Raw genomic sequence first — 56277 nt, 5'->3', positions numbered from 1 at the left:
CTTCCAGGAAGAGTGTTGCCGTGCAGCCAGATACGCGTTGCACGCCACCACCAGACCGATCAGCACGAACAGCGTGACCGCCGAGTAGCCGTGCGCATACCGGAGGAAGAAGTCGGGAAACGCGAAGGTCACGACCACCACTCCGACGATGGCGGCGCCCAGGATGCGGGCTGCGATCCCGGTCCGGCTCCGTCGGTCGATGCCGGACCGTCGCCGCAGCAACCACGCGACGATCACCGCGACGACGGCGGTCACGAGCAGCGCGGCGACCGAGGTACGGACCCCGCTCGCCGAAGCTGTGTCGTCGACGACCGCTGCGCAGCCGGGACCGGGGCGGCCGGTCGGGACGACGGCGACGACCAATGCCAAGAACCCGGCGACATCCAGGAGCACGTCCTCGGTGTCGGTGTTGCCCCGATACACGATCAGGCATGCACCGAGGGCGACGACGACGCCGACGAACACACTGCTGATCGCGGAGAACCGGTACGCGCTGATCGACGTCTGGAAACACCAGTCCGACCGGCCGGCGTCGGCGACGACTGCCAGACCGAGCAGACCGACGAGCAGCGGCATGCCCAGCCGCAGTGCACGGTAGGTGCCCAGGGCATTGCCGGCGGGATCGGGAGGCGCTGCTGTCGTATACGTCGGGGAAGTCGTCATGTGTGGGAGGCCTGCGGTCGGTCGGATCGGGACATCCAGGGCTGTGAACCCGTGGTGGAGCAACTGTAGGTCGCTCCAGCGACGGGCTGCGCTAGGTTGACCAGGTGAGCGCAACCGGAAGCACCGCCGATCGTCAGACCGTCCTCGTCACCGGAGCATCCAGCGGCATCGGCGCGGAGGTGGCACGTCAGTTCGCCGAGCGTGGTCACACCGTCTTCGGGACCAGTCGCGCGCCCGAGAAGGTGACCGACCCGATCCCGGGGGTCCGCTACGTGCGCCTGGACAACGCGGACCAGGGGACCATCCCGGCGTTGCTCGCCGAGGTCGGAGACATCGACGTGCTGATCAACAACGCCGGTGAGAGCCAGGCGGGTGCGCTCGAGGACACGCCGATGTCGGCCATCGAAGATCTGTTCGCGGTCAACGTGTTCGGTCCGGTGGCTCTCACCAAGGCGGTGCTGCCGGGTATGCGGGAGCGCGGCCGAGGGACCGTGGTCATGGTCGGATCGATGTTGTCGAGCTTCCCCGTTGCGTTCCGATCGAATTACGCGGCGACCAAGTCGGCGCTGAAGGCGTTCGCCTTCGCCACCCGACGTGAGGTCGCGCCATACGGGATCCGCATGATCAGCGTCGAACCCGGCACCATCGCAACCGGAATCGGTGATCGACGCAGCATCCACATCGGTGAGGACTCCCCGTACCGGGCGGAGTACGAGACACTGGCCGCCGCGACGCGCCGCAACGAGGATGCGGGCATCGATGCGCCGACCATGGCGAAGGTCGTCGTCGACGCCGCGCTCGCATCGAAGCCGAAGCCGTTCTATGCGAAGGGGAACTCGGCCGGGATCGTGTTCCTGTTACGTCGTCTCGCCCCTCGGGATGCGGTGCTGGCCCTCACGGCACGCAAACACGGCCTGCCCTGGATCAAGGCCTGATCGGTGCGGATCGCCCTGCGGGTCATCGGGATCGGCCCCGGCGACCCACGTCAGATCACCCTGCAGGCCGTCGAGGCGATGGCCGACGTCGATGTGTTCATCGTGCTGGACAAGGGGGCCGACAAGGATTCCCTGGCGGCTCTGCGAACCGCGATCCTGGATCGACATGCGGCTCCCGGACATCGCGTCGTCGTGATCGCCGACCCGCCCCGTGATCGCCGTCCGGTCGATTACGACGCCGAGGTCCGACGCTGGCACGCCGCGCGTGCGGCCCTGATCGCCGACGCCGTCGTCGCCGAGGTACCCGACGGTGGGGTGGTGGCCTTCCTGGTCTGGGGTGATCCGGCCTTGTACGACAGCACATTACGAATCGTCGACGATCTGAAGCAGCGTCCCGAGTTCGAGCTGGACGTCGAGGTGATCCCCGGTGTCACCAGTGCCAGCGCGCTGACCGCCGCTCATCGGATCCTGGCCAATCGCATCGGCGAACCGATCCACATCACCACGGGCCGTCGGCTACCCGACACCCCGGCCGGCGCCGACGGCAACCAGATCGTCATGCTCGATGCCGACCTCACGTTCCGACACACCGCCCATCCCGATGACGAGATCTGGTGGGGTGCCTACCTCGGGACCCCGGACGAGATCCTCGTCAGCGGACGCGTCGGCGATGTCGGCGACCGCATCGCGGCAGTCCGATCGGAGGCACGTGCGCGGCTCGGCTGGATCATGGACATCTACCTGATCCGCAAGACGCGCTGACGCGGCCTCGACACCCCGTCGGATCAGCACCTCGGCGGTCTGCCGGTCGCGCGCGTCGAGGGCGTCACGTCACGCCCACCGTATCGACTCCGTCATGGCCGACACGAGGTCTGGTGCACGGCGGTGGAATGTTTCACGGACGGTCGCGACCGTCACCACACCAACTCGAGCGCCGTCAGCATCTCGGCGCGGATCTCCTTGCGGCAGATGACGAAGTCGGGCATGTACGGGCTCGGCTGGTTGTAGACGATCTCCGAACCGTCGAGTCGACTGCAGTGCAGTCCGGCGGCTTCGGCCACACCGACCGGCGCACAGTTGTCCCATTCGTACTGACCGCCGGAGTGCACGTACGCATCGACGGTCCCGCGCACCACCGCCATGGCCTTGGCGCCGGCCGAGCCGATCCCGACCATCGACAGGTTCAGCCGGCTCGAGACCCACGCCGCTTCATACGATCCGCCGTGACGCGAGGTCGCCATCAGACCGGTCAGCTCACCGGTCGGTTCGTCGACGGTGTCGGTGCGGAACAGTTCGCCCGTCGCGGGCAGCGACACGGCAGCCTCGGTGACCCGACCGCCCTCGGTGAGGGCCACGTGGACGGCCCAGTCGGCGCTGCCCACGGCGAACTCCCGGGTCCCGTCGAGGGGGTCGATGATCCAGACCCGGTCCGCGGTCGCACGGTCGCCGACGTCCGGTGCCTCCTCCGACAACACCGCGTCGCGTGGCCGATGCCGGGCGAGGATCTCGGCGATCCACGCCTGCGCCATCGTGTCACCGACATCGCCCAGGCGGCGTCCCTCGAGCAAGCCGCCGTGGCGCACCCCGACCAGGATCTCTCCGGCGCCCTGCGCGATACGCGCCGCGAGCTCGGCATCGGAAAGACGGGAGATCATCCCCTTACTAGAGCACACTGGAGACATGCCCGAGCTGCCCGAGGTCGCCGCCATCGCCGACTATGTCGACGGTCGAGCGGCCGGACTCCCGATCCGCCGCGTCGACATCGCGTCGCTGTCGGTGCTCAAGACCGCCGACCCGCCGTACTCCGCCCTCACCGGCCGGATCGTGTCCTCGTCCGAGCGCATCGGCAAGTATCTGATCATCCACACCGTTCCGGGACCGGACGGTCCCGCCGACGAACCGACCATCGATCTCATCGTCCACCTCTCGCGTGCGGGCTGGTTGCGATGGAGCGAGGATCTGTCGCCGAAACCCCTGCGTCCCGGCGGCAAGAGTCCGATCGCCATCCGGGTGCATTGCGGCCTGCCGGGCGAAGGCTTCGACGTCACCGAGGCCGGCACACAGAAACGTCTCGCGGTCTGGATAGTCCGCGACCCGTCCGAAGTCGAACGCATCGCCACCCTGGGGCCCGATGTCCTGGCCGTGAGCCGCGACGAGTTCGCCGCGATCCTGCGGGGTTCCAGCGCGCGTATCAAGAACCTGCTCACCGACCAGCGGACCATCGCAGGGGTCGGCAACGCGTACTCCGACGAGATCCTGCACACGGCGAAACTGTCGCCGTTCGCCACGTCCAAGAATCTCGACGACGCACAGATCGACTCGCTGTACGAGACCACGCGCGCAGTGCTCACCGACGCGACGTCACGTCTGGAAGGGCAGGAAGTCGCGCGGCTGAAGTCGGAGAAGCGAACCGGACTGCGCGTCCATGCGCGAACCGGTCTGCCCTGTCCGGTCTGCGGCGACACCATCCGCGAGGTCTCCTTCAGCGATCGGTCCTTCCAGTACTGCCCGACCTGCCAGACCGACGGCAAGGTCCTCGCCGACCGGCGGATGTCGCGATTGCTGAAGTAGTGCGCAACCGGTGCGTTCCCGTCGTCACAACGAGAACCGTTGTCATGGAAGGGAACACAGCGGGATTCGGGCCATTGTCGACGGACACCTGGGCTTCACACCTGACCGTGCGGTAAGTTCGCTGGCATGAGCGCTCCCACTCGTCAGCGGATCCTGATCACCGGCGCGAGCTCCGGGTTGGGGGAGGGGATGGCCCGTCGGTTCGCCGACCAGGGTCGGGCGCTCGCACTGGCCGCCCGCCGTACCGAACGCCTCGACGCTCTCGCCGACGAGTTGCGATCGACCGCGGCGCAGGTCGCGACCGCACGTCTCGACGTCACCGACCTCGAGACCGTCCCCACCACCTTCGCACGACTGCGGGACGAGCTCGGTGGGCTCGACCGTGTCATCGTGAACGCAGGTGTCGGGAAGGGCGCTCCGATCGGGACGGGGAAGGCCTCGGCCAACATCGAGACGGTGCAGACGAACCTGGTGGGCGCGCTGGCCCAGATCGAGGCGGCCCTCGAGATCTTCCGGGCGCAGAACGCCGGTCACCTCGTGCTGATCAGTTCCATCAGTGCCGTCCGGGGACTGCCGAAGGCGCAGGCCGCCTACTCTGCGTCCAAGGCCGGGTTGTCGGCATTGGGGCAGGGACTCCAGGCAGAGTTCGCCGGCTCGCCGATCCGGGTGTCGGTGCTGCTGCCCGGGTACATCGAGACCGACATCAACCGCGGCGTGAAGACCAAGTTGTTGACCGACACCGAATCCGGTGTCGACGCGATGGTCAAGGCCGTCGAGTCCGAGGACGAATGGGTGCCGGTGCCGGGATGGCCGTGGCGTCCGATCTCGGCCGCGCTGCATCACCTCCCGGCCGGGATCACCCGCCGGATGGTGTAGCCGACGCCGCCGTGCCGTCGGACCAGACGACCGGACCGGACTTGTAGTCCAGCGACTTGTCGGCGGTGGTGTCCGCCCAGTAGATGACGTGTTTCAGGTCGGTACCCGAGTCTGCGATCGACACGAGGCAGGTCGAGTACGACTGTCCGCGCGTCATCCGTTCCGGTGGCGTGGTGCTCACGCACTGCGGCAGGCCGGTGGGGGCATCCACTGTGAGGGTCGGTGCGCGACCGTCGGGACTACCGGTGACGCCCTCGGTGTCGGGGGCCGTGGTCGGTCGCTGTGACAGCGCGGTGACGGTGACGTAGACGAAGTACGGTGTGCCGCCCTTGGTGATCGACTCAGGTACCCCGCCGCCCTTGGCGATGCCGGTGACCGTGTACAGCGCCAGTGGACCGGAAGCGCGGAAGGCGTCGGCGGGCAAGGTGGCGCTCTCGCCGAATTTCAGTTCGGTGCCCGTCGGTGTCCGCTGGGCGGGGCCCGCCGGCGGCGCCACCGACGTCGAGGTCGGCACCGTGATCGACGGCACGGCATCCGGATCGGTCCGATTCGAGGCGCAGCCCGAGCCCGCGACCAGCGCGGCCGCGGTGCCCGCCACGATCGCGATCCACATCTTCGGCACGGTGAACCTCACGTGCGTAAGGTAGCCGATGTGTCCAGCAAGGCGGGTCAGGTCGTCGCGCACGGCGCGTTCCAACTGTTCGGCAGCACACGGAGACTGCAGGTCGACGAGGTGCTGCGCGACATCTTCGGTCGTGAGGACGTCGGTGCCGTGGGAGCCGACTGGCGCGGCATCGTCTATTTCACCCTCGCCGACGACGACGAGGTCGCTCCGGACGTGATCATCGGGTTCGACCCGTCGAGTGGTGACTCCGGCGATCTCGCCACGGTCGACGAGGTGCTCGCGGCGGTCCGGGACGGCGACATCGCGGAGGCCGTCGACGGCGAGAGCTTCGACGAGTGGCGTACCGCGACCGGCATCCGGTCACTCGACATGGGCGCCTGTGTCCCGCCCGCGGTCATGGAGTTCCTCGGCGGCGACCCCGCCGAGCGATCGGCAGAACCGCAGGACCTGATCACCTACATCGCCGTCGCGGCAGCCCTGATGGGGCGCCTCGAAGCGTTGGGCGTGCAGCCGGGCGACGAGATCCCGCCGGAGGTCTTCGACGACGAACGGTGGGACTGACGCGCCTGGCGCACAGAACTAGCGGGTGCGTCCCCGGTGCTCGCGATACCAGCGGACGAGTTCGTCGGTCGATGAGTCGTCCTGCGCGGCAGGTGCTTCGGGATCGGTGATGAGGCCGAGTAGTTCCTTGGCCTGCTTCTTGCCGAGTTCGACGCCCCACTGGTCGAAGGAGTTGATCCCCCAGATGGTGCCCTCGACGAACACCTGGTGCTCGTAGAGCGCGATCAACTGACCGATCGCCGATGGGGTGAGCTTCGGCGCCAGGATCGACGTCGAGGGGCGATTGCCCGGCATCACCTTGTGCGCCACCACCTCCGGCGGCACTCCCTCATCCGCGATCTCGTCGGCGGTCTTGCCGAAGGCGAGCACCTTGGTCTGGGCGAAGTAGTTGCTCATCAGCAGGTCGTGCATCGACCCGGCACCGTCGGGGGTCACCGGCAGGTCGTCGGTGGGCTCGGCGAAGCCGATGAAATCGGCCGGGATCAGCCGGGTCCCCTGGTGCAGCAACTGATAGAAGGCGTGCTGGCCGTTGGTTCCCGGCTCGCCCCAGAAGATCTCGCCGGTACCCGCAGTCACATGGTTGCCGTGCGCGGTCACCGACTTGCCGTTGGATTCCATCGTCAGCTGCTGCAGATAGGCGGCGAAGCGTGCCATGTCGTCGGAGTAGGGGAGCACCACGCGCGTCTGGGCATCCCAGAAGTTGGAGTACCAGAGCCCGATCAGGCCGAGGATGACCGGCGCGTTGCGTTCCAGCGGCTGGGTGCGGAAATGCTCGTCGACCTGATGGAAACCGTCGAGGAACTCGGCGAACCGTTGTCTGCCGATCGCGGCCATCACCGACAGTCCGATCGCGGAGTCCACCGAGTATCGGCCGCCGACCCAATCCCAGAACCCGAACATGTTGTCGGTGTCGATGCCGAACTTCGCCACCTCGTCGGCGTTGGTGCTCACCGCCACGAAGTGCTTGGCGGTGGCTTCCTCACCGGCGCCGAGCGTCTCGAGTAGCCATGCGCGCGCGGCGGTGGCGTTGGTGATGGTCTCGAGTGTGGTGAAGGTCTTGGACGCGATGATGAAGAGGGTGGTCTCGGCATCGAGGTCGGCGAGGGTCCCGACGAGGTCGGCGGGGTCGACATTGGAGACGAAGTGGGCGCGGATACCGGCGTCGGCGTAGTGCCGCAGAGCCGTGTAGACCATCACCGGGCCCAGGTCGGATCCGCCGATGCCGATGTTCACCACGTCGGTGATGGCCTTGCCGGTGTGGCCCTTCCACTCGCCGCTGCGCAGCCGATCGGTGAAGGCGCCCATCGCGTCGAGGACCTCGTGCACGTCGTGCACGACGTCTTGGCCGTCCACGGTCAGTGAGGCATCGGCGGGAAGGCGGAGAGCGGTGTGCAGGACCGCGCGGTCTTCCGAGGTGTTGATGTGGCGACCGGCGAACATGGCGTCGCGATGTTCTTCCAACCCGATCTCGCGGGCCAGGCTGAACAGCAGTTCCAGGGTCTCGCGCAGCACCAGGTGCTTGGAATAGTCGATGTGCAGGTCGCCGACGTCGACGGTGAGTTCGCGCCCACGGTCGGGGTCGACGGCGAACACCTCGCGCAGGTGCATCGCGAAGACGTGGGGTTGGTGTGCGGCCAGGGCCTGCCACGACTGGGTTGCGGTGATGTCGCCGTGATCGTTCAGGGTGCGGTCGAGATCGCCACCGGGGGCGTCGGTGCTCATACCTGCCACCCTATGTCGTCAGACGCCGGTGGGGTGATGTGTAGGCGCGCGGATGTCCCGGGCCTGCGACGGCCCCGGCCGGCGGCGGTCAGGCGCGCTCGCCCCGCCCGTTCTCGCGCAGCTCCCGCTCGGACCCCCGTGGACGGCGGGAGGGCAGTTGGCGTTCCGGCTCGGCGGCATAGTCGGACGCGAGCTGCCGCTGGTAGCGGGCCATGAACTCGCGTGCGATTGCGTTGCCGGTTCGTTCGTCGGGCAGTCGGTCTCCGGTCGACTCACGCCAACCGGTCAATCGGCCGGCGAGGTCGGCGATCTCGTCGGCGTACTGCGGATCGGCGATGAGGTTGACCCGCTCGTATGGGTCGACGCGGAGGTCGTAGAACTCCTTGGCCGGGCGTGGTAGGTCCTGCGAGCCGTCGAGCGCCAGCGCCGACGGACTGTCGCGGATGTCGAGCGGCAGGCTCAGCGCCGGACGCTGCGAATAGTTCTCGATGTAGGCGTAATTGCGTGTGCGCACGGCGCGGATCGGATCGAAGTTGTCGTGATAGGTCTTCTCGGTGAAGACCTCGTCGCGGACCACCGGATGGGATCGGGACCGGCCGGGGGCCGGGCGGCCGGCCAGGAATGCGTCGGCGTGCGAGACCCCCTCGATCGAATCGGGTATCTCCACACCCAACAGCTCCAGCAGCGTCGGGGTGAGATCGACGCCGCTGAACATGTCGGGATAGACACGTCCGGCCAGCGCGCGTCTACGGGGCGGTCGGACGATGCAGGCCACCCCGGTGCCTTCGCGGTAGAGAGTCGACTTGGCACGAGGAAAGGCCAGGCCGTGGTCGGTGATGAAGACGACCCAGGTCGATTCGTCGAGGCCCAACTCGGCGATCGTCGCGAGGAGCCGACCGACCGCGGCATCGGCCTTGGTGATCGAGCCGAGCAGGCCGGCGAGGTCTTCGCGCACCGGACGGGCGTCGGGTAGGAAACCCGGCACCCCGAGGCGATGCGGATCGGCCGGCGGGTACTGGTCGGCCGGGTAGGGACGGTGGGTCTCGAAGAATCCCGCGGTCAAGAGGAACGGCGACTCGTCGCCTGCGGACTGCCGAGCTCGGAGCCAGTCCTGTGAACGTTCGGTGACGTAGTCGCACAGCGAATCGGAGACGTCGAGTTCGTCGAAACCGAGTCGTTCGGGGTCGCTGCTCTCGTGCTGCATCCCGAACAGCGCGGTGCGCCATCCCGCGCCGCCGAGCAGCTGCGGCAGGGTGAGCACGTCGTCGTTGTACTCGAACCCGTGGTGCGCGAGCCCGACGAGTCCGTTGGAATGCGGGTACCGGCCGGTGAACAGGGACCCGCGCGACGGTGAGCACAGCGGTGCCGTCGCATGCGCATTCGTCAGGCGGATGCTCTCCGCGGCCAGGGCGTCCAGATGTGGACTGTCGACGCCTTCGGCGCCGTAGCAGCTCAGGTGCCTGCCGAGGTCGTGCCAGTGCACGAACACGATGTTGTCGCGTTGTGCGGAGGTCGCGGCTGTCCCAGTGGATGAAGTCGTCACCGACGCGGAGTCCATCGTGTCAGCGACCCAGCGGGCCACGACCGAGCCGCAGCAGCAGCATCGCCAGCGTGTGCCCCTCCTGGCCGAGTTCGGCGAACCGGTCGAGGACCTTGACCTCCCGACTGTGCACGAGCCGCGGACCTCCGGAGGCCATCCGCTTGGCGCCGATCTTCTTCGAGACGGCGGATCGGCGCTTGATGGCGGCGAGGATCACCGCGTCGAGCCGGTCGATCTCGCCGCGCAGGACGTCGATGTCCTCGGGCAGGTCGGTGACGTCGGCGGTCAGGTCGTAGGCGGCGAGGTCGATGGTCGGCTCGCCCGGGGTCGGCGCGCCCGACGGCTGGTCGTCGCCGTTGTCGGTAGGACTGCTGGGCTCGGTCACCTGTCAGATTTTGCCACGCACGATCCGGGACAGGTCTACTAGAGCCCATGCTGAGCAGGCGGACGGTGTCGTCGGTCGTGATCGTGCTGATCGTCGCCCAACTCGTGGTCCGAGGGTGGCTGGTCGCGACCGGGGGCTTCTACTGGGACGATCTCATCTTCATCGGGCGCGCATCGACGCACCCGATCCTCTCCTGGGAGTACCTGGGACACAGTCACGATGGTCATTTCATGCCCTTGACGTTCCTGGTCGCAGGGGTCTCGACGCTGATCGCTCCACTGAACTGGATCATCCCTGCGGCGACCTTGATCGTGGCGCAGGCGATCGCGTCGATAGCGGTGTGGCGGATGATCCGGGTGATCGCACCGGCCGCTCGTGGGGGTGCCATCGCTGCGTTCGCCTTCTATCTGTTCACGCCGATGACCGTGCCGGCGTTCGCGTGGTGGGCCGCAGGCCTCAACTCGCTCCCGCTGCAGGCGGCGATGGCCTGGATCGTCGCGGAAGCGGTACGCGCCGTCCGAGGTGACGTCGCGCCGCAGGCGATGCGCGGCGTGGTCATCCGATCGACCATCGTCTTCCTTGTCTCGCTCGGATTCTTCGAGAAGTCGCTCTTCATCCTCCCGGTCGCATTCGTCGCCGCTGCGCTCGTGGTACGGCGCACGCGGTCGGCGGAGACCCAGGAGCCGACTCCATCGCGCGATCCCGCGCCGACCGACGCCGACAGCGGATCACGTTCGCATGCAACGGACCTCGGGCCGATCGGTATCGCGTTCGTCCGTGTGAGGGCGTTGTGGGCCTCCCTCGGCGCCGTGTTCGTCGTGTGGCTCGTGATCTTCTTCGCGGTCTCCGACGCGACGGCAGGCGAACACTCGATCGGACAGACCGCGCGGTTGGTCTGGCGGTCGGTGACCAACGCGATCCTGCCGTCGTTCGTCGGCGGTCCCTGGGAGTGGGAACGCTGGGTGCCCAGTCCGCCAATGGGTTTCGCGCCGCTGTGGATGATCGTCAGCGGCCTGCTGGTGGTCGTCGGCGCGATCTGGTGGGCGGTCACGCGACGGCAGGGAGCGATCGCGATCGTGCTGTTCACCGTCGCCTACGCCGTCCTCGCTCAGGTTCCCGCCATGTGGAACCGGTCGAGCGCCAACACCGCGCTCGAACTCGCGCAGACCATGCGCTATCTGCCCGACACGGCCGTCGTCATCACCCTGGCGTGGGCCCTGGTACTCGCCGCACCACCGATCCGCCGCTCGGCCGAGGCGACCGCGACCCGGCGCCATGCGCAGGATCCGGCGGGACAGGTTGCGCCGGTCGCGGTGGGTGCCGCCCTCGTCGGTGCACTGGTGGTCGGATCCGCCATGATCTCGTTGGCGTCGTTCTCCTCGTCCTGGCGCGACGACCCGACCGGCGACTACCTGGCCAACGCCCAGCGATCGCTGGCCCAGAACCGCGAGCACCCGATGTTCGACCAGGCCCTGCCCCTCGAGGTCCTGCTGCCGGTCGCCTATCCCGACAACCAGATCAGCCACACCTTCGGTCGGATCACCGACCGCTCACCGTTCGCATCGACCACCGACACCCTCAACGTCCTCGACTCCGCCGGGAACCTGGTGCCCGGCACCGTGACCCAACGACGGACCATCGAGGCCGGACGCGGTTCGTGCCGGCGGCCGGAGGTCGACGAACGCAAGCGACTGCCGCTGGACGGACCACTCATCCAGTGGCGCTGGTCGGTCGCACTGAGTTACTGCGCCAACCGCGACGGCATCGTGGAACTGGCCCTCGACGGCGGGCCCGCCGTCCGGGTGCCGGTGCGTTCGGGGCTGCACGTGGTCTACGCACAACTCGACGGTGCCGGCTCGCGGATCACCGCGACGCCGGTGACGCCGGGCCTCGCCCTGCACACCGGCGAGGGGCGTGTCGGCGAGGTGGTCGAGGCGCGTCTCGCCGGCTGACCTCGTGCGCGACTGAAGGAAGTCAGTCCTGGTCGAGCGGGGTGTTGTAGACGATGACGTCGGCGGGATCGATGTTCGCCGAGGCGATCAGCGCCCGCACCGCCGGCACCGCCGCGGCCTCCGACACCCACCAGATGACGTCGATGTCGCCCGCCGCCTGGACCTGCTTCTTGAGCTGTTCGGTCAGGGTCGCCGTGCCCTCCCAGGTCGGGTCGAAGACACCGTTGGTGACGTGCTCGGCGTAACCGGGTGACAGCAGGACGTGCAGCTTGCCGGTCGGCGACAGTCCGTCGAAGAGGTAACCGTTCTGCTCGATCGCGTAGCTGCTCGGCAGGCCGGTGATCTGGTCGTTGTAGTCGGCTGCGGTGCCCGGCTGCTTGGCGCCGGTACGCACCATGGTGACCTTCTGTTTTGCCGACTTCTCGTTCTCGTCGATGTACTGGTTGAGGTCGGCCAGGTTGTAGTCGAGGAACGGCAGGAACTTGTAGGTGGTCTTGGACTTCACCACGCCACCCGACGCGGGGAGGTTGGTGGCGTCGCAACGGGTCCGCGTGGCGCCTCCGATCGGGACGGAGACGATCCGATCGCAACTGCCGCCGACCTCGCCTGCGGGCCGGCCGTTGACCTCGAACTTGAGGTTGATGCCGTAGTTGATCCGACCGCGGAGAGGGGCCTTGATGACCGGGTTCAGCGCGCCGGACACGTTGACATCGAATCCGCATCGGACCGGGTTGCACTCACCGCCGCGATTGACGTTGATCGGTGAGGGCAACGGGGCCACCCCGGGCGCCGGGACGTTGGTGAGTTCCGGCGCGATCGACCGCTCGCTGGCGAAGACCTTGGAGATGTCGTCGGCGCCGAGGGGTTCGACACTGGTGTCGATGGTGTAACTGGTGCGGTCGACCTTGATCTCGCCGGACACGTGGGTCACGGTCTTGGTGTTCGGGTCGAAGGTGGTGGTCACGTCGTTGACCTTCACCTTGTCGTTGCCGATCGCGGTGATCGTGGGGTCCGAGGTCGGCCAGTAGCGGGCATCCGGCAGGCCCTTGTTCGGCGTCGGCAGTTCGAGGCCGAGGCTGGGACGGCTGACACGTTCGGCGTTGGCGATGCGACCGGCGAGCTGACGTGGTGAGAGCAGGTACCCGAGGTCGGGGAACGCGGTGTAATCGAGGCTGGCCCACTTGTTGTCGACCGGGGCGAGGTCGAGGACCTCACCGTTCTTGCGGAACGCGAGCAAGGAGGACCAGAACGCCGACGGGCCGTTGGCGAAGTAGAAGTTGCCGATCTCCCGGTACTGGGCCTGGTTGCCGTTGCTGATGACCGTCCCCTCGGTGTTCTTGCTCGAGGTGACGAGGAGGTTCTTGAACTCGACGGTGTTGGTGTCGGTGTCGCCGCCGATCCCGTAGGTGATCTTGCCGGTGTAGCGGGCGCCGGCGTTGCCGGCGAGCTTGAACGCGACCTGGTCGAGATCCTGCTGCGCACGGAAGGCCTGGGTGGGCCCGGCGGACCCCTGAGAGCTGAACGGTATGAAGGAGAGCGCCAACGCGACGACCACCGCGAGGACACCCCCACCGAGGATCACAGCGGGAATGGTGTTCGACTTGCGGTTCATCTCGCGTCCCCTTCACGGCGCCGACCGGCGATATGTCCGATTATGGATATCACGATCGGGCACAGACCTGGTCGTCGAGTTGGACCGTTCGAATGACCCCCACCGACACCCGAGTGATTCGGGCATATCGTAGCCTGTCGGGCGCCCGGAGTAGCCTCAGGACCGATGACACGATCCACCTCACAGCCGACGTCGCCGCCGGTCGACGCCGATCTCGACGAGCGTTCGGCGCGGCTCCTCGACGGTCTCAACCCTCAGCAGCGCGCCGCCGTCCTCCACACCGGCACGCCGTTGCTGATCGTCGCCGGTGCCGGCTCGGGCAAGACCGCGGTGCTCACCCGACGCATCGCCTTCCTGCTCGCCCACCGCGGTTTCACGCCCGGCCAGATCTTGGCGATCACCTTCACCAACAAGGCCGCGGCGGAGATGCGCGAGCGGGTCATCGATCTCGTCGGTCCCCGTGCCGCATACATGTGGGTGTCGACCTTCCACTCCACCTGCGTCCGCATCCTGCGTGCCCAATCCGGGTTGCTCGAGGGGATGAACTCGAACTTCTCGATCTACGACTCCGACGACTCGAAGCGCCTGCTGGGCATGATCATCCGGGATCTCGAGCTCGATCCGAAGAAGTTCAGTCCACGCGGGGTCGGGGTCAGCATCTCGAACCTGAAGAACGAGCTGATCGACCCCGATCAGGCCACCGCGACCGCCGCGGACGGCGAACCCGCGGTGCAGACCGTCGCACGCATCTACGCCGAGTACCAGCGTCGGCTGCGGGCGGCCAACGCCTTCGACTTCGACGATCTGATCGGCGAGACGGTCGCGCTGCTCCAGCGGCACCCGGAGGTCGCCGCGTACTACCGTCGCCGCTTCCGGCATGTGCTGGTCGACGAGTACCAGGACACCAACCACGCACAGTACGTGCTGGTCCGTGAACTCGTGGGGGAGCGGGTGGACGACGACGCCGACGCGGTGACCGTCGGACCATCCGAACTCTGTGTGGTCGGTGACGCGGATCAGTCGATCTACGCATTCCGCGGCGCAACCATCCGCAACATCGAGGAGTTCGAACGTGACTTCCCCGATGCCGAGACGATCCTGCTCGAGCAGAACTATCGCTCGACCCAGACGATCCTGTCGGCGGCGAATGCCGTCATCTCACAGAACTCCAATCGGCGGGAGAAGAGGCTGTGGACCGACTCCGGTGACGGCGAACTGATCGTCGGTTACGTCGCCGATTCCGATCGCGACGAGTCGATGTTCATCGCCAAGGAGATCGAGACCCTCACCGACTACTCCATCGGCGGATCGACGAGCGCCAAGTACTCCGACATCGCGGTGTTCTACCGGACGAACACCGGATCCCGTGCGCTGGAAGAGGTCTTCGTCCGGCACGGCATCCCGTACAAGGTGGTCGGCGGGACGCGCTTCTACGAGCGCAAGGAGGTCCGCGACGTCGTGGCCTACCTGCGCGTGGTGGCGAACCCGGACGACTCGGTGAGCCTCCGACGCATCCTGAACACGCCCCGCCGCGGCATCGGCGACCGTGCCGAGGCGTGCGTCGCAGTGCACGCGGAGAACACCGGGACGAGCTTCTACGAGGCGCTGCTGGCAGGCGCCGAGGGCAAGGTGCCACTGCTGAACACTCGTGCGGTCAAGCAGATCGGCGGCTTCGTCGAGCTCATCGAGGGGCTGCGCAACGATTTTCTCGCGACATTCGGCGAGGCCGGATCGTCGGATGCCGACATCGCCGTGGCCGACGCGACCGAGGAGGGCGCCGACATCGGTGAACTCGTCGACGCTATCGTCGAGCGGTCGGGCTATCGCTCCGAGCTGGAGGCGTCGAGCGACCCGCAGGACGGTGCGCGGCTGGACAACATCAACGAACTCGTCGCCGTGGCGCGCGAATTCAGTGCCGAGGCTGCGGGCGAGGCCGATGGCGACCTCGATGACCTCGACGCCGAGGCTCGCGCAGAGGTCGACAACGAGGGGGAGCCGGAACCGGGTTCGCTGGCCGCGTTCCTCGAGAAGGTCTCGCTTGTCGCCGACGCCGACCAGGTGCCCGACGAGGGCGATGGTCTGGTGACGATGATGACGTTGCACACCGCCAAGGGGCTGGAGTTCCCGGTCGTCTTCGTCACCGGCTGGGAGGACGGGCACTTCCCGCACATGCGTGCCCTCGGCGATCCGGGTGAGCTGAGCGAAGAGCGTCGCCTCGCCTACGTCGGGATCACGCGCGCCAAAGAGCGGCTCTACGTGACCCGGTCGGTCACGCGGGCATCGTGGGGGCAGCCGGTGTCGAATCCGGAATCCCGCTTCCTGCAGGAGATCCCGCAGCATCTGCTCGACTGGCGTCGTACCGAACCGCGACGGTCGGCGAGTCGGCAACTCGGATCGTCGGGCGGAGTGTTCGGCCGGGAGTCGGGCGGCTTCGGATCGTCAGGGTTCGGGTCGTCGGGTGGATTCGGTTCGGGTACTCGCGGTCGGTCGTCGTACTCGTCCGACCCGGCACGTGGTCGGAACAAGCACGTCGACTACGCCGTCGGTGACCGGATGAACCATCCCAAGTACGGGATGGGCAAGGCCGTCGCCCGCGAGGGCAATGGTCCCACCGAGCGGATCACCTTCGACTTCGGTGGCAGCGTCGGTCGGATGACATTCATGACGCTCGGCGGATTGCCCGGCGAGAAGCTGTAGGGCGGATCAGCTTTCGGGTTTCGCGGGCGTGGCGGGGTTGAGCGGCCCGCCGGGTTGACGAAAATCTGCTGTTCTGCGGTGGGTCTTGTGCAATATCCACGTGGTGTTGCGCTCCGCGGCAGATTTTGGCTACTGCGTTCGGACGGGCGGGCGGTGATTCCGTCGGCGTCGGCCTCTCGGCCCCGGGTTGACCAAAATCTCCCGTCTAGCGGTCGGTCGTGTGCAATATCCACGTGGCGACCCGCTCCGCGGCAGATTTTGGCTATCGCGGACGGGCGGCTGGGTCATCGCGAAATGTGCCCTGGCTCATCCGAAATGTGCCCAACACCCTCGGCTCGCCCCCCGGGGTTGACCAAAAACTGCGCTCCAGCGGTCGGTCGTGTGCAATATCCACGTGGCGATGCGCTCCGCGGCAGATTTTGGTCGCGGGGCCAGCGGGTCAGCGCGTCCGGCCGACCGAGCGAAAGAGCCGGCCCACAGATCAGACGGTCGGCAGCGTCAGGATCTCGGCTCCGTCGTCGGTGATGGCGATGGTGTGCTCACTGTGCGCGGTCCGGCATCCGGTGGCGCTCTTGAGGGTCCAACCGTCGGTATCGGTGATGAGCTGATCGGTGTCGGCCATGATCCACGGTTCGAGTGCCAGCAGCAGTCCGGGCCGCAGCTTGTGTCCCCGACCGGCGCGCCCCACGTTGGCGATGTGCGGGTCCTGATGCATCGTCGACCCGATGCCGTGACCGCCGAAGTCGGTGTTGATGGGGTAGCCGTCGGCGGAGAGCACGGAGCCGATCGCATGTGAGATGTCGCCGATGCGACCGCCCGGGCCGGCGGCGGAGATGCCTGCGGCCAGTGCGCGTTCGGTCGTCTCGATCATCGCGACACTCTCGACCGGCCGTGCGTCGCCGACGATGAAGCTGATGGCTGCGTCGGCCGCGATCCCACGCAGCGTGACGGCCAGGTCGAGGGTCAGCAGATCGCCGTCGGCGAGGACTCGATCGTGCGGACGGCCATGCAGTACAGCATCATTCACGGCGGTGCAGATGTAGTGGCCGAACGGGCCACGGCCGAACGACGGCGCGTAGTCGACGTAGCACGACTCGGCGCCCGCCTCGAGGATCATCGCCTTGGTCCACTCGTCGATCTCGAGCAGGTTGGTCCCGACGGTCGCCTGCCGCTTCATGGTGTGCAGGATGTCGCCGACCAATGCGCCGGTGTCGCGTGCCCGCGCCACCTCGCGCGGACTCAAGATCTCGATCATTCGGTGCCCTTCTCGACGCCTCATACGGGTCGCCGCGCAGCTGTCATCCAATAACTATCCCGGCCATACTATCCCGGTACTATTATCGGTGTCATGGTCCGGTTGCCGCTCACTCCCGCCGATGTCGAACGTGGACAACGCCTGGGCGCATTGCTGCGCGAAGCGCGGGGGCAACGTCCGATGCTCGATGTCGCTCTCGACGCGGGGGTGTCACCGGAGACCTTGCGCAAGATCGAGACCGGTCGCGTGGCCACTCCGGCGTTCCCGACCATCGCGGCCATCGCGGGCGTACTCGACCTCTCGCTCGACCAGGTGTGGGCAAAGATCACCAGATCCGACGGTGATGACGAGTCGACTCGCGCGAGCAGAGGTGTGCGGGAGCGTCTGATCTCCTGACCACCTTGGTGGCGTCGAGCGCTGGTCGACGTCAGAGGTGGGAGGAACAGTCCAGACGGAATGTAAGGGAAGATCAGCCGCCGGTGTAGGCAGACAGCTGGACACCGTGCTGCGCGAGCCACGGCATCGGGTCGATCTTGGTGGTGCCGTTCTTCCAGACCTCGAAGTGGCAGTGCGGGCCGGTGGAGAAGCCTTCGCTGCCGACCAGGGCGATGACGTCGCCCGCGGTCACGTGCTGGCCCTTCTGGACCAGGACGCCGGATGAGGCCATGTGGCCGTACATGGTGACGGTGCCGTCGGCTGCCCGGACCTGGACCCAGTTGCCGTATCCCGATGCGGGACCGGCGGCGATGACGACGCCGTCGGTGGCTGAGTGGATCGGGGTGCCGAGCGGGGCGGCCATGTCGATACCACCGTGGAAGCTGCCCCAGCGCATGGCGAACGACGAGGTGAAGTCGTATTTGCCCATCGGGATGGGTGAAGCGAACAGCGGTCGGCGTGCGAGAGCCTCACGCTGTGCCTCGGCGGCGGCGATCCTCTTGCCGACGGCCAACTGCTGCGTGAAGGTGCTCATGTCGCGGGCCGAGGTGTCGGGTGCGATGCCCGGGCCGAGATCGGCGGCCGGGAGTGCGGCGTCGCCGACGTTGGCGGCCGTGGTCGGCGTCACCTCTGGCTCTGCGGAGGTGCTGACCTGGGCGACGGCTGCGACGGCCGCACCCGCTGCCATCGCGACCAGCGCGGCGCGACCACCCTTGAGGGCGGTCGGAGGTGCGGTGACGCGGTGCTTTCCACCGCGGCGTGAGCCGCTGGTGGCACGCTGGGTGCGGAACGGCTTGCTGTCGGCGACTCGGATCTGCAGCTCGCCGGAAGAGGTGGCGTTCTCGGGGTAGTCCTCGAAGAAGCTGTCGAGCTCGGCGCCCTGGACCTCGTAGGGCTCGTCGACGTACTCGTCGAACTCGTCCTCCGGGATCAGGATGTCCTGCGTGATCTCGGAACGAGTGGGGTGGTAGTAGCTGTCGCGGCGATCGGAATCCCAGTTGCCGGAACCCCAGCGGGTGTCCGACTCCCAGCCGGCGTCGGCCTCGGCCTCCCAGGACGGGATGTAGTCGTCGACGGCGATGACCGTCGTCATCTCCTCGGCGCGCATCGCGTCGTCGGTGCGGGTGGCGCGCCGGGTGGGCGCGGCCGGTCCGCTCGCAAGACCTCGTCCCGCCAAATCGCCCACCTACTCTCTACTGCTCCACGGTCCCGGGGGACGATTCCCCGTGACCGATTCGTGACACTCAGGAGACGGTAACGAAATGATTGCGGCAAGTCCAACCATCGGCGTCTATTGGGCCGAAATCTGTGACTTGCATCACTGGAAATCGGTCACGGCTGTGCTGTGACGAATTCCGAGTTCTCTATCGCCATGTCCCCCTGAGTATGCGGGCCCTTGGGCCCTCGGACACTCAACCACGTGTCACCCCCGGACGCCAGCCGCCGTCGAGAACTGCCACCCGGCCGAAGCCGTGACCTCGACGTGACCCACGGTGCCCGTGTGACGACCGAGCGAGTGATCTGTCGCACAAGCGAAGGGTGCGCCAACTGTGGTCATACGCGGCGGGTTTAGAGTCCGATATGGCCCGCGTTACACCCCATCCGGGTGTTACATCCATGAGCGGACGAATCTACGAGATGGTGAGCTGAATGGATCTCTTCGAATACCAGGCGAAGGAACTCTTCGCCAAGCACGAGGTGCCGACCTCGGCCGGCCGTGTGACCGACACGGTTGCCGGAGCACGTGAGATCGCCGAGGAAATCGGCAAGCCCGTGATGGTCAAGGCACAGGTGAAGGTCGGCGGCCGCGGCAAGGCCGGCGGCGTCAAGTACTCCAAGGACGTCGACGAGGCCGTGGCGAACGCCGAGGCGATCCTCGGCCTCGACATCAAGGGTCACGTCGTCAAGAAGCTGTTGGTCGCCGAGGCGAGCGACATCGCGGAGGAGTACTACATCTCCTTCCTGCTCGACCGCACCAACCGCACCTACCTGGCCATGTGCTCAGTCGAGGGTGGTGTCGAGATCGAGGTCACCGCGGAGGAGAACCCTGACGCGCTGGCGAGGATACCCGTGGACGCCGTGAAGGGTGTCGACCTCGCATTCGCGCGCAGCATCGCCGAGGCAGGCAAGCTGCCTGCCGAGGTGCTCGACGCCGCAGCTGTCACCATCCAGAAGCTCTGGGAGGTGTTCATCAACGAGGATGCCCTGCTCGTCGAGGTCAACCCGCTGGTGCGCACGCCCGACGACCAGATCCTGGCCCTCGACGGCAAGGTCACCCTGGACGCCAACGCCGACTTCCGGCAGCCCGGCCACGAGGCCTTCGAGGATCGCGACGCGACCGATCCGCTGGAGCTCAAGGCCAAGGAGAACGACCTCAACTACGTCAAGCTCGACGGTCAGGTCGGCATCATCGGCAACGGTGCGGGTCTGGTCATGTCGACCCTGGACGTCGTCGCCTACGCCGGTGAGGCCCACGGTGACGTGAAGCCCGCCAACTTCCTCGACATCGGTGGCGGCGCCTCGGCCGAGGTCATGGCGGCCGGTCTCGACGTCATCCTCGGTGACGATCAGGTCAAGAGCGTCTTCGTCAACGTGTTCGGTGGGATCACCGCATGTGACGCGGTCGCCAACGGCATCGTCGGCGCGCTGGACAAGCTCGGTGCCGATGCCAACAAGCCGTTGGTCGTCCGCCTGGACGGCAACAAGGTCGAAGAGGGACGCAAGATCCTCGCCGATGCGAACCATCCGTTGGTGACGCTCGCCGAGACCATGGACTCCGGCGCCGACAAGGCAGCCGAACTGGCGAGCAAGTAGGAGCAGCAGAGCTATGTCGATTTTCCTGAACAAGGATTCCAAGGTCATCGTCCAGGGCATCACCGGCGGTGAGGGAACCAAGCACACCGCCCTGATGCTCAAGGCAGGCACGCAGGTCGTCGGCGGCGTCAACGCCCGCAAGGCCGGCACCACCGTGACCCACGACGGCGGCGTCGAGCTGCCGGTCTTCGGGTCGGTCCAAGAGGCCATCAAGGAGACCGGGGCCGACGTCTCGATCGCCTTCGTCCCGCCGAAGTTCGCCAAGGACGCCATCATCGAGGCCATCGACGCGGAGATCCCGCTGCTCGTGGTCATCACCGAGGGCATCCCCGTGCAGGACTCCGCCTACGCCTGGGCCTACAACGTCGAGAAGGGCAACAAGACCCGGATCATCGGCCCGAACTGCCCCGGCATCATCACGCCGGGTGAGTCGCTGGTCGGCATCACACCGAACAACATCACCGGGACCGGTCCGATCGGACTCGTCTCGAAGTCGGGAACCCTGACCTACCAGATGATGTACGAGCTCAACGATCTCGGTTTCTCCACCGCCATCGGCATCGGCGGTGACCCGGTCATCGGCACGACCCACATCGACGCCATCGAGGCATTCGAGGCCGACCCCGACACCAAGTTGATCGTGATGATCGGTGAGATCGGTGGCGACGCCGAGGAGCGTGCAGCCGACTACATCAAGGCCAACGTGACCAAGCCGGTCGTCGGGTACGTCGCGGGCTTCACCGCGCCCGAGGGCAAGACCATGGGCCACGCGGGTGCGATCGTCTCCGGCAGTTCGGGCACCGCCCAGGCGAAGAAGGAGGCCCTCGAGGCCGCAGGCGTGAAGGTCGGCAAGACGCCGTCCGAGACCGCCAACCTGGCACGGGAGCTCTACAAGAGTCTGTAAGGCACCCGGACACCATCCCCGACGGCGGGGCGTCGCGAACATCGCGACGCCCCGCCGTCGTCGTGTCGGGAGCGGCCGTGCCGATCGCAACGCGGGCCAACCTCCATCGCCGGTCCGTTCTGCCCGACTATTCTTCTTTCGTGGACGACGAGAGACCCGCCACCGGCGGCGCGGCGTCCGGGCCGACCGGCGCGACGCGTCGCGACCTGCTGCCCGTGGCGCAGGTGGTCGGTTCCGCTGCCGGATCTCGCGAGTTTGCGATCGCGACGGGAGCTGCGATCGTCGCCGGCCAAACCGTCGTCGGTGGTCTGCGTCTGGCCCGATCCGGGGTACGTCTGGCACTGCGGACGCCGGTGATCGGACCGTTCGGGCGGCGGGTCATCGACCGCCTCGCCGCCGAGGGGGAGCGGGCCGTGGTGACGGTCGCTCCCGAACTCACCGACCGCGTCCTACGCGTCGTCGTCGCCGTGATCACGATCGTGATAGCCGAACTCGACATCACGCGCCTGGTTCGGGAGCAGGTCGATCTGAACGCCATCGCCACCGATCTCGACGTCGACGCGGTCCTGGCCCGCATCGACCTCGACGAGGTGATCCTGGACCAGGTCGACATCAACACCATCATCCGTGAGGGCGTGGACCTGAACGCGGTGGCGCGGCTGCTGGATCTCGACGCGATCGCGAAGCAGATCGATGTGGACGGGATCGTCGCGCGCGTCGACATCGACGCGATCCTGGGTCGTGTCGACCTGGTGTCGATCGCCGAGGACGTCATCGACGGTGTCGACCTCACCGAGATCATCCGCGATGCGAGCACGTCGGTGACCGCCGACGTGATGACCGACGTCCGCAGCACCGGCGAACGCGCCGACGACGCCGTGGCACGTGCGATCGGCCGATTGTTGCGTCGCAAGGAGAGCGGGGAGACCGATGGTTGATCCGGGAGCCGCCGAGGCCGCGAAGTCGTCGCCGGGAAGGTCGGAGGACGCGGGAGCCGCCGAAGGCGCGCATCGATCCGATCCGCCAGTGGCTGGTTCGCACCCGTCCACCTCTCACTCCGCGCCGCATGCGACTGTCTCGCGTTCGACCGCCGCGCAACACCCTCGGCCGCACCACCACGTCCCCGACAGCACCAAGACGGCGGGCGTCGTCAGTCGCGGGGTGGCCGCGGTCCTGGACGTCTTGACGGTCGGTGCGTTGATGGGCGCCATCTGGGTGGGTCTTGCGCTGACGCTGTTGGTGTTCGGCGCCAACGCCTTCCACTTCCCCGACCGAGGCGTGCTCTTCACCGCGACCGGTTTCGCGATCGTCTCGATCGCCTACAACTCGACGTGCTGGGCCGTCTCCGGCCGCACCCTCGGCGGTGTCGTGATGGGGCTGCGCGTCGTCAATCGCAAGGGCGAGCGCGTCCGCCCGGTGGTCGCGATCCTGCGTGCGGCGGGGTACACCTTCTTCGCAGTCGGGCTGCTGTGGGTCGCCATCGACCCGCGCCGACGGTCGCTGCAGGACATCGTGGTCCGCACGCGGGTGGTCTACTCGCGCTGAGCGCCGGTACCACTCGATGGTACGCGGTGCACGTTCCCGCGACGTCGGTCCGTTCCTGCGACCTCGATCGAGGTCGCGTTGTCGAGGCGTGGTCGCGGGAGCGATGGTGGAGGGATCGCCCCCGGTTGTCTCGGCTGCTGTTGGTACGCAATGGAACTCCGTGGCCATTTGCACGCGGACGGAATTGTCGGTGGGCTCGGACAGTGTTCTGTTCAGATGAAGGAAGCTATGAGGAGATGATGTTCATGGCTTTCGACAAGCCACCACCAACACCCAGTTCTCTCTTGCTGGACACCGCACATGCCGCGGCACTGTCGGAGACGTACACCCTCGCGGGCTATAAGCTGCCGCCGGAGTTGTCGGCCACATCTGATGCGTTGGCCGAAGGGGCGATCGCTCCCGAGCACGTGTCGGTGATCCTCGACATCGCGAACCGGATACCTGCCAGTGTGGAAATCGACGATCACGTGGCCGCCGAGGTCGCTCTGGCCGAACACGCGCGCACACTGTCACCCAGCGCGCTCCGCCAGGTCGGTACTCGACTGCTCGCGCACTTGGATCGTGATGGTGCACTCACCGACGACCATGACCGCGCCCGCCAACGGTCGATGACGCTGTCGCGCCAGGATGCGCAGTTGATGTCGAAACTGACCGCGACCCTGGACTCGGTTACCAGGGCCATGCTCGACGTCGTCCTGGCGAAGTGGGCGGCACCGGGGATGAACAACCCCGACGATCCCAACTCGCCGATTGGCAATGTCGACGACACCGACCCCGACTCCGAGGTAGTCAAGGATGCAGCGCAACGCGTTCACGTACTCAGTCGCAGCGGAATCATGACGCTCTGAACGCCCTGTTCAAATGCGTTCTTGATGGTGGGGCTTTAGGCGGCAGTCATCGCGGACTGCCACCGCAGCTGATCATCTCCATCACCGAAACCCAACTACGGGAATCGGCCGACCTCGGTGTCACCGCCACCGGTGCCGATCTGCCCTGGCGTGACGTCGTCGAACTTGCCGCACACGCTGATCCACATCTGGCGGTGTTCGCCGATCACACCGAGGAGATCCTGTACTTCGGTCGCGCCCGCCGAACAGCGTCCCGCGCCCAACGGATGGCGTTGTTCGCTCGCGATCGTGGGTGTACCGCACCCGATTGTGATCAACCGGCGATGCACTCCGAGGCCCACCATTTGATCGACTGGGCGCAAGGCGGACGCACCGACATCGACGCCCTCGGCAACGCCTGCCCCAAACACAACCGGGCCGCTGGCCCAGGCCAACATCAGTGGACCACTCGACTCGACCGCACCACCGGCCGAGTCACCTGGACCCCACCAGGAACCACCCAACCCATCAACGGCCCACCGACATCACAGGTCAACGACATCCACCACCCCGACCGCGTGCTGACCCGATCGCGCGCTGGACCGGGCTCGCCCTGACGCGCCGTACGGGCCGCCAGTGTCGGGTGGGTTTCTCAGACCAACCCGATGAGGACACGGTTGCGAGGTCGACGGCAGCTCGAGTGTCGGAGCCGGGGCACACGGGTCATGGTTGCGACGATGGTCAGATGATGCGTCGCACCATGGACTTCGGTGGTCCCTTACCTGCAGGGTGGGAATTCTTGACCACAGATGAATCAACCAGTGCATGGACACTGTTCGAAAAACGATTCGGCGAACTCCGTCCGGGCCTACGCCCGGCGGACTGGCCGGCCGTGATCGAGCCGGAGCCTTCGGTGACCTTCGACCTGACAGTGCCGCGGGAATCAGCGGCAGCCTGGGCTGCCCAGTTCGACGCGGTCAACGCGGAGGCTCTGCGCTGCTTCGTGTCACAGTTCGACGATCCGGGGTGGATCGTCCTGGACTGGCAACATCCCGGCTACCGATTCGATGCTGTCACGCATGCCACGACCTTCGATACCGAGTGGCGCGTCCCGATCCATCCGAACGGCGACTACAACACATTCGCCCGACCCGACTTCAGTGAGGGAACCTTCGGGCATCCCTGGGAGCAGACCCTGTGCGTCTTCGGTCCGCGTCTGGTCGCCACGTTGGGCCGCACCCTGGCGACGTGGTTGCCGACCAAGCGAGTCAACGGAATCGAGCAAGTGGATAGCGAGCACTGGGGGCAGCGATGAGCGATGAGAGTCGGCGAACACCGGCGGGATTCACCTCGGGGGTTGTGCGGTTCCAGTCCGACGAGGGCTGGGGCGTCATCGATTCCGAGGTCACGCCCGGCGGATGTTGGTTCTTCTATGCGCAGCTGTGGGCCGGTCTCCTCCCCACATTGCGGCCGGGCCAGTCCATGACGATCTCCGGCGTCCGCCGTACTGCCATCGCGGGCGAAGGCGTCGACTTCACCTGGGAACACGCCGATCAGGATGGATATGCATTCCGTGCGATCGACGTCCGACCGCGCCGGCCGCACCCCGACTGGACCGTCACGGTGCAGGACGGCCCCAACCCGGCATTCCGAACCTCGTTGACTCTGACGCTGGACGAGCAGGACCAGAGTCGAGAACGAGATCAGTCGACGTAGCTGACTCGGTGCGGAGCCCCACCGCCGAAGTCAGCCCTCGGCAGCGACCTTGAGCTGGGCCAGCCCCTTCTCGAAGTCCTTGCCCAGCAGCTTGTCGAAGATGCCGAGGGGAGCGGCGACCCGGGAGAAGAGTGAGTGCTGGCCCGTCATCGTCCAGGTGACCTCCGTCGACGATCCTGACGGCGCCAGCCGGAACGAGCTCGTGCTGGTCGACTTCATCGGCTTCTCGAAGACCACGCGGATGTCGACGTCGGTGGGGGAATCAGACACGATCGCCATGTCGCCCTTGCCTGCCTTGCGGTTTCCCGACCACGCGTACCGCGCGCCGACACCGCGGTCGGCTCCGGAGTAGGTCCGCTGGAGGTCGGGATCGACGCCCTCCCACGGTGACCACTTGCGCCACTCGTGGAGATCGTCGATGAGTGCGTGGACGGTGTCGGGTGCGGCGGCCACGGTGATGCTGCGGGCGACCGTGTAGGTGTCGGCCATGATGGGCTCCTCTGTCTGAAATGTCCTGGGTGCTGACCAGCGCGGGGCGCGGAACTCATCGGATGATCGCAGATGCGGGCTACGGTTGTCGGATGTCCGAGCCTTCACGACGATCAGCACCCGAACTCATCGCCGCCCTGATCGCTCCGGGCACATGGGAATCCTGGGACCAGCCGGTCGGCACACGCGACGTCGAGGCCGGTTACGCCGCCAGCCTGGCGCGCGCAGCCGAGCGCACCGGTGAGGACGAGTCGGTGGTCACCGGACGCGGCGTGGTGGGCGGTGCCGACATCGCGATCATCGTGAGCGAGTTCGGTTTCCTGGGTGGATCCATCGGTGCTGCGACGGGTACACGGGTCATCGCCGCGATCCGCCGCGCCACCGACGAGGGACTGCCGGTGCTCGCCCTGCCCGCCTCGGGCGGAACCCGGATGCAGGAGGGAACCTCCGCGTTCTTGCAGATGGTCGCGATCACCGGTGCCGTCCTCGACCATCGGCGCGCCGGCCTCCCGTATCTGGTGTACCTCCGCTCGCCGACCACCGGCGGCGTGTTCGCCTCGTGGGGCTCCCTCGGGCACGTGACGTGGGCCGAGCCCGAGGCGCTGATCGGATTCCTGGGTCCCCGCGTCTACGACGGTCTGTACGGCCGCCCCTTTCCCGACGGTGTGCAGACCGCGGAGAACCTGCGCGAGCACGGACTGGTCGACGACGTGGTACCGATCCCGGAGATCGCCACGACCGTCGGGGCCATGGTCCGCGCGATGCGGGGCGACCAGGCCGGCTCCGTCGCCGACTTCCGGCCGCCGATCGCACAGCCATCGGGAGGCGCCGCGGTGTCAGGCGCCTCCGCGACACCGCGTCGGGACGTGTGGGAATCGGTCGACGCGACCCGGTCCGCCGACCGCGCCGGCATCGCCGACCTCCTCGACGCGGAGCGCACCGCCGTGATCCGCGACCGCGGCCCGATCTGGTTGACCGCCACGGAGTTCGGCGGCGTCCGCACGATCTGCGTCGGTCACGACCGTCGTGCGCAGGCACGCGGCGAACTCATCGGTCCGGATGACCTCCGCGTCGCGCGACGAGCCGTCACCCTCGCCTCGGAACTGAGCCTGCCCCTCGTCACGGTGATCGACACGCCGGGTGCGGAGTTGTCGACCGATGCCGAGGAAGGCGGACTCGCGGGCGAGATCGCCCAGTGCACCGCCGATCTGGTGGGCGCCGCGACGCCGACCGTGTCGGTGCTCATGGGCCAGGGAGCGGGCGGCGCCGCGCTGGCGCTCTTCCCGACCGATCGCCGGATCGCGACCGACGACGGCTGGCTCTCGCCACTCCCGCCGGAGGGCGCGAGCCTGATCGTGCATCGCGATCTCGACCATGCAGCGGAACTGGCTCGAGCGCAGGGCATCTCGGCCGTCGACCTGGCGGCGTCGGGGATGGTCGATCGGTTGGTGTCGGTCGACGGCGACTGGGTCCGGCGACTGCGCGCGGAGATCGCCGAGCAACTCGCCGGTCTCCGACCGTCGACCGACGCGCGGGTTCGGGTTCCGTGATGGCGGCTCGGCGCATCCCCGCGGTCGGGGCGATCATCCGCGACACCGACGGTCGCTTCTTGCTGGTGCAGCGGCGCAATCCGCCGCAGGCGGGACGATGGACGGTACCCGGCGGCAAGGTGGAGCCGGGGGAGTCGTTCCCCGCGGCCGTGGTCCGCGAGATCCGCGAGGAAACCGGTATCGATGTCACCGTCGGCGACGAGGTCTGGGTCGTCGACATCCCCGATGACCGAGGTGGCGTGTTCGAAGTACACGACTTCGTGGCGACCCCGCTGACGACGTCGGTGACCGCAGGCGACGATGCAGCCGACGCGAGATGGTTCGGTGTCGAGGAGATGGTCGACGCAGATCTGACGGACGGGCTGATCGACCATCTCCGAGCTGCCGGTCTGTTGCGTCAGGCCCCGACGTCGGGGCCGGCAGTCGCTCGCCATAGTGAGTGCTGAGCCGAGGCCACCACCGGGGTCTGCGCGTGCCCAGGCCGGGAGTGCCCGAGCTGCGAGCGCTCAGTGGGTGAGCACCACCTTGAGTGCGACGATGACGGACCCCAGTACTGCGAGACCGACGGCAGCCAGGAGCGTCCCCGCGGTCAGCGGTTCCCGCCGGAAGCGGCGGATCACATACGTCGTGGAGGCGATCCGGCAGATCATGACGATCTCGGCCACGAACTGAGCCGTCTGGGGTCCGAGCCAGCCGAGGGCGGCGGTCGCGAGGATGACGCTCGGCACCACGGCCGAGGTCAGGATCGGGACACCGTCGCGCAGTTCGGCGATCCGCTCGTCCCGGGTCAGGGAGCGGCCGCTCGCAGCGACTGCCCCACCGACTCCGCGAAGGTGTGTGCCAGGGAGGTGGAGAACGCGGCGCCGACGATGATCGCGACACCGAAGGTCTCGGGCGACGTCATCACCGGGATGAGCGCCGCGAGCACCAGGATGGTGCCGTAGATGTACGCAGTGATCCGCCGGGCGGCGCGGTCGGGGGAGATCCGATCGCCCGTCAGTGGTCCGTTCACCGCCCGGGTGAGGTCCCACGGCATGCCGTCGAGCATGGCACGGTCAGGATCCGATTGTGCCCACACGGATGGATCGGTGAGCCGGGCGCCGGATCGATGCCGCCGACCTTCGATCACGCTGACCGAAAGTCGGGTGTCGGGAATGTGCAGATCACGGCGGGATCGCTGGTCGGCCGCCCAGGCCTGGTGTTCCCAGGTACTGACAACCGTCTAGCCTCCTGTGGGTCATTGTCGATAGCTGAGAGGTGTGTCTGATGCGTCGTTCGCGTCTGAGCATTCTGGTCGTCCTGGTCGCACTCATCGGGATGCTGACCGCCTGTGGGAGCAGCGGTGATTCGTCGACGGTCCGTATCGGCGTCGCCGACGCCAGCGAGAACTACTGGAACGTCTTCAAGCAGAAGGCGTCGGCCGACGGCATCGACGTCGAGTTGGTGAACTTCACCGACTACAACCAGCCCAACCCGGCGCTGGCCGAGAGCGAGCTGGACCTCAACGAGTTCCAGCATCTGCTCTACCTGGCGACGTACAACGCCAAGAACAACCAGAACCTCGTGCCGATCGGGGCGACCGCGGTCTACCCGTTGCCGCTGTACTCGACCAAGCACAAGTCGGTCGGCGACATCCCGCAGGGTGGCCAAGTCGTCGTTCCCAACGACCCGACGAACCTTGCGCGTGCGCTGCTGGTCCTGGAGCAGGCCAAGCTGATCACGCTGAAGACCCCGGGGAGCGCGTTCTCGACCGTCGCCGACATCGACACCGGTGCGTCGAAGGTCAAGGTCGTCGCGGTCGACGCGGGTCAGACCGCTGCCAACCTCGACTCCGCCGACGCCGCGATCGTCAACAACAACTACGCGACCTCGGCCAAGCTCACCGCCGACCAGGTGATCGCGTCCGACGACCCGAACTCCGACGGCTCGAAGCCGTACATCAACGCCTTCGTCGCCCGCGACGCGGACAAGAACAACGAGACCTACCTCAAGCTCGCGAAGATCTACCACGATCCCGAGGTCGAGAAAGCGGTCAAGGAGTCGCTGGGCGATTCCGGTGTGCTGAAGACGAATTCCGCCGCCGACCTGCAGAAGACCACCAAGGATCTCGAGGCGCAGGTCAAGAGCAGCGGTGCCTGACGGTTCGACCGCCGGAACCGCAGCAGTCGAGTTCGTCGGGATCGGCAAGCAGTTCGGCCGATCCGGACGGCCGGCACTCGACGGGATCGATCTGCGGATCGCCCCCGGTGAGATCGTCGGGATCATCGGGCCGTCGGGTGCGGGCAAGTCCACACTCGCGCGGCTGATCAACGGACTGGAGTCCCCGACCTCAGGGCACGTCGCCATCGACGGCAAAGACCAGAGCGGTGCTTCGGAGAAGGAGCTCAACAAGCTCCGGACCGGCATCGGGATGATCTTCCAGCAGTTCAACCTGTTCAACTCGAGGACCGTGGCCGGCAACGTCGCCTTCGGTCTGAAGGTGACCGGGGTGTCGAAGGCCGATCGTCAGAAGCGTGTCACCGAGCTGTTGGAGTTCGTCGGCATCGCGGACAAGGCGGATTCGCGCCCGGCCGCGTTGTCGGGCGGCCAGAAGCAGCGGGTGGGTATCGCCCGCGCGCTGGCCACCTCGCCGTCGATCCTGATCGCCGACGAGGCGACGAGCGCACTCGACCCCGAGACCACGGCCGAGACGCTTCGTCTGTTGCGGCGCATCAACGAGGAACTGGGCACCACCATCGTGGTGATCACCCACGAGATGGACGTCATCCGCGAGATCTGCCATTCGGTGGCGGTGCTCGACAAGGGCACGCTGGTCGATCGGGGCGGTGTCTACGAGGTGTTCTCCGAGCCGACCTCCGAGGTCACCAGCGGCCTCATCAAGTACGCGGTCGCGGGCGTTCCCGAGCGTCCGGTCGTCGTCGAACTGAATCGTCGGCACCCGGGTCGCCTGGTCACCATCCCGGTTCGCGACGACCCGACGCCGCAGGTCGACATCACCGCCGCGGCTGCCCGGAACCACGTGTCCGCCACCGTGATCCATGGCGGCATCGCCGAACTCGCCGGACGGCCGTTCGGTGCGCTCACCTTCTTGCTGAGCGGCGCCGAGGACGGTGTAGCCGCCGTGCTCGACGCCGTGGCCGGGCGCCCCGGGGTCGTCGTCCACGAGGAGCCGACCGACGCCGAACTCGCCGACGGTGCCGACCTCACCGAGGCGGAGGGAGCACGATGAGCGTGACCACCGTCCTGGCCGCCGACGAGGGATTCCTGCGGGTGTTCCAAGAGCCGCTGCGCCCGGTGCTGATCGAGGCTATCTGGGAGACCTTCGCGCTGGTCGGCTTCACGTTGCTGATCGGTGGCGCACTAGGTCTGGTCATCGGCGTCATCCTCTATGCGACCAGTCCGGGCAACCTGTGGGCGAATGCGTGGATCTTCAACGCACTCAACATCGCCGTGAACATCATCCGGCCGATCCCGTTCATCATCTTCATCACCGCCATCGCGCCACTCACCAAGGCGGCCATGGGAACCCGTATCGGTACCGAGGCGGCGATCTTCCCGATGACGCTGATGGCGATGTTCGTCATCGCCCGCGTGGTCGAGCAGAGTCTGGTGGCCGTGGACCCCGGCGTCGTGGAGGCCGCACGCGCGGCCGGCGCCAGTCGGCTACGCACCCTGCTGACCATCGTGGTCCCGGAGGGCTTCGCGCCGCTGGTGCTCGGCTACACCTTCATCTTCGTGGCCATCGTCGACATGTCGGCGATGGCGGGATACGTCGGTGGCGGCGGTCTCGGCGACTTCGCCTTCCAGTACGGCTACCAGCAATTCGACTGGAAGCTCACCGTCGTGGTCATCGCCCTGTTGGTGATCCTCGTCCAGGTCGGCCAGTACTTCGGCAACTGGCTGGCGCGGCGCGCCCGCTACCGGTAGCCGGCACTCGACCCCTGATACGCTCTCCGAGCGCCCGGTCTGTCCGGGTTGTCGTGGTCATGTGGATGACCATCGGGGACGGGGGGAAGATGAAGCGCGCGAACGGATTCGCGGTGGTCCGCACAATGATGACCGCCGGGGTGTCGGCGACGGCGATGCTCGTCCTCTTCACCGCCTGCGGCGACACCCAGGGTCCCGCCACCGGGGCCGAGGGCGGATCGTCGAGCCAGGCCATCGCGACATCGACATCGACATCGACATCCGTCGCCGAGTCCGATGCGGTCGAGAGCGACGCCCCGGAGAGCGAAGCGGCAGACGGATCGACAGAGCAGGGCGACGCCGCCGCGGCTGCGGACGGTTCGAGCGGGGTGTCTGCGAGCCGGTGGTCGGGTACGTGGCAGTCGGCGGGTGAGAGCCTTCCCGCGACGCTGACCGTGATCACCGACCGGCCGATGCTCGCGACCATCGACATCCCGGGGCGCTGCGGTGCGACCTGGAAGGAGTCGGCCCGTCGCGGCGGCCGGCCGGTGGTCGACGCCACGGTCACCTACGGCCAGTGCAACGACAACCAGTGGCTCGTTTCCGTCAACGGCTCGACCCTGACCGCTGTCGACACCGCGAACAGCGGCACGACGGTGCGCTTCACGCGTCAGTAGCCTCCGGCGTCGATCGTGCGCTCGAACTCGTTGATCGTGCGCCCGAACTCGTTGATCGTGCGCTGACTGCGCACGGTCGACGTCTTGGAGCGCACGGTCGACGTTTTGGAGCGCACGGTCGACGCTCCGGGGCGCACGGTCGACGGGGTTGGGGTCGACGTGGGTCTGGCGGAACAGCGAGACCGCCTCGGGGACACGCGATGTCTCCGAAGCGATCTCGCGGGCAGGGAGACGCCAACTCGGCCGGCGCTGTGGCCAGGTCGGTTGTCGGGATGGATGTCGCTGTGGAGGATGGCAGCATGAGCGAACTGTTGCCCTTGGACCCCGACCAGTTGCTGACCACCACGCGCTCGGTGCGTAAGCGTCTCGATCTCGAGCGGCCGGTGCCGTTGAGCGTCGTGCGGGAGGCACTCGAGGTGGCGCTGCAGGCACCCTCGGGGAGCAACTCGCAGGGTTGGCACTGGATCGTCATCACCGATCCTGAGCTCAAGAAGCAGGTCGCAGCGCATTACGCGCGGTCATACAGCGACTATGCGGCAGCGCGCCCGAGTGGTGACGACGGTTCGACAATGCAACGCGTCCGATCCAGTTCGCAGTACCTCGCCGACACGATGGCGGAGGTCCCGGTGCTCGTCATCGGCGCGATCGAGACCGGGGGTGACCTGCCGGAGGGAAACCAGGCGGGACTGTGGGGCTCCCTGCTTCCGGGAGCCTGGAGCCTGTCGCTGGCGTTGCGGGCCCGTGGACTGGGGAGTGCCTGGACCACCCTGCACCTCGTCTACGAGCGCGAGGTCGCCGAACTCCTGGGTCTCCCCGACACCGTCCGGCAGGGCGTGTTGCTGCCCGTCGCGTACACCAAGGGCACCGACTTCAAGCCCGCACCGCGTCGTCCGCTCGACGAGGTGCTGCACATCGACGGTTGGTGATCCCGGTCCGGCGGTGATCCTCATGTGGTGGACGGTCCGCCGGTAGTGTTCGAGGTCACCATGACCCGGAGACCATCATGACGGCGTCCAGCCCGGCGGAGCCGTCGCCGCGACCGTCGGCCGCACTCACCGCGCGCGGCCAGGCGAAGGCCGCCCGTCGAGCCGAGTTGCTGGCGGCTGCCGCCCGCCAGATGGCCGAGCGCGGTTTCGCCGGTGTGCGACTGGAGGACATCGGTGCTGCGGTCGGGGTCAGCGGCCCGGCGATGTATCGTCATTTCTCCTCGAAGACCGACCTGCTCGACCAGATGCTGATCGACATCAGCCAGCGGCTGTACGACGGCGGCGCCGAGGTCGTCGCACGCGGCGGGTCGGCGGACGCGATGCTCACCGATCTCATCGCGTTCCACATCGACGTCCTCGTGACCAAGCCCGATCTGATCACCGTCCAAGACCGTGACCTGTCGTCCTTGACTCCCGAGGGCAATCATCAGGTGCGGTCACTGCAGCGTCGGTACGTGGAGCAGTGGGTCGACGTGGTGATGGCGCTCAGTGCTGTCGAGGACGCCGCTCCACTCGATCGCGCCGAGGTGCGGGTGCGGGTCCACGCGACGTTCGGGCTGCTGAACTCGTCGCCTCGTCTGCCACCGTTCCCCGACCGCCGGTTACGACAGGTCCTACAGCGAATGGCCTGGTCGGCCCTACGATGTGAGTGACGTCGGAGCCACCGGCCCGATCGGAGAATCCACGGCGGGCAACCGACCGTCCGACATTGGAGCAGCACGATGGCGAATCCCGGCGATCCCCGCTTCCAGCCACATCAGTCCGGCGCATCCGAACAGCCGACGACCGCGGTCCCGACGTCGGGTCCGGCTTCCGGCTCGTGGTCGGCGGCCGGACCGACCGGACCCGCGGCACCAGGGCAGCAGCCCGGTCAGCAGCCGGTCGGCTCCCATCACCCCGGACCAGGGCCCGCCGGTCCGCAACCGTTCGGAGCGCCCCTTGCCGGACCGACCGGAGCATGGCAGCCGCCGCCCGCGCGGACATCGCGACTCGATCTGGCCTCGGTGCTGGCGCTGGTGGCGGTGGTCGCCGGTTCGGTCGCCTACTTCATGGGCTTCGTCAGTTGGGTCACCATCCCCACCAACGCCGATCGACAGTTCGAGGACTGGGCGTCGCAGGCGGAGAACGGGATCGGCATCCCGGGCTTCCTGTCCTACGACATCGTCCTCAACCCGGGCCGGTTCCTGATCGTCCTCGGTGTGGTCGCGCTCGCGACTCTGCTCGTGCTGGCGCCTCGCTACCGGCGCGCGCTGTCGATCCTCGCAGTCGGTGCTGCTGCCGGATGGCTGGGGCTGTTCGCGGCGGCGCTCGCGATCCCGCCGTTCATCCAGATCGGGACGGGAGCCATCCTGGGGCTGGTGTTCGGCTTCGTGCAGACCGCGGCCCTGTTCGCTGCCGCCTTCGTGCAGGGGTTCGGGCGCGACTGACCGAGTCGACCTGCAGGTGATCCGCGGAGTCGTCTGAGCGGCATCGGCACCGGCGTCCGAGAGCCCGTGGCGGGCTCATAGCGCCGACTCATGTGCTGCCCGAATCCGATCCGCGACGATCGCGGCGACCCGGGAATCGTCGGCGCCCAACGGGGGGCCGGGCCCACGAACGAGCGGCGCGACAGGAGGTCGCGAGACCGGTTGGTGCGCGACGATGGGTGCGCGACCGGCAGCGGCATGACGCGCAGCGGTGGATGCGAGATCGATGTCGATCTCGACGCCGCCGCCGCGTCCCAGCGCGTCGACGATCAGGCGGGCCGATTCCAGTCCGGTGAGCGGATCGGCGATCGCGTCCCCACAGAACACCGGACCGCCCCGTCCGGTCCCGACGAGTCCACCTGACACCGCGGCGTCGTCGCCGTAGCCGATCCGGTCCGCGCATGTGCCATCGGTGCCGTGTCCGGTGATCCGCAGCCACACCTGCCCGGGCCTGGTTCGCAGTTGCGCGGCGGCCAGCCCGTGCCGGTGCAGGCCACGCGGTCGGGACGCCTCGACGACCACGTCCGCGACCTCGATCAACGCGGCCAGCTCGTCCCGCCCGCGGCTCAGATCGGCTCGGTACGAGAGCTTCCCGTGGTTCATCCAGCCGAAGAAGTCGGGGCTCCCGTCGCGTGCGCCATCCCGTCGGCCTGCGCTCTCCACCTTGACGACCACCGCGCCGACATCGGCGAGCAATCGGGTGGCCAGCGGACCAGCCCACAGCGCGGACAGATCGACGACCAACAGGCCGTCCGGGCCGCGGGGAGCCGTCCGGGAGCCGCGGTGGCGGGCGATCGGCGATCGTGGTGCGGTGTCTCCGAGCACCGCGGCTGCCAAGCCCAGCATCCGTGCGCGGTCGACCATCTCCTGCGCCGACGACTCCGCTGCTGCCACTGCGATCGCGTCCCATTCCCGCCCCTGCGGCGGAGACGAACACAGCAGCGCCGGGACGAGGTCGACATCGTCCGGCCGGGTCAGACTGAGCGCCAACCATCGGTCGGCAGCCTGGACCAGGCGCGTGCCGCCGCCCACGGAGACCCGGCCCGAGCGCCGTGCCCCGGTGAGCGCCGCGCGGCCGCTCAAGAGCGTCGCCGCGCTCTCGTCACCGATGCGAGTGCGCCCCCCGTTCCACATCGCGATCTCGGCGTCGAACGCCGCCAGGGTCGCCGCCGCGCAGTCGAGTATCGGCGCTCGACTCAGATCGGCGGGCCCTGTTGCCTCTCCGGTGAGCGCTGCGAGTCCCGAGGCCGCCCATCGCGCGACGCTGTCGATTCCGCCGTGGCCGTCTCCCCGCGGCTGTGGGTGTCGCGGTGCCACGGTCACCTCAGCTGCCCGTCGATCACCGTGGCGACCACGCGGACGTCGGCGGGTGCTCGGACCACCTCACGTAGCGGTCGGTCGAGCACCATCAGGTCGGCGCGTGCTCCGGGACGAATGCGGCGGGGGCGTCCACCGGGTTCGGATGCCGGTGCACTGTGGAGACCGAGTGCGCGGATCACGTCGACGGACTCGTCTGCGGTTCCCACGCGATGTCCGCGCGGTGTGGTTCGAGCGACCGCGGCCGCGATGGTGGTCCACGGGTTCAGAGGGCCATACGGTGCGTCGCTGCTGAGCGCAACGGGGATGCCGGCGGCGAGGAGGGCGCCACAGCGATAGAGGTCCTGGTGCTCGGCAGGTTCGGTGCCGCTGAGGAAGTCGTCGCCGCGATGGGCGAGGAACCCGGGTTGGGTCACCACCACGACACCGAGTCCGGCCAGGCTGCGCAGCGTGTCCGCCGGGACGAGGGCGGCGTGCTCGATGCGATCGCCCGGCCGGGCGCCGACGATGTGCCATGCGGCGATGAGCAGAGCGAGTCCGACCCGACTGACACAGTGCACAGCCACCGGACGATCGGCAGCGTGCGCGGCCGCGATGAGTTCGCAGAGGTCGTCCAGCGCCGGTGGATCGGAGTCGGCGATGATGATCTTGTAGGGCCCCAGCGTGATCCGGGGGTGCTGCACCGTGTGCCCGATACCGACCCCGAGCAGGTGGAGCCGTCCCGTCAGGTCACCGCGGTCGACCGCACTGATCAGTGAGCGTAGTCGTCTCGCACCGAGATCAGGTGTGGCGTCGGTGACCTCGGCGATCCCCGAGGCCCGCAACCGTGCGCCGACCCCGCCCAGCGCCGGTGGCTCGGCGACCGGGAGACGGGTACGCAGCCACGCGTCCGCGCGCCAGATGCGCCCGGTGGGTCGGCCGTCGGCGTCCACCTCTACTCCGGGGTGCGCACGGTCGGTGATGCCGCACCGCGTCAGTGCGACGGTGTTGAGCATCCACAGGGCACCGCTCCGGTGCTGGATCCTGACCGGATGCTCGCATCGCAATCGATCCACCTCGTGGCGGGTCAGGTCGCCGGCCACCGACTCGAAGTACCCGGTACCGCGGATCCATCCGTGCGTGTCGGTCTCGGCAGTCCTTAACGCAAGGCCCAGTTCGCCGACATCGCGCACCGATCCTGGACCGCAGTCCGTCGATGAGTCTGCGGCCGCCATCGCGTGCAGATGGAGGTGATGGTCGGTGAATGCGGGCAGCACGGCGTTACCGCCCGCGTGCAGAACCTCGCCCATCGGTGCCACACCCGTCGGTCCCATCGGGTCCACCGACTCCACCACCGCGTCGCCGTCGCGAGCGGACACGCGTACCCGGCCACGTCGCCCGTCCGGCCACCCGAGGTCGGCATCGTCGATGACCACCTGACGTGGCGCAGGTCCACCCGTTCGGATGGACGGGCGAGTGGCACCGGTGGCACTCATCGACCGACCGCCGATCCGGTCATCCATACACGCGGATGACCCGAGGCGATCGATTCGAGGAAGAGGCGTGAGAGATGTGGTCTTCCCACTGGCCGGGATGGCCACATCATGCTGTCCAGCAGCATTTTTCGGATGTATACGCGCGCCCGAGTGGGACGAATGACGCACTCGGTTGTATCCCAGGTCACACTTGGTTACGCTACTCTCACCGAACGAGAATGGCATTTCCATCAGGACCACGAGGGCGGGAATCATGCAGGGGAACGCGGGTGCGACGGGGGGTCGTGGGATGTCTCTCGGCCGACGTGTGGCACTGCGCCCGTCGGCCCTCCGACGCGCGCCCGGCACGTGTGGATCAGCCACTTGTCGATCAGCCACGTGTGGATCAGCGGAGTGGTCACGATGAGCAACACGCGACCGGCTCGGGAGAAGACACCTGCGAGCTCGTTCTTCTCGCGTTACCCGACCGCGCCGCTCCAAGCTGTGGGCGGCCTGTTCATCATGGGAGCGGACGCATTCCGGTTCGCCTTTCGGCGGCCCTTCCAGGGGCGCGAGTTCATCGATCAGTCGTGGTTCGTCGCACGGGTGTCGCTCGTCCCGACGCTTCTGGTCGCGATCCCGTTCACCGTCCTCGTCTCGTTCACCCTCAACATCCTCCTCCGTGAACTCGGTGCGGCAGACCTGAGCGGTGCCGGCGCGGCGTTCGGCTCGATCACGCAGATCGGGCCGATGGTCACCGTGTTGATCGTGGCGGGGGCCGGCGCCACCGCGATGTGCGCCGATCTCGGATCGCGCACGATCCGCGAAGAGATCGAGGCGATGGAGGTGCTCGGCATCAACCCCGTCCAGCGCCTCGTCACACCGCGGGTGCTGGCGTCGGGGCTGGTCGCGCTCCTCCTCAACAGCCTGGTCTGCATCATCGGGGTCGGGGGTGGCTACGTCTTCTCGGTGTTCGTGCAGGGCGTCAACCCCGGTGCGTTCGCTGCGGGCATCACGTTGCTGACGGGCACGCAGGAGGTCGTCATCTCGTCGATCAAGGCCTTGGTGTTCGGCCTGATCGCCGGAGTCGTGGCGTGTTATCGGGGTCTGATCGTCACCGGCGGTGCGAAATCGGTCGGCAATGCGGTCAACGAGACCGTGGTCTACGCATTCATGGCGTTGTTCGTCGTGAACGTCGTGATCACGGCCATCGGCGTCCAACTGACAGCGCGGTGACGGGCGATGTCCCTCACGTCGTCGCGTCGGTATTCGGCCCCGAGCGTTCGGTTCCCGCGACTGGCCGCGGAGATCGCCCGGCCGGTCGGGATGCTGTCGCGTCTCGGCGATCACGCGATCTTCTACGGCCGAGCGCTGCGTAGCGTTCCACATGCCGCACTGCACTATCGCCGCGAGACGATCCGGCTGATCGCTGAGACGAGTATGGGCGCGGGCAATCTCGCGCTCATCGGCGGAACCGTCGTGATCGTCGGATTCCTCACCCTGGCAACGGGAAGCATGCTCGCGGTCCAGGGTTACAGCTCGCTCGGAGACATCGGCATCGAGGCGTTGACCGGCTTCCTCTCCGCGTTCATCAACGTGCGGATCGCCGCCCCGGTCGTCGTCGGCATCGGTCTCGCCGCGACGTTCGGAGCCGGTGCCACCGCGCAATTGGGTGCGATGCGGATCAACGAAGAGATCGACGCGCTGGAATCGCTGGGCATCAACCCGATCGCCTATGTGGTGGGGACCCGCATCGCGGCCGGCATGATCGTGATCGTCCCGGTCTACGCGATCGCGATGATCACGTCCTTCATCGCGTGTCGTCTCACCACCGTGATGCTGCTCGGGCAGTCATCGGGTCTGTACGAGCACTACTTCACCACCTTTCTCAATCCGCTCGACCTGGTGTGGTCCTTCGTCCAGGCGATCGTGATGGCGATGCTCATCCTGCTGATCCACACCTACTACGGATTCTTCGCCAGCGGTGGTCCGGCCGGGGTGGGGGTGGCGGTCGGCGATGCAGTGCGAACGTCCCTGGTCGCGGTGGTCACGGTGACGCTGTTGGTCGCGCTCGCGATCTACGGCTCCAACGGAAACTTCAATCTCTCTGGCTGAGGCGGGGCATGTCGAACGGATTCGTCCGGCCGCTGGCCGGTGCGGCGATGCTGATGGTCATCGTCGCGGTGGTGGTCGCTGCGGCAGCGATGTTCTCCGGCGCCACCCAGACCAACGCCGAGGTGACGGTGGTGACGCCGCGTGCCGGTCTGGTGATGGACGTCGACGCCAAGGTGCAGATGCGCGGTGTCACCGTGGGACGGGTCTCGAAGATCAGCTACGGGGAGCCGGACACGGCCGAACTGACCCTGGCCATATCTCCGGGCCAACTCGACCACATACCGGCCAACATCGCCGTACAAATCGCAGCGCCAACGGTTTTCGGCGCCAAGAGCGTCGAGTTCGTGTCACCGCCACAACCGTCGAGCGCACGCCTGCGCGATCGGCAGATCATCAACTCGCGCGATGTGGCGATCGAGGTCAACACCGTCTTCGGTGAACTCACGCGGGTGCTCGCGCAGATCCGCCCGGCCGAACTGAATGCGGCATTGAGTGCGATCTCGACCGGGCTGAGCGGTCAGGGGGAGCAGTTCGGTCAGATGCTCACCGACCTCAACGGCTTTCTCGAGCAGGTGAACCCGGCATTGCCGGCGCTGCGAACGCTCATCCACGAGACCCCGCAGATGCTCGATGTCTACGCCGACACGAGCGGGCCGCTCCTGGGCACGATCGCGAACGCGAGCCACATCAGCGACACTCTGGTCGCCGAGCAGCACAATCTCGACGCGTTCCTCACCAGCGTCATCGGACTGTCCGACGTCGGCAACCGCGTGCTCACGACCAACCGCCGACCGCTGGCGCGCGCGCTCCGGCTCCTCGTCCCGACGACCGCGCTCACCGATGAGTACAACGCCGCGCTCACCTGTGCGCTCAGGGGATTCGCCGATCTCGCGGTCTCCCCGCCGGCCGATGCGCCCGGCCTGGGACTGTCGGCCAACTTCCTCTGGGGCACCGATCCCTATCGCAACCCACAGGACCTCCCGAAGGTGGCGGCGTCGGGCGGACCTCAGTGTTCGATGCTGCCGGTGGGCTTCCAGGAGAAGCCGCCGTTCGTCGTCGCCGACACCGGGGCGAATCCCTTTAGGGCCGGCCGGAAGTCCCTCGAGCTCAACGTGCAGAGCCTCGAGCAGGCCCTGTTCGGACCGATCCCGGACGGGGCGCCACGATGAAGGGCCTCATCGATGCGACGACGATCAAGTTCGTCGCGTTCACCTCGGTCATGGTCTTGGTCGCCGGATTCCTGTTACTCGTGTTCTCCGACACGCGATCCGGTGACAGCACCGACTATCGGGCCGAGTTCACCGATGTCTCCGGCCTGCGATCCGGTGACACGGTTCGTATCGCGGGTGTCCGGGTCGGCACAGTCGGAGATGTCGATCTCGATGCCGAGCACCGGGTGTTCGTCTCGTTCGATGTGGACCGCGGCGTCTCGTTACCCGTCGGAACCGGTGCAGAGGTTCGATATCTCAACCTCGTCGGCGATCGCTACCTCGAGTTGACGGAGGGGGATGGCACGGCACCGATGCCCGCCGGTGCGCTGATCCCGTCCTCGCGGACCCGTCCGGCGCTCGATCTGGACGTACTACTCGGCGGGCTCAAACCGGTGATCGACGGACTGCAACCGAAGCAGGTCAACGAGTTGAGCTCGGCGGTTCTCGACGTGTTGCAGGGGCAGCGGACCACGGTGCGGACGTTGTTCGACAGCAGTTCGTCGTTGTTCACCACCCTGGGCGACAACGTCGGGGTCATCGAGCAGCTCATCGATCAGCTCAAGAAGGTGATGACGACGCTCCAGGCGAACGGAGATCGGTTCGGTGATGCGATCGATCGACTCGACGGTCTGATCGGCGACCTCACCCGACAGCGTGACCCGATCGGAGCGGCGATCACCGCGCTGGACCGCGGCACCGAGTCGGTGGCGAACCTGCTCACCCAGGCGCGCCCACCCCTTGCCGGCACGATCGACCAATTGGCGCGGCTCGCTCCGAACCTGAACTCCGACAAGCAGACACTGGAAAAGGCGTTGGGCCGGGCACCCGAGAACTTCCGGAAGCTCGTGCGGACCGGAACCTACGGCAACTTCATCCAGTACTACATCTGCGCGGTCACCGTCCGCGTGTCCGATCCCTCCGGCAAGGTCGTCGTCCTGCCGTGGGTCGAGCAGACCAACGGGAGGTGTTCGGGCTAGATGTGGAGGTATCGCGGGGGCGGTCTGATCCGCTATGGGTGCATCGGACTCACTCTCATCGTCATGGTGATCATCGCCGGGCTGAACATGGCGAAGGCCACACAATGGTTCACCACGGTGTCCTACACCGCCGAGTTCTCCGAGGCCGCCGGCCTGTCTCCGGGCGCGGTCGTGCAGGTGGCCGGTGTCCGGGTGGGGGCGGTCTCCGACGTCACCCTCGACAAGGGGCTCGCGCGAGTGACCTTCTCGGTCGATCGGGGCACCCGACTCGGTGATTCCACCGCAGTGCAGATCCGGACGGGCTCACTGCTCGGACAGCGGATCGTCACCGTCGAACCCTCCGGGGCGGGAACGTTGGGGCCGACCGACGTCATCCCGGTCGCCCGGACCGCGTCACCGTACTCGCTGAACGAGGCGGTGGACGACCTCACCACCAACTCCGCGGGGATCGACACGAAGTCGCTGAACCGATCCCTGGACGTCATATCGCAGACCTTCACCGACGTCGCTCCCGACCTCGGACCGACCTTCGACGGTCTGGCCGAGATCTCCCGAGGTATCAACTCGCGCAACAGCGGCGTGCGTGAACTCCTCACCGCCACCAGTGACGTCAGCAAGATCATCGCCGGACGGGCAGGGCGCATCAACACCATGATCCTCAACGCGAACATGTTGCTCGATGTGCTCGTCCAACGCAGACAGGCCATTGCGTCGTTGCTCGCGAACACCTCCGCGGTCGCCGACCAGCTGACGAAGCTGGTCGCCGACAACGAGAAGCAGCTCGCACCCACGCTCACTGCCCTGAACTCGGTGCTCGCCATGTTGGAGCGCAATCGGGACAACATCGGTAAAGCCCTGCCCGGCTTGGCGAAGGTGTCACAGACACAGGGCGAGGCGGTCTCGGGCGGCCCGTTCTATCAGGCCTACGTGGCCAACTTGATCCCGGGTCCGCTGATCCAGCCCTTCCTCGACCGCGCCTTCGGCATCAACCCACCCGCGAAGATCCCGATCCCGGGCGGAGCCATCGGATGAACCGCCGCACTGGACGTCTGGTGGTCGCCGCGCTGGCGATCGTGGTGGTCGCGGCCGGTCTGTTCACCGGGTACCGGCAGATCACCGCGCCCACCACGATCGACGCCATCTTCTCCAACACCACCGGGATCTACGTCGGCGACGACGTCCGGGTGGCAGGAGTCAGCGTCGGCTCGATCTCGTCGATCGAGCCGCAGGGCGAGACCGTACGCATGGAACTGCACGTGGATCGGGGCGTCGAGATACCCGCCGACGCCAAGGCGATCATCGTGGCGCAGAACCTGGTCGCCGACCGCTTCGTCCAACTCACCCCGGCGTACGTGTCCTCCGGCCCGGTACTCGCCGACGGTGCGACCATCCCGCGGACCCGCACGGCGGTGCCGGTCGAGTGGGACGAGGTGAAGGATCAGCTCACCCGACTCGCCACCGACCTCGGCCCTCAGGGGGCGGGCTCGGAGAGTTCCCTCGGACGCTTCGTCTCGGCCGGCAGCCGGGCTCTGGACGGCAACGGAGAGAAGCTCGGTCGTTCCCTCGGTGAGCTGTCGAAGGTGGGACAGTTGTTGTCGGAGAACAGCGGCAACATCGCCGACACCATCCGGAACTTCCAGACGTTCGTCACGGCGGTCCGCGATTCCGGCACGCAGATCGTGCAGTTCGAGAACCGACTCGCGACCCTCACGCAGGTTCTCGACGGGAGCCGGTCCGACCTCGACTCCGCGTTGACCAATCTGTCGCGAGCCGTCGTCGACGTCCGACGTTTCGTTGCAGAGAACCGCGACGGGACCGCCGAGCAGGTGCGTCGGCTGGCGGCGGTCACACAGAACTTGGTCGACCATCACGGCGATCTCGAACAGTTGCTGCACGCCTTTCCGACCAACATGGCGAACTTCTACAACATCTACAACCCGGACACCGGGACCGAGGCCGGGGTCTTCACGGTGAACAACTTCTCCAACCCGATCCAGTTCATCTGTTCGTCCGTCGCGAGCATCGAGAACCTGACCGCCGCGGAGGGCGCGCGCCGTTGTGCGCGGTACCTCGGACCGATTGCACCGATGCTCAGCTTCAACTACCTGCCGGTCCCCCTCAATCCGGTCCTGGGTCCGACCGCGGATCCGAAGAACATCATCTACACCGAGCCTCAACTGAAACCCGGTACCGCGCAGGGGACGCCGGCCCAGTCGCGCCGCGACCTGCTCCTACCCGCACAGCGGAGGCCGCGATGAACCGATCCCCTCGTCGACCGCTGATCCTGGCGTTGGCGCTCTCCTGTGTCGCGATGCTGGCCGCGGGCTGCCAGTGGAACGGCGTCAACTCGTTGACCCTGCCGGGGACGGTGGGAACCTCCGGCGACGACTACCACGTGACCGTGGAGGTCGCGAATGTCGGCACGCTCTCGCAGAACTCGCCCGTGTTGATCAACGACGTCGAGGTCGGCAGCGTGGGCCGGATGTCGGTCCGTGCCTGGCACGCCCAGGTCGACGTGCGGGTCAAACGTGGCACCGTGATCCCCGGCAACGCGGTCGCGACCGTCGGCCAGACGAGCCTTCTGGGTTCCATGCACCTCGCCCTGGATCCACCCGCGGGTGCTGCCCCGATCGGCGAACTGCCACCGGGCGGCCGGATCCCACTCGAACGCTCGTCGTCATATCCCTCCACCGAGGAGACGCTCGCCGCGGTGTCCTCGGTCGTCAACGGTGGCGGCCTCGGACAACTCGGCGGCATCATCCGGTCGTTGAACGACGGATTCGGCGGCCGGCAATCCGATGTGCGCTCGCTGCTGGGCAATCTCAACCGGTTCGTCGACACCCTGAACCGACAGCGCGGTGATCTCGTCTCGCTGCTCACCCAGGCCAGGCGTGTCAGCGGCGCGTTTGCCGAGCAGGACCACGTGATCGACGCCGCTCTGCAGAAGATCCCACCGGGACTTGCTGTGCTGCAGGCACAGATGCCTCAGATCACAACGGCGCTGGAGAGGTTGCGTGTCTTCAGCACCACGACGCGTGGGGTCGTCGAGGACGTCCGCAGCGACCTCCTCACCAACCTCGAGCACCTCGAGCCGACCCTCCGGTCACTTGCCGATGTCGGCCCGACGATCAACTCCGCTCTCGCGTACGCAACCGTGTTCCCGTACGGCCAGAAGGTGATCGACCGCGCCGTGCGCGGCGACTACATCAATCTCCATGCGACCGTGGACCTCACCGTTCCGCGGCTGCGCCGTGAGCTCCTGCTCGGCACGGCGCTCGGCGATCCGAATGCGGTCGTCCCGTTCGCGCCGGGAGACCCGGGGTACAGCCGGGCGCCGACCCATCCGCTGTTCGGTCCGTTGTCGAAGGGGCGGGGTGGGCGATGATCCTCTCCAGGTTCGTCAAGATCCAACTGGTGGTCTTCACCGTGGTCGCGATCATCGCGACCTGGATGATGTTGTTCTCGTACATGCGGGTTCAGACGCAGCTGGGTATCGGCCGGATGTCGGTGTCGCTGGATGCACCACGCGCAGGCGGGCTGTACCGTTTCGCCAACGTCACCTATCGAGGTGTCGACGTCGGGACGGTGAGTGAGGTCCATCTGACCGACACCGGGGTCCGTGCGACCCTGTCGATCGATGGCGGAGCGCGCATCCCGGCGGACCTGCAGGCCGACATCCGCAGCATGTCGGCGATCGGCGAGCAGTATGTCGACCTGCGTCCGCGTACCGGGTCCGCGCCATACCTCGCGGACGGGGCGGTCATCCGGTCCGATGACGTGCGGCTGCCGCCACCGGTGGCTCCCATGCTCGAGAAGCTCAACGGATTGGTGACGAGCATCCCCAAGGACCAACTGTCCACGCTGGTCAGCGAACTCGATCGCAGCCTGGGCGGGCAGGGGTACGACCTGCAGAACCTGGTGAAGTCGTCGTCGACACTCGCATCCACGTTCAACGGGGTCGGTCGCCAGTCGGCGACCCTGATCCGGGATGCGGTGCCGCTGGTGGACTCCCAGGTGACCAGTGCCGACGCCATCCGGCTGTGGACCTCCAGCCTCGACGGTGTCACCGACCAACTCGTCACCAACACACCCCAGGTGCGAAAGTTGCTCGCCGACGGGCCCGGTTTCGCCGACGAGGTGGCTGCGACACTCGACTCGGTCAAGCTCACCCTGCCGGTTCTGCTCGCCAACATCACCAGCGTCGGCCAGTTGGCGGTCACCTACAACGCGGGCCTGGAACAGATCCTGGTGCTCCTCCCTCCGGCCATCTCGATGATCCAGGCCGTGCAGCCGAATCGGAACGGCACCAAGTGGGGTTTGGGAGATTTCCGGATCAGCGGCATCTCCGATCCGCCGGCGTGCACGGTCGGATTCCTCCCACCCGACCAGTGGCGGCCACCGGAGGACACCTCGGTGATCGACACCCCGTCCGACCTGTACTGCAAACTGCCGCAGTCCAGCGAGATCGGGGTACGCGGTGCACGCAACATCCCGTGCCTGAGCAATCCCGGCAAACGCGCGCCGACGGCGGCGATGTGCAACAGCGACCAACAGTTCACCCCGTTGGCGACCCGGCAGCCGCTGGTCGGCCCGTATCCGCGGGATCCGAACCTGCAACGGCAGACCGCGCCGGCCGCCGACACCACCGGATCCGATACCGCCGGACCTGGTGTCGCAGCACCCACCGGTGCGAACGGCGATCGCCCGCCCGTCATGGCGGCCCAGTACAACCCTTCTGACGGAAGCTATGTCGGGGCCGATGGAACTCGGTACCGACAAACCGATCTGGCCGAACGGCCGGGCAACTGGCAGGGCATGCTGCCGCGCTGAGTCCTCCGGGTGACGATAGGGCGGAGGTCAGCTGTCGACGAGATGCCGAACCGTGAAGAGGTCGACCCCTGCTGTCGGGCATCGGTTGGCCACGTCATGACCCTCCGGCCGTGAACTGCCGGTGCGGGTGAACTGTGGCAACGCCCGGATATCGCAGTGCCGTTGGCGCAACGGTATTCGGCTGACCTCGATGACCTGGACACGCTGTCGGCGATCGATGCGCCGGCGAAGTCAAGGCGGGAGCGTGTCCCGATCCGTCACACCGGGTCGAACGACGAGATCCGCCACTGCCCGTCGACGCGATGCAGGCTGACCCGGACACTGCTCGAGGTCAGTTCCGCGTCCGGCTTGGTCTTGCTCGTCGTCGATTGGTTCACGAAGGCGAGAACCTGCGCGTCGTCGCCGTCCACCTTGGACACTGCGGACCTGACCACCTGCGCCTTGGTCTCGACGTTGTTCTCCGTCGCGGCCGGTGTGACGACCTTGGTCGTGAATTCGTTGTAATAGGTGAGGAACTGGCCGGTCAGGTGGGTCTTGGCCTTCGCGAAGTCGGCATCGAGGGACTTGGGCGAATAGGAGAGGAGTGCGACGGTCCCGTCATTGGCGGCTGAGACGATGTCTGGCGGGCCGGCGATCGGCGACGCGGCATCGCTGCGATGCACGGTCGAGTATGCGGTGATCGCTGCGGCGACGGCAGCGGCCGCGACGACGGACGCACCGACCGGGATCGCATTCCGCCGCAATCGACTCCGCCGAGTAGCTCCCTCGCGTGGAGACGACGGCGAATCGTCGGTGTCCGCGGTCGCGTCCGAGTCGGACCGGGGAGTCTCGGACACTGCGGTGTCCTCGATGCCGGCGTCGGTACCGGTACCGGTACCGGTATCGGGATCGCCGGTGTCCGCTTCGGTCGCGGTGGTGGCCTCGTGGGTCTCGGTGGCCTCGGCGCTCGTCGCTTCGGACTCGGGACGGGTGTCGGTCGGCTCGCTCATGGCACGAAGTCCACCTTCGACATCTTCTTCACCCCGTCCACATCGGTCATCGTGACGCGGAGACGCCACATCCGCGGTTCCTGCTTTGCGCCTGCCGCATTGGTCACGTCCGATGTCGCCGACACCAGGGCCACGGCACCGGTGTCGTTCAGGGACTCGAGGGCCGAGGCGGTGACACGCCCCTGGGTGGTGACCTGTGACTGCTTGATGACTTCGGTGAAGTCGTCGGAGCGGCCTTGGAAGTCGGCACGAAAAGCGCCGGTCGACTGATCGAGCACCCGGCGCACATCTCGGTCGGCGTTGCGGAAGTCGAGCGACGTCAGCGCGGTGACCCCTCGTTCGGCGGCGGCCGTGTACTCGGCCGCGCGCGCACGTTCGGCGTCGGCCTGGCGATGCTGCCAGAGGAACACGCCGGTGACGACCAGTGCCGCGACCGTCAGGGCGCCCAGCAGTGTGATCAACAGCCCGCGTCGGCTCGGCCGCCGGATGAGAGATCGGATCCTGTTCGCGCCACCGCGGATTCGTGAGCGTCGGCGCGCGGAACGGTCGTCGACCGAGGAAATCGGATCCTGGGGATCGCTCGAATGCTTCAGCGCTGCCGTCCGGCGGACCTTGCCCCTGGCGGTGCGGGCGGGCGTGCTCGTACTGTCTTCGGTGCTGAGATCGTCGGATAGCACCTCACCGCGGCCGCTCGACCCTGCGTCCTCGACCGGGTCGTCGACATCTGCTTGTGTGCTCTCAGAGCCGTCGGCTGCAGGGAACTCGTCGGCGGGAGAGGTCTGCTGCCGAAGGCGCGCGACCCGAGCGCGGGCGCGGGCGGCGTCGGCACGTGCACTGGCCGCCGCCGCCTCTGCGTCGGCCGCAGCCAGTTCGGCCTCGGCGAGCTCCAGGTTCGAGTACTCGTCGTCGTCGACCGCGCCGGTGCCACCGTCGGACCGGGTCAGCGACCGGGTCATGCGATCACCGCCTGCCCGATCGTTCGCGGGCACACGCCGGCCGTCGCTGTTCGGGGCTGTCGGGACGCCTGCACGCACATCACCTCCACAGCTGCTCGAGAGCGTTCGAGACGGACACTACCACGCATGAAAATATGGACAGTCAAAAATGAGAACGTCAGTTCCGCTGGCTGGCGCTCGTCAGCGCAGGCGGGTCGACGACCTCGTCGACCAGCCCCCACCGCAGCGCCGTCGCGGTGTCCACCGTCTCCCCGGACAGGACCAGGTAGGCGCACCGCCACCGTCCGATCCGCCGGGGGATGCTGTAGGTGCCGCCTGCCCCCGGGATCAGTCCGACCGACAACTCCGGGAGCCCGAATCGCGCGCCGGCGGTCGTGGTGACATGGCCGCAGAAAGCGGCCATCTCCAGACCGCTACCCAACACCTGGCCGTGAACGGACGCCTGCAACCGGACGCCGAGACGGCGGCCCAGGGCGTCGAGGCCGATTGCCGGACTGTGCCGGGTGCGAGCGAGATGCGCCGACGCCGGGTCGGCGAACTCGCCGAAGTCGGCGAGATCGCCACCACTGCAGAATGAGCGGCCCGTGCCGCTCAGCTCGACGATCCTGATGGAATCGTCCAGGAGCGCCACGGTGAGGGCGTCGAGGAGTATGCCGCGCATCGCATCGGTGAAAGCGTTGTGTCGTCTCGGACGGTCGAAGGTGATGCGGAGGGTGTCGCCGCCACGGACGACCACCACCGGTGCAGTCTCGTCGGGCACCGGCGATGCCGGACCACGTGCGGCCGACCATGCTCGGAACTCCGGCCCGGCTTGCAGCGTCGAGTACGCCAATGACTCGGTCACCAGCGCGGGTCCGATGGGCCCCTCCTGGTCGACGCCCCGCAGAACGTCCGTACAGGTCGCCGCGGCGATCGGGGTGTCGTCACACACCCGTGCGATGGATCGGACGGCGTCATCGACGGAATCGACTCGCACACAACGACGATCGTCGAGGTCGGCCTCGGTGAGGGTGAACGTCGCGCGATCCAGCCGGGCGGACACCGACGGCGAGGCGAGGTCGAGGCTGTCGGCGTCGGTGATCACCCCGACCGCGGCGCCGGGTAACCCGGTCGTGAACTGCAGGGCCGCCGGCTCCTCGTCGCCCATGTCGACGAAGTCCACCATGTCTGGGCTCCTTCCTCGACGGAGCGGCTGGATTCGGTCAATCGCACTGCGCAGCAGGCACTGCGATGCCGACGCAATCGAGACTGCTCTCCGTGCGCCCTACCCCGGGAAGTCGCTCCCGACCATCGGGACATCCGGTGGACACACCCCTGTCGGTCCACGACGCTCACGGCAGCGGCCCGACTCAGGGCGCGAGACGAATCTGATCGCAGGACAGCGAAGGGGATGGCCATGACGGTGCAGTCGGTGTTGGACGAGATCCGCGACATACCGGGGACCGGGGACGTCATCCCCGTCATCGACCCGGCCACCGAAGAGCAGATCACCGAGTTCACCGATGCCGGTCCGGAAGCCGTCGACGCCGCCGTCGCGCGCGCCAAGGAGTCCGCCGAGGCGCGAACCTGGTCCGGCGTACCGGATTACGATCGCGCCCGCATCCTGTGGAAGGTCGCCGATCTCATCGACGAGAACAGTGACCTGCTGGCCGAACTCGAGTCCGTGAACGCGGGGATCCCGCCGTCGCAGGCGAAGGTCATCAGCCGCGTCGGTTCGGAATGGTTCCGGTACTACGCCGGTTGGTGCACCAAGATCGACGGCATCGCCCGCGACGTGAACACCGGCGGATTGACCGGCGTCGAGTCACACATGCACGCGTACACGTTGCGTGAGCCCTACGACGTGGTCGGGCTGATCTTCCCGTGGAACGGACCGATCTTCAACTTCTGCGCGAAGCTCGCGCCTGCCCTTGCGGCGGGAAGCAGCACGGTGGTCAAGCCGGCCGAGGAGACACCCCTGACGGCGCACGTGCTCACCCGAATCCTCGCGGAGGCAGGCGTTCCCGACGGTGTGGTGAACCTAATCAACGGATACGGCCACACGGCGGGCGCGGCCATCACCGCACACCCCGACGTCGACAAGGTCGCGTTCACCGGCTCCACCGAGGTGGGCCGCGAGATCGTCAAGGCCTCGGCGCAGAGCAACCTGAACAAGGTCACCCTCGAACTCGGTGGCAAGTCGCCCGTGTTGATCTTCGACGACGCGGACCTCGATCTCGCCATCGCGATGGCCGGATTCGGATGCTTCCTGCACTCGGGCCAGGTCTGCATGCTCGGATCACGGATATTCGTCCAGCGGGGCGTCTACGAGCGTGTGGTGGAGGGCGTTGCGGCGCTGGGGAACAACCTGGTGCTCGGCGGGCCTGCCGACGAGGGGTCGATGATCGGCCCGCTGATCAGTCAGAAGCAGCTCACCCGAGTGCTCGGATACCTCGACCAAGGACGCAAGGAAGGAGTCGAACTCGTCAGTGGCGGAGCGCGTCTGGACCGCACCGGGTACTTCGTGCAGCCGACTGTCGCGACCAACGTCGACCCGACGTCAAGTCGGCTCTACCACGAGGAGATCTTCGGGCCGATCGTCACGATCCTGCCGTTCGACGACGAGGACGAGGCCGTCGCACTCGCCAACAACACCGACTACGGCCTCGCCGGCACCGTCTGGACCCAGAATCTCGGACGGGCACACCGGCTCGCGAAGCGGTTGAAGGCCGGCACAGTGGGACTGAACTGCCAATTGCAGTTCGACCACTCGATGCCGTTCGGTGGCTACAAGCAGTCCGGCTGGGGATACGAGGCGGGTAAGGCCGGTATCGACACCTACCTGCAGTCGAAGACGGTGTGGGCACAGATGTGACGCGCTGAACCGCGATGACATCGGGGAGTGGCCGACAGGCCACTCCCCGAAATCGTGTCGTCAGGACCATGATCCGCGCCGAGGTCGCCCTCCTCGGCATGTGCGACGGTCAGGGGCGTGCGGCCTGCAGCATATCTGCGATGCTGACGAACTTCACTCGAGGACGGCCGGATTCGGTGCCGGCCGACTTCTCTGCGCGGTCGATGGCCCGCCAGCCGACCCAGTCCACCGGATCGGCACCGCGCTCGGTCAAGGCCGACATGAGTGCCTCGTGGTCGGCGACGCCGCGGTCGAGCGTGCCCGCATCATGGTCGGCGAACACGTTGCCGACGGTCTGCTCGGCGCACGCACGATTGGTGCCGATGACCCCGCGGGGTCCACGCTTGATCCATCCGGTGACATACGCGCCCGGCACGGGTTGACCGGAGTCGTCGATCACGCGCCCCTCGTCGTTCGGCACGACCCCACGGTCGTGGTCGAACGGTAGTCCGGGTATCGGTCGGCCGCGGTAGCCGATCGACCGGAGCACGAGTCCGGTCTCGATCCGCTCGTCGGCGCTCGCCGCGCCGGTGGCATCAGGCCGGGAGGGTGCCAGCCGAATCGCCTCGACGGTGTTCGAGCCCTCGAGTTCCACGGGCGTGCGCAGAAAGCGGAACACCAGACGCTTGTTGCCCTCGACCCGAGATCGGCCCAGGTAGTCCCTGGTTGCGGCGACGGCCGCAGCGGTCTCCACGTCGTCGTCCGGGTCGTCGGCGAGATCGCCGTCGTCGAGGTCGGATCCCTCGATGATGATGTCCACCCCGCGTAGGTGGCCGAGCGCGAGGAACTCGCCGACCGAGAACGCGGCGTGCCGCGGTCCGCGACGTCCGAGCAACACGACCTCCTCGACCGCGCTGTCGGCCAGCGCGTCGAGGGCGTGTTGTGCGAGATCGGTGGATGCACGAGTCTCGTCGTCCATCAACAGGACCCGCGCGACATCGAGTGCGACGTTGCCGTTCCCGACGATGACGACTGTCCGTGTCGAGAGGTCGAAATCTGCTGCAGCGTGATCGGGATGGCCGTTGTACCAGGCGACGAACTCGGCGGCGGCATGGTGCCCGGGGAGGTCCTCGCCAGCGAGGCCGAGCTCTCGACTGTCGGGTGCGCCGACCGCATAGACCACGGCGTGGTGATGCTCGAGGAGCAACTCGTGGTCGACGATACCGCCGACCTCGACACCGAGGTGTGCCGTGAACCGCTTGTTTGCGAGGGCTCGATCGAAGATCTGTGTGATGGACTTGGTGTGCTGATGGTCAGGGGCGACGCCGTACCGCACGAGTCCGAACGGAACGGGTAGCCGCTCGAACATCTCGACCTCTACGCCACCGACCGCGAGGAGCTCGGCCGCGGCATAGCACGCAGCCGGGCCGGCGCCCACGATCGCGACCCGGAGAGCGCCGGCGGGAATGGCCGGCCGGTTCGTGAACGGCAGGAACGGACCTGGCTCCAGGGGGTTCCGCCGGAAGTACTCCGCGTTGAGTTCCAGGAAGGGCTCCAGCTCGGGCGGCAGGTCGGAGTCCGCATGGATCGCGTCCACCGGGCACTCGTCGTAGCAGGCCCCGCAGTCGATGCAGGTGTCCGGATCGATGAACAGCATTTGGGGCCCGTTGCCCGAGGAACTCGAATCCGACGGTCGGATGCAGTCGACCGGACATACCGAGACGCAGCTCGCGTCCTTGCAGCAGTTCTGTGTGATCACGTAGGTCATGGACTCGTCCTTTCGTGTGATCGGTGGGACACGGTCGGTACTTCGGCTCCCACCGCGGGTTTGGTCAGGCACCGCGGGTTCGGTCAGGCACGCTGGGTCGGTCAGGCTCCGCATGAGCGAGAATGGCATTCTCATATGTCGGCAACGATGCGGGTTCGGTCCGATATGCTTGTCGAATGTTTGTGCTGAGCCGCAGATCGAGGACCGCTCGACATGACAGTTGAGAGCGACGAGCCCGCGTGGAAGCAGCGGGCCGTCGAGCGTTCGTTGCGGACCGCGAAAGAGCGAGCCGGGCAACGTGTTCAGAAGTTCCTGGATGCCGCCCAATCGATCATCGTCGAGAAGGGGACCACCGACTTCACGGTGCAGGAGGTCGTCGAGCGATCCCAGCAGTCGCTACGTAGCTTCTACCTCCAATTCGACGGCAAGCATGAGTTGTTGCTCGCACTGTACGAGGACGCTGTCGTGCGGATGACCGGCCAGATCCGCGCCGCGACGGAGAACGGTTCCGCGCCGCTGGAGCAGTTCCGGTTGGCGGTGGAGTTGCTGTACGAGTTGTGTCAGCCGGACCCCGCAGCGCGTCGGCCCTTGTTCACCGAGTTCGCGCCCCGACTGTTGATCTCTCATCCCGTCGAGGTGCGGATCGCCCATGCCTCGCTCTTCGATCTCTTCACCGAGTTGCTCGAACGTGTCGACGAATCCGGACACCTGCGCGCGGGCGGGGATCCGCGTCGTCTGGCGTCGATGACCATGCAGACGGTCATGTTCATCGCGCAGCCGGCCAGCACCGACACGCATGATCATCGGATCACCGCGACCGAGGTCTGGGAGTTCTGCGCACACGGCCTCACCCGTTGATCCAGCTCGTCCCCGACAGGCAGAGCGCGTGATCATCCGGCCGGTACCAGGTCCGTGCTGATCAGTGAGTGCTGCGCGACCTCGGTACGGAACACCTCACATTTACCCACGGCCAGCGGCGATTCGCCGACCGCGGCGAGTGCCTGCGCTTTGAATGCGCGGGCGGCGACGCTGAGGCGGTGGGAGACCGGTTCCCGGGAGTCGTCGAGATTGGACGGCCAATGGTCGCCCCAGAGTGTGATCTCGGCGTCCCCGGTGGACAGTGCGTTGGCCAGGACGGTTGCAACCCACGGATTCCGACTGCACAGATCGGCCGATGCTGCGATCGCTTGCGGTTGGCGTACCCCGCACAGCAACCCGTGTCCATAGAGGTCGAGGGTCTCGGCACCGGCGCCGAGAATGTGCAGTGGCCGAACATCTTCGCCGCCCGGGAGTAGAACGGTCACATCCCAGCCCGCCGACACCCGGTCGTAGATCCAGCCCCCCACGTGCACGACGAGGTCGCTGACGTTGTCGCCGATGATGTCGAGTTGGTACCTCATGCTCTCTCCCCTGATGTGAAGTCTTTCTCCAGGTTTCGGACGTAGTCGTCGAAGATGTCGATCAACGGAATCGTCGGGTCGAGCAGCCATGACAGTTCCACGCCGTTGATGAAGGCGACGATCTCCATCGCGCGGACGCGGGCGTCGAGGTCGGCCCGATAGGTACCGGTCTCCTGGCTCTGCGTGATCACGTCGGTGACGATGTCGACGGCGGTGCGCCAGCGCTGGAGGAGGCGGTCGTGCAACGGCGCATCAGGAGACAGGTTCTCCACCAGCAGCACCGTGAAGGTGCCCACGAGATCTGGTGAGCGGGTGATCCTCTCGGCTACTCGGCGGATCTGCACGAAGAGGTCCCCGTTGAGGTCTGCCTCGGCGAGATCGGCGTGGTCGCGCGCATCCACCACGGCATGGAGCAACTGCTCCTTGGAATCGAAGTGGTGCAGCAGGCCGGCCGAAGTCATCCCGGCATCAGCGGCGATCTGCGAGAGAGTCGTGTTCCGCCAGCCCTGGCGGGCCAACCGGAGGGTCGCGGCATGGACGATCTGCTGACGGCGTTCCTCGCCTTTGGCGAGCAATGTGGCGTACGGGCGTTGAGTGGACACGCGCTGTTGTCTCCCATCAAACCTAGTGAACGTACAGTAGGTTGGTTTGACCCGATGTGACAAGCGTCTCACGAAACTTCTCGCGGACATCTGCATCAAATCACCCACCGACACGCCGTTCCATCAGCTCTTCTGCTGAGTGGGACGTCGGCCTCCACGCCGCCGACGCGACGGCTAGAAACAGAAGTCGACACCGAACCCGAGGAGCGTCGGCATGCCTGTTGAGCGTCGGATTCGCGAGCGGATCGCTGCTGATCTGTGGCGGGCGGAGGAGTCGGTGGTGGCTGTCGATCGTCCGTCGGATGCCCATCCCGACCTGGATGTGGTGGATGCCTATGAGATCCAGTTGATCAATATCGGCAAGCGTCTGGACGCGGGTGCGACGGTCGCTGGTCACAAGGTGGGGCTGGCGTCGGTGGCGATGCAGAAGATGATGGGCGTGGATGAGCCGGATTATGGGCATTTGTTGGATTCGATGCAGTACTACGAGTCCGCCCCGATCGACCGGTCACGGTTGTGTTTTCCGCGGGTGGAGGTGGAGGTCGGGTTCATCCTGGGTGCGGATCTGCCGGGTGAGGGTTGCACGAATGAGGATGTGATCGCGGCGGTGGAGTGGGTGGTGCCCTCGATCGAGTTGATTGATTCGCGGATTCGGGATTGGAAGATCACGTTGTGCGACACGATCGCCGACAATGCGTCGTCGTGCGGCTGGATTCTCGGCGAGCAGCGGGTGCCGATCTCCGATATCGATTGCGGTGACATCGACGCCACGCTGACCCGTAACGGTGAGGTTGTGGCGAAGGGCAATTCGTCAGCGGTGCTGGGGCATCCGCTCAACGCGGTGTCGTGGCTGGCGCGCAAGGTCGAGTCGTTCGGTGTACGGCTGCGCAAGGGTGATGTGATTCTGCCTGGTACCGCGACGCGTGCGATCGATGTCGCCGCGGGTGATCATTTCGTCGCCGATTTCGTCGGCCTGGGCTCGGTCACGCTCGACTTCAGCTGACCGTCACAACTGTTCGGAATACGTTTTCTTTAGGAGGTTCTTGTGGCGGCGAAGTTGACTGCGGCGATCATCGGGTCGGGCAACATCGGTACTGATCTGATGTACAAGTTGGC

The 56277-nt window shown here is 67.0% G+C and carries 57 protein-coding genes (1 of these 57 only partly in view); 36 read left to right on the top strand and 21 right to left on the bottom strand.

From position 1 onward, the window contains the following. Positions 1 to 663, bottom strand: the 5' portion of a protein-coding gene (locus GS4_RS10160) for a hypothetical protein (protein ID WP_007620190.1). 228 nt of this gene lie to the left of the window's left edge; only the first 663 of its 891 coding nucleotides appear in the window; it begins with the start codon at positions 661 to 663; its stop codon lies off the left edge, out of view. Between the two features lie 104 nt (positions 664 to 767). Between GS4_RS10160 and GS4_RS10155 the strand changes: the two genes are divergently transcribed. Both GS4_RS10155 and cobF read left to right on the top strand, forming a co-directional pair. Next, complete coding sequence (locus tag GS4_RS10155) at positions 768 to 1598, top strand: SDR family oxidoreductase (RefSeq protein ID WP_007620189.1); 831 nt, start codon at positions 768 to 770, stop codon at positions 1596 to 1598. 3 nt (positions 1599 to 1601) lie between these two features. Continuing rightward, positions 1602 to 2360, top strand: coding sequence for a precorrin-6A synthase (deacetylating) (gene cobF, locus GS4_RS10150; RefSeq protein WP_007620188.1), 759 nt, complete (start codon positions 1602 to 1604; stop codon positions 2358 to 2360). A gap of 152 nt (positions 2361 to 2512) precedes the next feature. Here cobF and GS4_RS10145 read toward each other — a convergent pair whose 3' ends face one another. Next, a complete protein-coding gene (locus GS4_RS10145; RefSeq protein ID WP_007620187.1) occupies positions 2513 to 3253 on the bottom strand; it encodes a 3'(2'),5'-bisphosphate nucleotidase CysQ in 741 nt (246 codons plus the stop codon). Positions 3254 to 3278: 25 nt separating this feature from the next. Between GS4_RS10145 and GS4_RS10140 the strand changes: the two genes are divergently transcribed. After that, positions 3279 to 4169, top strand: coding sequence for a DNA-formamidopyrimidine glycosylase family protein (locus tag GS4_RS10140; RefSeq protein WP_007620186.1), 891 nt, complete (start codon positions 3279 to 3281; stop codon positions 4167 to 4169). 126 nt (positions 4170 to 4295) lie between these two features. Then, positions 4296 to 5045: an SDR family oxidoreductase gene (locus GS4_RS10135; RefSeq protein ID WP_007620185.1), complete on the top strand. Its 750-nt coding sequence runs from the start codon at positions 4296 to 4298 to the stop codon at positions 5043 to 5045. Here GS4_RS10135 and GS4_RS10130 read toward each other — a convergent pair. Next, entirely contained in the window at positions 5026 to 5679 is a 654-nt protein-coding gene (locus tag GS4_RS10130) for a hypothetical protein (RefSeq protein ID WP_245555616.1), read from the bottom strand. The genes GS4_RS10135 and GS4_RS10130 overlap by 20 nt on opposite strands. On the opposite strand from GS4_RS10130, the gene GS4_RS10125 reads away from it, so the two are divergent. Then, positions 5680 to 6231, top strand: a complete 552-nt coding sequence (locus tag GS4_RS10125; protein WP_007620181.1) for a hypothetical protein — start codon at positions 5680 to 5682, stop codon at positions 6229 to 6231. 18 nt (positions 6232 to 6249) lie between these two features. On the opposite strand, the gene pgi is transcribed toward GS4_RS10125, so the two are convergent. The 3 genes from pgi to GS4_RS10110 form a co-directional block, all read right to left on the bottom strand. Further along, entirely contained in the window at positions 6250 to 7953 is a 1704-nt protein-coding gene (gene pgi / locus GS4_RS10120; RefSeq protein ID WP_007620179.1) for a glucose-6-phosphate isomerase, read from the bottom strand. Positions 7954 to 8041: 88 nt separating this feature from the next. Then, entirely contained in the window at positions 8042 to 9511 is a 1470-nt protein-coding gene (locus tag GS4_RS10115) for a sulfatase family protein (RefSeq protein ID WP_007620177.1), read from the bottom strand. Between the two features lie 4 nt (positions 9512 to 9515). Beyond that, complete coding sequence (locus tag GS4_RS10110) at positions 9516 to 9878, bottom strand: chorismate mutase (RefSeq protein ID WP_007620176.1); 363 nt, start codon at positions 9876 to 9878, stop codon at positions 9516 to 9518. A 47-nt stretch (positions 9879 to 9925) separates the two neighbouring features. Between GS4_RS10110 and GS4_RS10105 the strand changes: the two genes are divergently transcribed. Further along, positions 9926 to 11830 carry a hypothetical protein gene (locus GS4_RS10105; protein WP_040510146.1) on the top strand — a complete coding sequence of 635 codons (1905 nt, stop codon included), beginning with the start codon at positions 9926 to 9928 and terminating at the stop codon, positions 11828 to 11830. 22 nt (positions 11831 to 11852) lie between these two features. Here the strand turns inward: GS4_RS10105 and GS4_RS10100 are convergent, their stop codons facing one another. Beyond that, a complete protein-coding gene (locus tag GS4_RS10100; protein WP_007620174.1) occupies positions 11853 to 13442 on the bottom strand; it encodes a hypothetical protein in 1590 nt (529 codons plus the stop codon). 165 nt (positions 13443 to 13607) lie between these two features. Here GS4_RS10100 and GS4_RS10095 point away from each other — a divergent pair, with 165 nt between their 5' ends. Then, positions 13608 to 16139 carry a UvrD-helicase domain-containing protein gene (locus GS4_RS10095; protein ID WP_007620172.1) on the top strand — a complete coding sequence of 844 codons (2532 nt, stop codon included), beginning with the start codon at positions 13608 to 13610 and terminating at the stop codon, positions 16137 to 16139. Positions 16140 to 16620: 481 nt separating this feature from the next. On the opposite strand, the gene map is transcribed toward GS4_RS10095, so the two are convergent. Continuing rightward, the gene (gene map, locus GS4_RS10090; RefSeq protein WP_007620168.1) at positions 16621 to 17394 is read right to left on the bottom strand and encodes a type I methionyl aminopeptidase; all 774 of its coding nucleotides are present in this window, start codon (positions 17392 to 17394) and stop codon (positions 16621 to 16623) included. Positions 17395 to 17487: 93 nt separating this feature from the next. Between map and GS4_RS10085 the strand changes: the two genes are divergently transcribed. Continuing rightward, on the top strand, positions 17488 to 17790 hold the full coding sequence (locus GS4_RS10085; protein ID WP_007620166.1) for a helix-turn-helix transcriptional regulator: 303 nt from the start codon (positions 17488 to 17490) through the stop codon (positions 17788 to 17790). Positions 17791 to 17863: 73 nt separating this feature from the next. On the opposite strand, the gene GS4_RS10080 is transcribed toward GS4_RS10085, so the two are convergent. Beyond that, on the bottom strand, positions 17864 to 19015 hold the full coding sequence (locus GS4_RS10080) for a M23 family metallopeptidase (RefSeq protein WP_007620160.1): 1152 nt from the start codon (positions 19013 to 19015) through the stop codon (positions 17864 to 17866). A 464-nt stretch (positions 19016 to 19479) separates the two neighbouring features. On the opposite strand from GS4_RS10080, the gene sucC reads away from it, so the two are divergent. The 8 genes from sucC (at position 19480) to GS4_RS10045 (ending at position 25635) form a co-directional block, all read left to right on the top strand. Continuing rightward, entirely contained in the window at positions 19480 to 20643 is a 1164-nt protein-coding gene (gene sucC / locus GS4_RS10075; RefSeq protein ID WP_007620156.1) for an ADP-forming succinate--CoA ligase subunit beta, read from the top strand. 13 nt (positions 20644 to 20656) lie between these two features. Next, on the top strand, positions 20657 to 21547 hold the full coding sequence (gene sucD, locus GS4_RS10070) for a succinate--CoA ligase subunit alpha (protein WP_007620155.1): 891 nt from the start codon (positions 20657 to 20659) through the stop codon (positions 21545 to 21547). Positions 21548 to 21687: 140 nt separating this feature from the next. Beyond that, positions 21688 to 22485 carry a hypothetical protein gene (locus tag GS4_RS10065; RefSeq protein ID WP_245555615.1) on the top strand — a complete coding sequence of 266 codons (798 nt, stop codon included), beginning with the start codon at positions 21688 to 21690 and terminating at the stop codon, positions 22483 to 22485. Further along, complete coding sequence (locus GS4_RS10060) at positions 22478 to 23092, top strand: RDD family protein (RefSeq protein WP_083862694.1); 615 nt, start codon at positions 22478 to 22480, stop codon at positions 23090 to 23092. Before GS4_RS10065 ends, GS4_RS10060 begins: the two co-directional genes overlap by 8 nt. Positions 23093 to 23337: 245 nt before the next feature. Then, on the top strand, positions 23338 to 23940 hold the full coding sequence (locus GS4_RS26165; protein ID WP_245555614.1) for a DUF222 domain-containing protein: 603 nt from the start codon (positions 23338 to 23340) through the stop codon (positions 23938 to 23940). Beyond that, positions 23937 to 24536, top strand: coding sequence for an HNH endonuclease signature motif containing protein (locus GS4_RS26160; protein WP_245555624.1), 600 nt, complete (start codon positions 23937 to 23939; stop codon positions 24534 to 24536). Before GS4_RS26165 ends, GS4_RS26160 begins: the two co-directional genes overlap by 4 nt. A 128-nt stretch (positions 24537 to 24664) precedes the next feature. After that, positions 24665 to 25234 carry a DUF2716 domain-containing protein gene (locus GS4_RS10050; protein WP_007620150.1) on the top strand — a complete coding sequence of 190 codons (570 nt, stop codon included), beginning with the start codon at positions 24665 to 24667 and terminating at the stop codon, positions 25232 to 25234. Next, positions 25231 to 25635 carry a hypothetical protein gene (locus tag GS4_RS10045; protein ID WP_007620149.1) on the top strand — a complete coding sequence of 135 codons (405 nt, stop codon included), beginning with the start codon at positions 25231 to 25233 and terminating at the stop codon, positions 25633 to 25635. Before GS4_RS10050 ends, GS4_RS10045 begins: the two co-directional genes overlap by 4 nt. 30 nt (positions 25636 to 25665) lie before the next feature. On the opposite strand, the gene GS4_RS10040 is transcribed toward GS4_RS10045, so the two are convergent. After that, entirely contained in the window at positions 25666 to 26124 is a 459-nt protein-coding gene (locus GS4_RS10040) for an SRPBCC family protein (protein WP_007620148.1), read from the bottom strand. A 92-nt stretch (positions 26125 to 26216) separates the two neighbouring features. On the opposite strand from GS4_RS10040, the gene GS4_RS10035 reads away from it, so the two are divergent. Together GS4_RS10035 and GS4_RS26155 are read left to right on the top strand one after the other, a co-directional pair. Next, a complete protein-coding gene (locus tag GS4_RS10035) occupies positions 26217 to 27674 on the top strand; it encodes a carboxyl transferase domain-containing protein (protein WP_007620147.1) in 1458 nt (485 codons plus the stop codon). After that, complete coding sequence (locus GS4_RS26155; RefSeq protein WP_007620146.1) at positions 27674 to 28120, top strand: NUDIX hydrolase; 447 nt, start codon at positions 27674 to 27676, stop codon at positions 28118 to 28120. Before GS4_RS10035 ends, GS4_RS26155 begins: the two co-directional genes overlap by 1 nt. 60 nt (positions 28121 to 28180) lie before the next feature. Here the strand turns inward: GS4_RS26155 and GS4_RS26485 are convergent, their stop codons facing one another. Both GS4_RS26485 and GS4_RS26480 read right to left on the bottom strand, forming a co-directional pair. Next, a complete protein-coding gene (locus GS4_RS26485) occupies positions 28181 to 28405 on the bottom strand; it encodes a hypothetical protein (RefSeq protein WP_007620145.1) in 225 nt (74 codons plus the stop codon). A gap of 56 nt (positions 28406 to 28461) precedes the next feature. Beyond that, positions 28462 to 28710: a hypothetical protein gene (locus GS4_RS26480; protein ID WP_439644618.1), complete on the bottom strand. Its 249-nt coding sequence runs from the start codon at positions 28708 to 28710 to the stop codon at positions 28462 to 28464. Between the two features lie 230 nt (positions 28711 to 28940). On the opposite strand from GS4_RS26480, the gene GS4_RS10020 reads away from it, so the two are divergent. The 4 genes from GS4_RS10020 (at position 28941) to GS4_RS10005 (ending at position 32257) form a co-directional block, all read left to right on the top strand. Then, positions 28941 to 29813 carry a MetQ/NlpA family ABC transporter substrate-binding protein gene (locus GS4_RS10020; protein ID WP_007620143.1) on the top strand — a complete coding sequence of 291 codons (873 nt, stop codon included), beginning with the start codon at positions 28941 to 28943 and terminating at the stop codon, positions 29811 to 29813. Beyond that, positions 29806 to 30903 (top strand): methionine ABC transporter ATP-binding protein, encoded by a 1098-nt coding sequence (locus GS4_RS10015; protein ID WP_007620142.1) that lies wholly within the window; start codon positions 29806 to 29808, stop codon positions 30901 to 30903. Before GS4_RS10020 ends, GS4_RS10015 begins: the two co-directional genes overlap by 8 nt. Further along, positions 30900 to 31601: a methionine ABC transporter permease gene (locus tag GS4_RS10010; protein ID WP_007620141.1), complete on the top strand. Its 702-nt coding sequence runs from the start codon at positions 30900 to 30902 to the stop codon at positions 31599 to 31601. Before GS4_RS10015 ends, GS4_RS10010 begins: the two co-directional genes overlap by 4 nt. A 65-nt stretch (positions 31602 to 31666) precedes the next feature. After that, complete coding sequence (locus GS4_RS10005) at positions 31667 to 32257, top strand: hypothetical protein (protein WP_157226575.1); 591 nt, start codon at positions 31667 to 31669, stop codon at positions 32255 to 32257. On the opposite strand, the gene GS4_RS26320 is transcribed toward GS4_RS10005, so the two are convergent. After that, complete coding sequence (locus tag GS4_RS26320) at positions 32251 to 32373, bottom strand: hypothetical protein (RefSeq protein ID WP_281169204.1); 123 nt, start codon at positions 32371 to 32373, stop codon at positions 32251 to 32253. The two genes, GS4_RS10005 and GS4_RS26320, sit on opposite strands and share 7 nt — an antisense overlap. A 183-nt stretch (positions 32374 to 32556) precedes the next feature. Here GS4_RS26320 and GS4_RS10000 point away from each other — a divergent pair, with 183 nt between their 5' ends. The 3 genes from GS4_RS10000 (at position 32557) to GS4_RS24785 (ending at position 34670) form a co-directional block, all read left to right on the top strand. Then, positions 32557 to 33183, top strand: a complete 627-nt coding sequence (locus GS4_RS10000; protein WP_007620135.1) for a nitroreductase family protein — start codon at positions 32557 to 32559, stop codon at positions 33181 to 33183. A 77-nt stretch (positions 33184 to 33260) separates the two neighbouring features. Further along, positions 33261 to 33896, top strand: a complete 636-nt coding sequence (locus GS4_RS09995; RefSeq protein WP_007620133.1) for a TetR/AcrR family transcriptional regulator — start codon at positions 33261 to 33263, stop codon at positions 33894 to 33896. A 69-nt stretch (positions 33897 to 33965) separates the two neighbouring features. Then, complete coding sequence (locus tag GS4_RS24785; protein WP_007620130.1) at positions 33966 to 34670, top strand: DUF5336 domain-containing protein; 705 nt, start codon at positions 33966 to 33968, stop codon at positions 34668 to 34670. A gap of 75 nt (positions 34671 to 34745) precedes the next feature. Here GS4_RS24785 and GS4_RS09985 read toward each other — a convergent pair whose 3' ends face one another. Continuing rightward, positions 34746 to 36026 carry a CoA transferase gene (locus GS4_RS09985; RefSeq protein WP_007620128.1) on the bottom strand — a complete coding sequence of 427 codons (1281 nt, stop codon included), beginning with the start codon at positions 36024 to 36026 and terminating at the stop codon, positions 34746 to 34748. A gap of 2 nt (positions 36027 to 36028) precedes the next feature. Further along, complete coding sequence (locus GS4_RS09980; protein ID WP_007620127.1) at positions 36029 to 37501, bottom strand: amidohydrolase family protein; 1473 nt, start codon at positions 37499 to 37501, stop codon at positions 36029 to 36031. Between the two features lie 402 nt (positions 37502 to 37903). On the opposite strand from GS4_RS09980, the gene GS4_RS09975 reads away from it, so the two are divergent. From GS4_RS09975 to GS4_RS09940, 8 genes are read left to right on the top strand one after another with little or no spacing between them, the layout of a single operon-like run. Beyond that, the gene (locus GS4_RS09975; RefSeq protein WP_007620125.1) at positions 37904 to 38716 is read left to right on the top strand and encodes an MlaE family ABC transporter permease; all 813 of its coding nucleotides are present in this window, start codon (positions 37904 to 37906) and stop codon (positions 38714 to 38716) included. 6 nt (positions 38717 to 38722) lie between these two features. After that, positions 38723 to 39595, top strand: a complete 873-nt coding sequence (locus tag GS4_RS09970) for an MlaE family ABC transporter permease (protein ID WP_007620121.1) — start codon at positions 38723 to 38725, stop codon at positions 39593 to 39595. Positions 39596 to 39603: 8 nt separating this feature from the next. Further along, complete coding sequence (locus GS4_RS09965) at positions 39604 to 40764, top strand: MCE family protein (RefSeq protein WP_007620120.1); 1161 nt, start codon at positions 39604 to 39606, stop codon at positions 40762 to 40764. Further along, the gene (locus GS4_RS09960) at positions 40761 to 41783 is read left to right on the top strand and encodes an MCE family protein (protein ID WP_007620119.1); all 1023 of its coding nucleotides are present in this window, start codon (positions 40761 to 40763) and stop codon (positions 41781 to 41783) included. Before GS4_RS09965 ends, GS4_RS09960 begins: the two co-directional genes overlap by 4 nt. Further along, positions 41784 to 42815 (top strand): MCE family protein, encoded by a 1032-nt coding sequence (locus tag GS4_RS09955; RefSeq protein WP_007620118.1) that lies wholly within the window; start codon positions 41784 to 41786, stop codon positions 42813 to 42815. It begins immediately after the preceding gene. Then, a complete protein-coding gene (locus GS4_RS09950; RefSeq protein WP_007620117.1) occupies positions 42812 to 44041 on the top strand; it encodes an MCE family protein in 1230 nt (409 codons plus the stop codon). The genes GS4_RS09955 and GS4_RS09950 overlap by 4 nt, the downstream gene beginning before the upstream one ends. Continuing rightward, positions 44038 to 45168: an MCE family protein gene (locus GS4_RS09945; RefSeq protein ID WP_007620114.1), complete on the top strand. Its 1131-nt coding sequence runs from the start codon at positions 44038 to 44040 to the stop codon at positions 45166 to 45168. The genes GS4_RS09950 and GS4_RS09945 overlap by 4 nt, the downstream gene beginning before the upstream one ends. Further along, positions 45165 to 46613 carry an MCE family protein gene (locus GS4_RS09940; protein WP_007620105.1) on the top strand — a complete coding sequence of 483 codons (1449 nt, stop codon included), beginning with the start codon at positions 45165 to 45167 and terminating at the stop codon, positions 46611 to 46613. The genes GS4_RS09945 and GS4_RS09940 overlap by 4 nt, the downstream gene beginning before the upstream one ends. Before the next feature lie 257 nt (positions 46614 to 46870). On the opposite strand, the gene GS4_RS25595 is transcribed toward GS4_RS09940, so the two are convergent. From GS4_RS25595 to GS4_RS09925, 3 genes are all read right to left on the bottom strand, one after another. Then, the gene (locus GS4_RS25595; RefSeq protein WP_007620103.1) at positions 46871 to 47602 is read right to left on the bottom strand and encodes a hypothetical protein; all 732 of its coding nucleotides are present in this window, start codon (positions 47600 to 47602) and stop codon (positions 46871 to 46873) included. Then, positions 47599 to 48558 (bottom strand): Rv1363c family protein, encoded by a 960-nt coding sequence (locus tag GS4_RS09930; protein ID WP_157226574.1) that lies wholly within the window; start codon positions 48556 to 48558, stop codon positions 47599 to 47601. The genes GS4_RS25595 and GS4_RS09930 overlap by 4 nt, the downstream gene beginning before the upstream one ends. 157 nt (positions 48559 to 48715) lie before the next feature. Beyond that, a complete protein-coding gene (locus tag GS4_RS09925; RefSeq protein WP_157226578.1) occupies positions 48716 to 49705 on the bottom strand; it encodes an enoyl-CoA hydratase/isomerase family protein in 990 nt (329 codons plus the stop codon). A 249-nt stretch (positions 49706 to 49954) separates the two neighbouring features. Here GS4_RS09925 and GS4_RS09920 point away from each other — a divergent pair, with 249 nt between their 5' ends. Next, positions 49955 to 51412, top strand: coding sequence for an aldehyde dehydrogenase family protein (locus GS4_RS09920; protein ID WP_040510175.1), 1458 nt, complete (start codon positions 49955 to 49957; stop codon positions 51410 to 51412). Between the two features lie 109 nt (positions 51413 to 51521). Here GS4_RS09920 and GS4_RS09915 read toward each other — a convergent pair whose 3' ends face one another. Continuing rightward, on the bottom strand, positions 51522 to 53159 hold the full coding sequence (locus GS4_RS09915) for a 4Fe-4S binding protein (protein ID WP_007620095.1): 1638 nt from the start codon (positions 53157 to 53159) through the stop codon (positions 51522 to 51524). 213 nt (positions 53160 to 53372) lie between these two features. Here GS4_RS09915 and GS4_RS09910 point away from each other — a divergent pair, with 213 nt between their 5' ends. Next, on the top strand, positions 53373 to 54017 hold the full coding sequence (locus tag GS4_RS09910) for a TetR/AcrR family transcriptional regulator (protein ID WP_007620094.1): 645 nt from the start codon (positions 53373 to 53375) through the stop codon (positions 54015 to 54017). Positions 54018 to 54049: 32 nt separating this feature from the next. Here GS4_RS09910 and GS4_RS09905 read toward each other — a convergent pair whose 3' ends face one another. Continuing rightward, positions 54050 to 54559: a hypothetical protein gene (locus tag GS4_RS09905; protein WP_007620093.1), complete on the bottom strand. Its 510-nt coding sequence runs from the start codon at positions 54557 to 54559 to the stop codon at positions 54050 to 54052. Then, the gene (locus GS4_RS09900; RefSeq protein ID WP_007620091.1) at positions 54556 to 55161 is read right to left on the bottom strand and encodes a TetR/AcrR family transcriptional regulator; all 606 of its coding nucleotides are present in this window, start codon (positions 55159 to 55161) and stop codon (positions 54556 to 54558) included. The genes GS4_RS09905 and GS4_RS09900 overlap by 4 nt, the downstream gene beginning before the upstream one ends. Before the next feature lie 214 nt (positions 55162 to 55375). On the opposite strand from GS4_RS09900, the gene GS4_RS09895 reads away from it, so the two are divergent. Next, on the top strand, positions 55376 to 56164 hold the full coding sequence (locus GS4_RS09895; RefSeq protein ID WP_007620090.1) for a 2-keto-4-pentenoate hydratase: 789 nt from the start codon (positions 55376 to 55378) through the stop codon (positions 56162 to 56164). The last annotated feature ends 113 nt before the right edge of the window (positions 56165 to 56277 follow it).

The sequence above is a fragment of the Gordonia soli NBRC 108243 genome, from assembly GCF_000334455.1.
GTDB classification, from domain to species: Bacteria; Actinomycetota; Actinomycetes; order Mycobacteriales; family Mycobacteriaceae; genus Gordonia; species Gordonia soli.
The sequence above is the reverse complement of the archived record's forward strand: the minus strand, read 5'-3'. Positions and strand labels throughout refer to the sequence as shown.

Coding starts and splice junctions, on each gene's coding strand:
- GS4_RS09920 (WP_040510175.1), top strand. CDS start 49,955: ATGACGGTGCAGTCGGTGTTGGACGAGATCCGCGACATACCGGGGACC.
- GS4_RS09965 (WP_007620120.1), top strand. CDS start 39,604: ATGTCGAACGGATTCGTCCGGCCGCTGGCCGGTGCGGCGATGCTGATG.
- GS4_RS09995 (WP_007620133.1), top strand. CDS start 33,261: ATGACGGCGTCCAGCCCGGCGGAGCCGTCGCCGCGACCGTCGGCCGCA.
- GS4_RS25595 (WP_007620103.1), bottom strand. CDS start 47,602: ATGAGCGAGCCGACCGACACCCGTCCCGAGTCCGAAGCGACGAGCGCC.
- GS4_RS10020 (WP_007620143.1), top strand. CDS start 28,941: ATGCGTCGTTCGCGTCTGAGCATTCTGGTCGTCCTGGTCGCACTCATC.
- GS4_RS24785 (WP_007620130.1), top strand. CDS start 33,966: ATGGCGAATCCCGGCGATCCCCGCTTCCAGCCACATCAGTCCGGCGCA.
- GS4_RS10095 (WP_007620172.1), top strand. CDS start 13,608: ATGACACGATCCACCTCACAGCCGACGTCGCCGCCGGTCGACGCCGAT.
- GS4_RS10035 (WP_007620147.1), top strand. CDS start 26,217: ATGTCCGAGCCTTCACGACGATCAGCACCCGAACTCATCGCCGCCCTG.
- GS4_RS09910 (WP_007620094.1), top strand. CDS start 53,373: ATGACAGTTGAGAGCGACGAGCCCGCGTGGAAGCAGCGGGCCGTCGAG.
- GS4_RS10000 (WP_007620135.1), top strand. CDS start 32,557: ATGAGCGAACTGTTGCCCTTGGACCCCGACCAGTTGCTGACCACCACG.
- GS4_RS09970 (WP_007620121.1), top strand. CDS start 38,723: ATGTCCCTCACGTCGTCGCGTCGGTATTCGGCCCCGAGCGTTCGGTTC.
- GS4_RS09905 (WP_007620093.1), bottom strand. CDS start 54,559: ATGAGGTACCAACTCGACATCATCGGCGACAACGTCAGCGACCTCGTC.
- GS4_RS09925 (WP_157226578.1), bottom strand. CDS start 49,705: ATGGGCGACGAGGAGCCGGCGGCCCTGCAGTTCACGACCGGGTTACCC.
- GS4_RS09930 (WP_157226574.1), bottom strand. CDS start 48,558: ATGACCCGGTCGCTGACCCGGTCCGACGGTGGCACCGGCGCGGTCGAC.
- GS4_RS10050 (WP_007620150.1), top strand. CDS start 24,665: ATGATGCGTCGCACCATGGACTTCGGTGGTCCCTTACCTGCAGGGTGG.
- GS4_RS10145 (WP_007620187.1), bottom strand. CDS start 3,253: ATGATCTCCCGTCTTTCCGATGCCGAGCTCGCGGCGCGTATCGCGCAG.
- GS4_RS10105 (WP_040510146.1), top strand. CDS start 9,926: ATGCTGAGCAGGCGGACGGTGTCGTCGGTCGTGATCGTGCTGATCGTC.
- GS4_RS09940 (WP_007620105.1), top strand. CDS start 45,165: ATGATCCTCTCCAGGTTCGTCAAGATCCAACTGGTGGTCTTCACCGTG.
- GS4_RS10100 (WP_007620174.1), bottom strand. CDS start 13,442: ATGAACCGCAAGTCGAACACCATTCCCGCTGTGATCCTCGGTGGGGGT.
- GS4_RS09980 (WP_007620127.1), bottom strand. CDS start 37,501: ATGAGTGCCACCGGTGCCACTCGCCCGTCCATCCGAACGGGTGGACCT.
- GS4_RS09960 (WP_007620119.1), top strand. CDS start 40,761: ATGAAGGGCCTCATCGATGCGACGACGATCAAGTTCGTCGCGTTCACC.
- GS4_RS09945 (WP_007620114.1), top strand. CDS start 44,038: ATGAACCGATCCCCTCGTCGACCGCTGATCCTGGCGTTGGCGCTCTCC.
- GS4_RS10040 (WP_007620148.1), bottom strand. CDS start 26,124: ATGGCCGACACCTACACGGTCGCCCGCAGCATCACCGTGGCCGCCGCA.
- sucD (WP_007620155.1), top strand. CDS start 20,657: ATGTCGATTTTCCTGAACAAGGATTCCAAGGTCATCGTCCAGGGCATC.
- GS4_RS10135 (WP_007620185.1), top strand. CDS start 4,296: ATGAGCGCTCCCACTCGTCAGCGGATCCTGATCACCGGCGCGAGCTCC.
- GS4_RS10005 (WP_157226575.1), top strand. CDS start 31,667: ATGACCATCGGGGACGGGGGGAAGATGAAGCGCGCGAACGGATTCGCG.
- GS4_RS09895 (WP_007620090.1), top strand. CDS start 55,376: ATGCCTGTTGAGCGTCGGATTCGCGAGCGGATCGCTGCTGATCTGTGG.
- map (WP_007620168.1), bottom strand. CDS start 17,394: ATGATCGAGATCTTGAGTCCGCGCGAGGTGGCGCGGGCACGCGACACC.
- GS4_RS26165 (WP_245555614.1), top strand. CDS start 23,338: ATGGCTTTCGACAAGCCACCACCAACACCCAGTTCTCTCTTGCTGGAC.
- GS4_RS10085 (WP_007620166.1), top strand. CDS start 17,488: ATGGTCCGGTTGCCGCTCACTCCCGCCGATGTCGAACGTGGACAACGC.
- GS4_RS09950 (WP_007620117.1), top strand. CDS start 42,812: ATGAACCGCCGCACTGGACGTCTGGTGGTCGCCGCGCTGGCGATCGTG.
- GS4_RS10115 (WP_007620177.1), bottom strand. CDS start 9,511: ATGGACTCCGCGTCGGTGACGACTTCATCCACTGGGACAGCCGCGACC.
- sucC (WP_007620156.1), top strand. CDS start 19,480: ATGGATCTCTTCGAATACCAGGCGAAGGAACTCTTCGCCAAGCACGAG.
- GS4_RS26480 (WP_439644618.1), bottom strand. CDS start 28,710: ATGCCGTGGGACCTCACCCGGGCGGTGAACGGACCACTGACGGGCGAT.
- GS4_RS09915 (WP_007620095.1), bottom strand. CDS start 53,159: ATGACCTACGTGATCACACAGAACTGCTGCAAGGACGCGAGCTGCGTC.
- GS4_RS10045 (WP_007620149.1), top strand. CDS start 25,231: ATGAGCGATGAGAGTCGGCGAACACCGGCGGGATTCACCTCGGGGGTT.
- GS4_RS10010 (WP_007620141.1), top strand. CDS start 30,900: ATGAGCGTGACCACCGTCCTGGCCGCCGACGAGGGATTCCTGCGGGTG.
- pgi (WP_007620179.1), bottom strand. CDS start 7,953: ATGAGCACCGACGCCCCCGGTGGCGATCTCGACCGCACCCTGAACGAT.
- GS4_RS10060 (WP_083862694.1), top strand. CDS start 22,478: ATGGTTGATCCGGGAGCCGCCGAGGCCGCGAAGTCGTCGCCGGGAAGG.
- GS4_RS10140 (WP_007620186.1), top strand. CDS start 3,279: ATGCCCGAGCTGCCCGAGGTCGCCGCCATCGCCGACTATGTCGACGGT.
- GS4_RS09955 (WP_007620118.1), top strand. CDS start 41,784: ATGTGGAGGTATCGCGGGGGCGGTCTGATCCGCTATGGGTGCATCGGA.
- GS4_RS09975 (WP_007620125.1), top strand. CDS start 37,904: ATGAGCAACACGCGACCGGCTCGGGAGAAGACACCTGCGAGCTCGTTC.
- GS4_RS26155 (WP_007620146.1), top strand. CDS start 27,674: ATGGCGGCTCGGCGCATCCCCGCGGTCGGGGCGATCATCCGCGACACC.